Source organism: Rhodophyticola porphyridii (assembly GCF_003688285.1).
Taxonomy (GTDB): domain Bacteria; phylum Pseudomonadota; class Alphaproteobacteria; order Rhodobacterales; family Rhodobacteraceae; genus Rhodophyticola; species Rhodophyticola porphyridii.
Genome location: NZ_RCNT01000006.1, coordinates 224,916 through 281,593 on the forward strand (window position 1 = coordinate 224,916; position 56,678 = coordinate 281,593).

General features: G+C 62.6%; 55 protein-coding genes, 2 tRNA genes and 2 pseudogenes (2 of these 59 cut by a window edge). 41 read left to right on the forward strand and 18 right to left on the reverse strand.

Going from position 1 to position 56,678, the window contains the following annotated elements; all coding sequences use genetic code 11:
• The 4 genes from D9R08_RS13180 to D9R08_RS13195 form a co-directional block, all read right to left on the reverse strand.
• A protein-coding gene (locus D9R08_RS13180; RefSeq protein ID WP_121898520.1) for an endonuclease crosses the window boundary here: on the reverse strand, positions 1-516 show its 5' portion. The gene continues 276 nt to the left of window position 1, outside the view; the window shows 516 of its 792 coding nt (coding positions 1-516); it begins with the start codon at positions 514-516; the stop codon falls past the left edge of the window.
• Entirely contained in the window at positions 509-1,840 is a 1,332-nt protein-coding gene (locus tag D9R08_RS13185) for a DNA cytosine methyltransferase (RefSeq protein WP_121898521.1), read from the reverse strand. The genes D9R08_RS13180 and D9R08_RS13185 overlap by 8 nt, the downstream gene beginning before the upstream one ends.
• A gap of 71 nt (positions 1,841-1,911) precedes the next feature.
• Entirely contained in the window at positions 1,912-2,319 is a 408-nt protein-coding gene (locus D9R08_RS13190) for a very short patch repair endonuclease (protein WP_267898154.1), read from the reverse strand.
• Between the two features lie 185 nt (positions 2,320-2,504).
• On the reverse strand, positions 2,505-3,824 hold the full coding sequence (locus D9R08_RS13195; protein ID WP_121898523.1) for a hypothetical protein: 1,320 nt from the start codon (positions 3,822-3,824) through the stop codon (positions 2,505-2,507).
• Positions 3,825-3,972: 148 nt separating this feature from the next.
• Here D9R08_RS13195 and D9R08_RS13200 point away from each other — a divergent pair, with 148 nt between their 5' ends.
• Positions 3,973-4,737: a Cthe_2314 family HEPN domain-containing protein gene (locus tag D9R08_RS13200; protein ID WP_147450679.1), complete on the forward strand. Its 765-nt coding sequence runs from the start codon at positions 3,973-3,975 to the stop codon at positions 4,735-4,737.
• Between the two features lie 535 nt (positions 4,738-5,272).
• On the opposite strand, the gene D9R08_RS13205 is transcribed toward D9R08_RS13200, so the two are convergent.
• Positions 5,273-5,611, reverse strand: coding sequence for a low molecular weight protein tyrosine phosphatase family protein (locus tag D9R08_RS13205; RefSeq protein WP_121898525.1), 339 nt, complete (start codon positions 5,609-5,611; stop codon positions 5,273-5,275).
• 8 nt (positions 5,612-5,619) lie between these two features.
• Positions 5,620-6,543, reverse strand: coding sequence for a hypothetical protein (locus D9R08_RS13210; protein ID WP_147450680.1), 924 nt, complete (start codon positions 6,541-6,543; stop codon positions 5,620-5,622).
• A gap of 162 nt (positions 6,544-6,705) precedes the next feature.
• On the opposite strand from D9R08_RS13210, the gene D9R08_RS19135 reads away from it, so the two are divergent.
• The 6 genes and pseudogenes from D9R08_RS19135 to D9R08_RS19430 all read left to right on the forward strand — a co-directional run.
• Positions 6,706-6,846: a hypothetical protein gene (locus D9R08_RS19135; RefSeq protein ID WP_158598997.1), complete on the forward strand. Its 141-nt coding sequence runs from the start codon at positions 6,706-6,708 to the stop codon at positions 6,844-6,846.
• A gap of 63 nt (positions 6,847-6,909) precedes the next feature.
• Positions 6,910-8,571, forward strand: a complete 1,662-nt coding sequence (locus D9R08_RS13215; protein WP_121898527.1) for a type IV secretory system conjugative DNA transfer family protein — start codon at positions 6,910-6,912, stop codon at positions 8,569-8,571.
• Between the two features lie 9 nt (positions 8,572-8,580).
• Complete coding sequence (locus tag D9R08_RS13220; protein ID WP_147450681.1) at positions 8,581-8,991, forward strand: hypothetical protein; 411 nt, start codon at positions 8,581-8,583, stop codon at positions 8,989-8,991.
• Positions 8,991-9,245, forward strand: a complete 255-nt coding sequence (locus tag D9R08_RS13225) for a hypothetical protein (protein ID WP_121898529.1) — start codon at positions 8,991-8,993, stop codon at positions 9,243-9,245. The genes D9R08_RS13220 and D9R08_RS13225 overlap by 1 nt, the downstream gene beginning before the upstream one ends.
• A gap of 83 nt (positions 9,246-9,328) precedes the next feature.
• Positions 9,329-9,676 (forward strand): hypothetical protein, encoded by a 348-nt coding sequence (locus tag D9R08_RS13230; RefSeq protein WP_121898530.1) that lies wholly within the window; start codon positions 9,329-9,331, stop codon positions 9,674-9,676.
• Between the two features lie 26 nt (positions 9,677-9,702).
• Positions 9,703-10,668: pseudogene (locus D9R08_RS19430) on the forward strand (recombinase family protein); the annotation flags it as partial.
• 547 nt (positions 10,669-11,215) lie between these two features.
• On the opposite strand, the gene D9R08_RS13245 reads toward D9R08_RS19430, so the two are convergent.
• Positions 11,216-11,290 (reverse strand) — tRNA-Thr (locus tag D9R08_RS13245).
• 94 nt (positions 11,291-11,384) lie between these two features.
• Between D9R08_RS13245 and D9R08_RS19140 the strand changes: the two genes are divergently transcribed.
• The 13 genes from D9R08_RS19140 to D9R08_RS13305 all read left to right on the forward strand — a co-directional run bounded on the left by D9R08_RS19140 (position 11,385) and on the right by D9R08_RS13305 (position 19,094).
• Complete coding sequence (locus D9R08_RS19140; protein WP_158598998.1) at positions 11,385-11,534, forward strand: hypothetical protein; 150 nt, start codon at positions 11,385-11,387, stop codon at positions 11,532-11,534.
• A 12-nt stretch (positions 11,535-11,546) separates the two neighbouring features.
• Positions 11,547-12,818, forward strand: a complete 1,272-nt coding sequence (gene murA, locus D9R08_RS13250; protein ID WP_121898604.1) for a UDP-N-acetylglucosamine 1-carboxyvinyltransferase — start codon at positions 11,547-11,549, stop codon at positions 12,816-12,818.
• Complete coding sequence (locus D9R08_RS13255; protein WP_121898532.1) at positions 12,811-13,278, forward strand: DUF2948 family protein; 468 nt, start codon at positions 12,811-12,813, stop codon at positions 13,276-13,278. Before murA ends, D9R08_RS13255 begins: the two co-directional genes overlap by 8 nt.
• Complete coding sequence (locus D9R08_RS13260) at positions 13,275-13,790, forward strand: GNAT family N-acetyltransferase (RefSeq protein ID WP_121898533.1); 516 nt, start codon at positions 13,275-13,277, stop codon at positions 13,788-13,790. Before D9R08_RS13255 ends, D9R08_RS13260 begins: the two co-directional genes overlap by 4 nt.
• Positions 13,791-13,846: 56 nt before the next feature.
• On the forward strand, positions 13,847-14,281 hold the full coding sequence (locus D9R08_RS13265) for a GNAT family N-acetyltransferase (protein ID WP_158598999.1): 435 nt from the start codon (positions 13,847-13,849) through the stop codon (positions 14,279-14,281).
• Positions 14,282-14,344: 63 nt separating this feature from the next.
• The gene (gene hisD, locus D9R08_RS13270; RefSeq protein ID WP_121898535.1) at positions 14,345-15,667 is read left to right on the forward strand and encodes a histidinol dehydrogenase; all 1,323 of its coding nucleotides are present in this window, start codon (positions 14,345-14,347) and stop codon (positions 15,665-15,667) included.
• 3 nt (positions 15,668-15,670) lie between these two features.
• Positions 15,671-16,153, forward strand: coding sequence for a UPF0262 family protein (locus D9R08_RS13275; RefSeq protein WP_121898536.1), 483 nt, complete (start codon positions 15,671-15,673; stop codon positions 16,151-16,153).
• A 6-nt stretch (positions 16,154-16,159) separates the two neighbouring features.
• Positions 16,160-16,645 carry an arsenate-mycothiol transferase ArsC gene (locus tag D9R08_RS13280; protein WP_121898537.1) on the forward strand — a complete coding sequence of 162 codons (486 nt, stop codon included), beginning with the start codon at positions 16,160-16,162 and terminating at the stop codon, positions 16,643-16,645.
• A 178-nt stretch (positions 16,646-16,823) separates the two neighbouring features.
• Positions 16,824-17,042, forward strand: coding sequence for a translation initiation factor IF-1 (gene infA, locus D9R08_RS13285; protein ID WP_011455993.1), 219 nt, complete (start codon positions 16,824-16,826; stop codon positions 17,040-17,042).
• A 62-nt stretch (positions 17,043-17,104) separates the two neighbouring features.
• Positions 17,105-17,680, forward strand: coding sequence for a Maf family protein (locus tag D9R08_RS13290; protein ID WP_121898605.1), 576 nt, complete (start codon positions 17,105-17,107; stop codon positions 17,678-17,680).
• Positions 17,677-18,723, forward strand: a complete 1,047-nt coding sequence (locus D9R08_RS13295) for a ribonuclease E/G (protein WP_121898538.1) — start codon at positions 17,677-17,679, stop codon at positions 18,721-18,723. The genes D9R08_RS13290 and D9R08_RS13295 overlap by 4 nt, the downstream gene beginning before the upstream one ends.
• Complete coding sequence (locus D9R08_RS13300; protein WP_121898539.1) at positions 18,720-18,914, forward strand: DNA gyrase inhibitor YacG; 195 nt, start codon at positions 18,720-18,722, stop codon at positions 18,912-18,914. The genes D9R08_RS13295 and D9R08_RS13300 overlap by 4 nt, the downstream gene beginning before the upstream one ends.
• Positions 18,915-19,019: 105 nt before the next feature.
• Positions 19,020-19,094: transfer RNA gene (locus D9R08_RS13305), tRNA-Phe, on the forward strand.
• 145 nt (positions 19,095-19,239) lie between these two features.
• Here the strand turns inward: D9R08_RS13305 and D9R08_RS13310 are convergent.
• Positions 19,240-19,632, reverse strand: a complete 393-nt coding sequence (locus D9R08_RS13310; protein ID WP_121898540.1) for an HNH endonuclease family protein — start codon at positions 19,630-19,632, stop codon at positions 19,240-19,242.
• An 86-nt stretch (positions 19,633-19,718) separates the two neighbouring features.
• Positions 19,719-20,094: pseudogene (locus tag D9R08_RS13315) on the reverse strand (transposase); the annotation flags it as partial.
• 314 nt (positions 20,095-20,408) lie between these two features.
• On the opposite strand from D9R08_RS13315, the gene D9R08_RS13320 reads away from it, so the two are divergent.
• Genes D9R08_RS13320 through D9R08_RS13330 form a run of 3 tightly spaced genes read left to right on the forward strand, consistent with a single transcriptional unit; the run spans position 20,409 to position 24,921 of the window.
• Positions 20,409-23,249 carry a molybdopterin oxidoreductase family protein gene (locus D9R08_RS13320; protein ID WP_121898606.1) on the forward strand — a complete coding sequence of 947 codons (2,841 nt, stop codon included), beginning with the start codon at positions 20,409-20,411 and terminating at the stop codon, positions 23,247-23,249.
• The gene (locus D9R08_RS13325) at positions 23,246-24,001 is read left to right on the forward strand and encodes a 4Fe-4S dicluster domain-containing protein (protein WP_121898542.1); all 756 of its coding nucleotides are present in this window, start codon (positions 23,246-23,248) and stop codon (positions 23,999-24,001) included. The genes D9R08_RS13320 and D9R08_RS13325 overlap by 4 nt, the downstream gene beginning before the upstream one ends.
• Positions 24,001-24,921, forward strand: a complete 921-nt coding sequence (locus D9R08_RS13330; protein ID WP_121898543.1) for a dimethyl sulfoxide reductase anchor subunit family protein — start codon at positions 24,001-24,003, stop codon at positions 24,919-24,921. The genes D9R08_RS13325 and D9R08_RS13330 overlap by 1 nt, the downstream gene beginning before the upstream one ends.
• On the opposite strand, the gene D9R08_RS13335 is transcribed toward D9R08_RS13330, so the two are convergent.
• A complete protein-coding gene (locus tag D9R08_RS13335; protein ID WP_121898544.1) occupies positions 24,918-28,124 on the reverse strand; it encodes a reductive dehalogenase in 3,207 nt (1,068 codons plus the stop codon). The two genes, D9R08_RS13330 and D9R08_RS13335, sit on opposite strands and share 4 nt — an antisense overlap.
• 170 nt (positions 28,125-28,294) lie before the next feature.
• Between D9R08_RS13335 and D9R08_RS13340 the strand changes: the two genes are divergently transcribed.
• From D9R08_RS13340 to D9R08_RS13355, 4 genes are read left to right on the forward strand one after another with little or no spacing between them, the layout of a single operon-like run.
• Positions 28,295-29,296 carry a Gfo/Idh/MocA family protein gene (locus D9R08_RS13340; protein WP_121898607.1) on the forward strand — a complete coding sequence of 334 codons (1,002 nt, stop codon included), beginning with the start codon at positions 28,295-28,297 and terminating at the stop codon, positions 29,294-29,296.
• A 3-nt stretch (positions 29,297-29,299) separates the two neighbouring features.
• Positions 29,300-30,871, forward strand: a complete 1,572-nt coding sequence (locus tag D9R08_RS13345; protein ID WP_121898545.1) for an acyl CoA:acetate/3-ketoacid CoA transferase — start codon at positions 29,300-29,302, stop codon at positions 30,869-30,871.
• Entirely contained in the window at positions 30,868-31,632 is a 765-nt protein-coding gene (locus D9R08_RS13350; protein WP_121898546.1) for an enoyl-CoA hydratase/isomerase family protein, read from the forward strand. The genes D9R08_RS13345 and D9R08_RS13350 overlap by 4 nt, the downstream gene beginning before the upstream one ends.
• Position 31,633: 1 nt before the next feature.
• Positions 31,634-33,154: an aldehyde dehydrogenase family protein gene (locus D9R08_RS13355; RefSeq protein WP_121898547.1), complete on the forward strand. Its 1,521-nt coding sequence runs from the start codon at positions 31,634-31,636 to the stop codon at positions 33,152-33,154.
• Here the strand turns inward: D9R08_RS13355 and D9R08_RS13360 are convergent.
• Positions 33,151-34,197, reverse strand: a complete 1,047-nt coding sequence (locus tag D9R08_RS13360; RefSeq protein WP_121898548.1) for a LacI family transcriptional regulator — start codon at positions 34,195-34,197, stop codon at positions 33,151-33,153. The two genes, D9R08_RS13355 and D9R08_RS13360, sit on opposite strands and share 4 nt — an antisense overlap.
• Positions 34,198-34,435: 238 nt before the next feature.
• Between D9R08_RS13360 and D9R08_RS13365 the strand changes: the two genes are divergently transcribed.
• The 14 genes from D9R08_RS13365 to D9R08_RS13430 all read left to right on the forward strand — a co-directional run bounded on the left by D9R08_RS13365 (position 34,436) and on the right by D9R08_RS13430 (position 48,880).
• Positions 34,436-35,686 carry an ABC transporter substrate-binding protein gene (locus D9R08_RS13365; RefSeq protein WP_121898549.1) on the forward strand — a complete coding sequence of 417 codons (1,251 nt, stop codon included), beginning with the start codon at positions 34,436-34,438 and terminating at the stop codon, positions 35,684-35,686.
• Between the two features lie 94 nt (positions 35,687-35,780).
• Positions 35,781-36,689: a carbohydrate ABC transporter permease gene (locus tag D9R08_RS13370; protein WP_121898550.1), complete on the forward strand. Its 909-nt coding sequence runs from the start codon at positions 35,781-35,783 to the stop codon at positions 36,687-36,689.
• Positions 36,689-37,570: a carbohydrate ABC transporter permease gene (locus D9R08_RS13375; RefSeq protein WP_121898551.1), complete on the forward strand. Its 882-nt coding sequence runs from the start codon at positions 36,689-36,691 to the stop codon at positions 37,568-37,570. The genes D9R08_RS13370 and D9R08_RS13375 overlap by 1 nt, the downstream gene beginning before the upstream one ends.
• A gap of 5 nt (positions 37,571-37,575) precedes the next feature.
• Positions 37,576-38,691 (forward strand): ABC transporter ATP-binding protein, encoded by a 1,116-nt coding sequence (locus D9R08_RS13380; RefSeq protein WP_121898552.1) that lies wholly within the window; start codon positions 37,576-37,578, stop codon positions 38,689-38,691.
• 72 nt (positions 38,692-38,763) lie between these two features.
• Positions 38,764-40,260: an FAD-dependent oxidoreductase gene (locus D9R08_RS13385; RefSeq protein ID WP_121898553.1), complete on the forward strand. Its 1,497-nt coding sequence runs from the start codon at positions 38,764-38,766 to the stop codon at positions 40,258-40,260.
• Positions 40,257-41,009, forward strand: a complete 753-nt coding sequence (locus tag D9R08_RS13390; RefSeq protein WP_121898554.1) for a 3-ketoacyl-ACP reductase — start codon at positions 40,257-40,259, stop codon at positions 41,007-41,009. Before D9R08_RS13385 ends, D9R08_RS13390 begins: the two co-directional genes overlap by 4 nt.
• A gap of 8 nt (positions 41,010-41,017) precedes the next feature.
• Positions 41,018-42,604: a GMC family oxidoreductase gene (locus tag D9R08_RS13395; protein ID WP_121898555.1), complete on the forward strand. Its 1,587-nt coding sequence runs from the start codon at positions 41,018-41,020 to the stop codon at positions 42,602-42,604.
• Between the two features lie 4 nt (positions 42,605-42,608).
• Complete coding sequence (locus tag D9R08_RS13400; RefSeq protein ID WP_121898556.1) at positions 42,609-43,775, forward strand: dihydrodipicolinate synthase family protein; 1,167 nt, start codon at positions 42,609-42,611, stop codon at positions 43,773-43,775.
• 34 nt (positions 43,776-43,809) lie between these two features.
• Positions 43,810-44,799, forward strand: coding sequence for a LacI family DNA-binding transcriptional regulator (locus D9R08_RS13405; protein ID WP_267898155.1), 990 nt, complete (start codon positions 43,810-43,812; stop codon positions 44,797-44,799).
• On the forward strand, positions 44,796-46,055 hold the full coding sequence (locus D9R08_RS13410; protein ID WP_121898558.1) for a glycerate kinase type-2 family protein: 1,260 nt from the start codon (positions 44,796-44,798) through the stop codon (positions 46,053-46,055). The genes D9R08_RS13405 and D9R08_RS13410 overlap by 4 nt, the downstream gene beginning before the upstream one ends.
• 1 nt (position 46,056) lies before the next feature.
• On the forward strand, positions 46,057-46,365 hold the full coding sequence (locus D9R08_RS13415; RefSeq protein WP_121898559.1) for a Dabb family protein: 309 nt from the start codon (positions 46,057-46,059) through the stop codon (positions 46,363-46,365).
• Between the two features lie 113 nt (positions 46,366-46,478).
• Complete coding sequence (locus D9R08_RS13420; RefSeq protein ID WP_121898560.1) at positions 46,479-47,039, forward strand: RNA polymerase sigma factor; 561 nt, start codon at positions 46,479-46,481, stop codon at positions 47,037-47,039.
• Positions 47,036-47,641, forward strand: coding sequence for a zf-HC2 domain-containing protein (locus D9R08_RS13425; RefSeq protein WP_121898561.1), 606 nt, complete (start codon positions 47,036-47,038; stop codon positions 47,639-47,641). Before D9R08_RS13420 ends, D9R08_RS13425 begins: the two co-directional genes overlap by 4 nt.
• 15 nt (positions 47,642-47,656) lie before the next feature.
• Positions 47,657-48,880 carry a S8 family serine peptidase gene (locus D9R08_RS13430; protein WP_121898562.1) on the forward strand — a complete coding sequence of 408 codons (1,224 nt, stop codon included), beginning with the start codon at positions 47,657-47,659 and terminating at the stop codon, positions 48,878-48,880.
• A 216-nt stretch (positions 48,881-49,096) separates the two neighbouring features.
• Here the strand turns inward: D9R08_RS13430 and D9R08_RS13435 are convergent, their stop codons facing one another.
• From D9R08_RS13435 to D9R08_RS13460, 7 genes are all read right to left on the reverse strand, one after another.
• Positions 49,097-50,800, reverse strand: a complete 1,704-nt coding sequence (locus D9R08_RS13435) for a dipeptide ABC transporter ATP-binding protein (protein ID WP_121898563.1) — start codon at positions 50,798-50,800, stop codon at positions 49,097-49,099.
• A 15-nt stretch (positions 50,801-50,815) separates the two neighbouring features.
• Positions 50,816-50,986 (reverse strand): hypothetical protein, encoded by a 171-nt coding sequence (locus D9R08_RS19145; protein ID WP_158599001.1) that lies wholly within the window; start codon positions 50,984-50,986, stop codon positions 50,816-50,818.
• A 15-nt stretch (positions 50,987-51,001) separates the two neighbouring features.
• Positions 51,002-51,958 (reverse strand): ABC transporter permease, encoded by a 957-nt coding sequence (locus tag D9R08_RS13440; RefSeq protein ID WP_121898564.1) that lies wholly within the window; start codon positions 51,956-51,958, stop codon positions 51,002-51,004.
• The gene (locus D9R08_RS13445; protein ID WP_121898565.1) at positions 51,958-52,932 is read right to left on the reverse strand and encodes an ABC transporter permease; all 975 of its coding nucleotides are present in this window, start codon (positions 52,930-52,932) and stop codon (positions 51,958-51,960) included. Before D9R08_RS13445 ends, D9R08_RS13440 begins: the two co-directional genes overlap by 1 nt.
• Positions 52,933-53,140: 208 nt before the next feature.
• Positions 53,141-54,700, reverse strand: a complete 1,560-nt coding sequence (locus tag D9R08_RS13450; protein ID WP_233557457.1) for an ABC transporter substrate-binding protein — start codon at positions 54,698-54,700, stop codon at positions 53,141-53,143.
• 138 nt (positions 54,701-54,838) lie between these two features.
• The gene (locus tag D9R08_RS13455; protein WP_121898566.1) at positions 54,839-55,813 is read right to left on the reverse strand and encodes a sensor domain-containing diguanylate cyclase; all 975 of its coding nucleotides are present in this window, start codon (positions 55,811-55,813) and stop codon (positions 54,839-54,841) included.
• Positions 55,814-56,074: 261 nt separating this feature from the next.
• On the reverse strand, positions 56,075-56,678 hold the final stretch of the coding sequence (locus D9R08_RS13460) for an ABC transporter substrate-binding protein (RefSeq protein WP_233557458.1). Its footprint extends 986 nt past the window's final position; 604 of the gene's 1,590 nt are visible here — the last part of the coding sequence; its start codon lies off the right edge, out of view — the gene reads right to left on this strand; the stop codon is at positions 56,075-56,077.

Consider the following 56,678-nt stretch of genomic DNA (forward strand, 5'->3'; position numbering starts at 1 on the left):
GTCGATGCCGACGTAAAGCTCGTCAATCTCGATCTGGCCGATACCCTTCACGGTTGTCCGAAGATGGTTCTGGAGGCTGTAGGTCGTCAGGCTTAGGAACGTGTCGATCAATCGGTTGTAGCGAACGATGGCAAGAAGGGCCTGTTCGTCGTCCAGTGCATACGCCCGTATGATCTCAGGCGTGGCATCAGGAATGCTGATCTTCACGAGGTCGTCGCGCGGAACGATGCGATTGATCTTCACGAGCGAGAAGCGATACTGCGAGCGCCCCGCCAGTTCGATCACCCATTCCATCCCTTTCGGCTGCGTCGCGAGTACGCGGGGCGGCAAGTCCGTCCTGAAACGGAAGGAATAGATCACATCGCCAAGGTTGTCGGGTAGGACAATCCCAAGGGTTGTTGCCGCGTCTTTGATTTCTTGCCGCGTAAAGTCGAGGGAAGTCGCACCCACGCTGTAATGATCGAAGAATATCTTCTCGATCAGTGCTTGGTACCGATTGCGCGCCTTCTTAGCCATGAGCCACCTGTTCGGCGAGGCGTTCGCGCTCGATTTCAATCTGCTTGCGCTTCTTCGCGCCGCTCTTCTTGTCGCGGCGGCTAGGCGGCGGCTTCACACCGAAGTGCTCTGCCGCACCCGAAAGATCGAGCGCCAGAAGGGCTTCGTCCCCAAGTTCCAATGTCACTTCCGGTCGTGTCGGCTCCGCGCCGAGCGCATTCATGACTTGGGCGGCGATGGCGCGAGCAAGCGGCGGCGGAACAGCGTTCCCGATCTGCCGCGCGCCATGCCACTTGGTAACGTTGAAGCGAAACCAATCGGGAAAACCATGCAGCCGCGCCATCTCGCGCACCGTGATGCAGCGGTCGTACTTGTAGTGAATTGGCCTCGGGCTCGTGAACGCGCCTCGCGCACCATCGGTACCCGCTCGCAAGGTGTTCGATACGCCTTGCATCGGCAACTTGAAGAAGCGGCTGATCGGCTCAACCATTCCAGGTTCAGTTTCCGAGAACCTTCGGCGTGAGATGTCCGTGTGCTCGGTACGGGCGCTCGATGTAAGCCGCGCAGGATTCCAGTCGCGAACATAACCATAGTGCCAAGCATCATTGGTCATGCATCGCAGCTCGGCAGCGTAGTCCGATGGCTCACCATAGTTCGAAGTCTTGACTGAATCGGAGCCGAGCAACGTCCCGAACCGATCGGCGTCAGGAAGATCGCCGAGCGCATCAGTACAAGTCGGGCCATCGGAAAGCCCGTCAATCCTTTTCGCCTTTCCCGCAAGATTCGTGCGCTCAATTGGATATTTCGGGAGCTCTTCCCCTTTGCGGCAGCCAAGCAAAATAAGACGCTCGCGGAATTGGGGTGTGCCAAAATTTCCTGCATTTAGGACTTTCCACGGCACACGCACATCGTATCCCGCAGCATCGAACGCACCGACAAGTTCCTTAAGAAAGGCTTTGTGCTTTCCGACTGTCAGGCCTTTGACGTTCTCGAATACAAATGTCCGCGCTTTGAGTTCTGTAACAATGCGAACGAAATCGAGAACGAGCTTATTGCGGGGATCGTCTAGCACTCGATGCCCGATCAACGAAAAGCCCTGACACGGCGCACCGCCAAACACGCAATCGACTGTCGCATTGCCGATGCCCGCGACCTTGCGGATGAAGTCACCCGTCAGCCCTTCGACCGAATGCGGAATGATTGCAGTTTTGGGGAAGTTGTACTTGTGAACGGCGCAATGCACGGGATCGATTTCCACGGCTGCCGCAACATCGAACCCGGCCTGTTCAAAGCCAAGACTCAAGCCACCTGCTCCGGCGAAAAGATCGATTCCGATGGGTCTCATCCGTGTCCTGCCCCTGCTACTCGACTCAACGAGTCATGTTAGCTTGGCTAGCACAGGATGTCGATCGCTTTCTACGATTCATCCACAAAGGCTTGTAGCCTGCGGGCGAGACTGTCGGTGTCTTTTGTCTCGCACTGCCAGATCACGAGCACGTCCCAGCCACGACGCTCCAGCTCGGCGATTTTCGCACGATCTCGGTTAACGTTCGCTTCGAGCTTCGGCAGCCAGTAGTCCTGCCGCGACTTGGGCGGTCGCCCCTTCGGGCAGCCGTGTCCGTGCCAGAAGCAGCCATGAACGAAGATAACCTTGCGATGCTTCGGGAGCACGATGTCAGGTCGGCCAGGCAAGTCCTTTCGATGCAGCCTGAAGCGGTAGCCGAGCCTGTGCAGCAAACGGCGCACGATCATCTCCGGTGTCGTGTTCTTACTGCGCACAGCCTGCATGATGCGACGGCGTTGTTCAGGGCTGCGCGTGTCCAAGCAGTGCCTTCCTCGTGCGGTCGAAAAACAGTCGTTGCAAGTCTCGCAGGCATCGTCGGCAGGCACAACATCGCGGCTGCCGTGCGCCGATCCAAGGCGGCGTGAGCTCTGGCTCTTGATCCACCTGAAGTCAGGTGGCGCGCATCCAATCCGCGCAGGGTCGGTCAGGTGGGTTCGCTGAGATTCTATGCTTCGAGGCACCGAACTATGAAGTCAGAGAGACTGTCCCACATAGCAGTCAAGTGGTGGTCGGATGGTGCGAAGTCTGATGAGTGTACATATCTGTTTAGCGTATCAGCGGAAACCAGCTGTCCCATCTGTGAGAACTTTTTCGTTGCGTCGAACTGCTTCTTATCGATCTTGCCTTGATCAAAAAGATGCTTCCCAACCTTCTGAACTTTCAATGCAAGTTTGTCGTCCTTATGTGCCGCTGTCGACTGGCGAGCTATGTAGTTTTCAACAGAAAGCTCAAGAAGAACGCGAAAAAGAACGGAGATTGCGTTTCGGTGTTTGCCTAGATCAAGGTGAAACTGCAACTCTTCCCATATTTCATGATGACGCTGAAGTCTCCCAGGCCAAGTGATTCCATAGTCCTTGTGAGGGATAAGGGTCGTCCTCGATGATGGCTTAGGTGGTGGCGTCGGCTTCGGCTTGGGGCCGGGCGGCTTCGGGGGAGTTGGCGTCGGAGTTCTTGGGCCAGTTGGCTGTAGGGCATCAGCCGCCGTAGGAAGGACACCCTCGTGTTCAAGTCTATCGAGGTAGCGCCTTTTGCCATCGACATCCCAAAGGTCGCCAAGAACGACCTTCTTTGTGGCCAGGTCTTCGGCGACGCGAGCTAACGCTGCCAGCACTTTGTTCTCGGTGTGTGTGAATTCGAACTTCTTTTTTCTAACGCTGAAACCAAATCGATTACGAAAGGTCTCTGCTGACAGCAAACGGTTCATGGTTGACCGGGGAATTTTCCTTCGACCGGGCAATAACTTTGCTTCAGCAAGCCTTGCTTCTACTTCATCTGCCACATTGAAGCCGCTGGCTTGGCCCGTCCGAAGAATGAAGTTGTTCTTCATTCGGTCGTCCCAGGTCGATTGACCTACGCCGTTTTGCGATCCGGTATGCCGCCTAAACAGAATACTATCCAGGCGATCACGGTCCGTCTCAACATGGCAGGTGATCTTGGTTGGGAAAGTGCCAGACCACTGTTTTCGCAACGCGGCAAAGTACTCCTGCAGTTGTGTGGATGGAGCGCGAGATGGCTTCTCAAGAAGCTTCAGGCAAGTGACGCGGCGGTTTCCATCGAAGACCGTAAAGACGCCGTTGTCCGGCGATACCAGTGGAGGCTCATAAATTGTGCCCTGCTCGACGATATCCTTCGCCAAGTTGCGCATATGGGTCTCACGCGCGTTGAACAGCCAAGCGATAGCAGCGGTCTCGTTCTCCAACTCGCCATGCCTGTCGTTTGCGCGGTTCACTCGCAAATCGCTTAATGATATGCTTTTTAACTGCATGATCTAAATGATAAATCAGACGAGACGACGTGGCAACGACTAAGCAGCAGAGTGCTGCTGGCGCGGATCAGAACGAGAAAGAAGCAGTGGCATGCATAGGCAGTCGAGCAAAAAGAGAGAGCAGATCCGGTTCCTGAAGCGGGTGATAATGTCCTCGGATGATCACGAGCTGATCGGGCGCATTTTTGACCTTGGTATCGTTGAGCTGAACTTTGAGACGTACGAGGAACTCAGTCAATTTGTAGACTGCCGTTATGTGTTCCACTGTGGGATGAGTATGCGAAGTCTCGTACGCCGAGTGGAGTCGCTGAACCTTGCCGGTGATTTGATCTGGGTCGATCCGTCTGATTGGGATACTGGCCGACAGGCGGTCGACCGATACGCTTGGCTAAATGTAGCATGTGACGTGTTTCTGATGAGGCTCATTTCCGTCTTTGATTGTGTTCTTTTGTTTGCCAACGATGTCTTTGAGAGTGGCCTCGAAGCCCGTCAGTGCACTGTTCGCGGCCTTAAGAAACGAGGCGTTCGCACTGAATTGATCGAACTCCTTGAGGCGCTGCAGGACGATCATGAAGCACTGCGCTACGAGCGCAACTCCCGCATACATCAGGGCTGGGAGCGCACTCATAGCTCCTGCGATGAAACGTTCCGAATGGCTGCGAGCTTCGAACGCAACGGCCAGGACTTGAGGGGAGCGGATAGCCTGGGAAAGAGGATAAACTCCAAACGATACATGAAGGAAGGATTGGTCGAGCTACAACGGGACCACAACATATCCCTACGCAAACTCGGGAAGCGCCTTAACGAGATTTACGACCTCTTGTCGCCTGAGTTTGAAGATCGCTTCCGGGCAAAGTTCCGCGACCCAGATGCAGGGTTTGGATATCGGACTGGTCTCGTCACGAGCGAATGAATGGGCGCGTATCCAATCCGCGCAGGGTTGGTCAGGGTTCCAAGGGGCGCGAAGGCTCCTTGGTCGATGGGAAGGTTCCAAGGAAGGGCAGCGCGAAAGCTCCCTTCCCTTGGTCTCGATGAAATCGTCTCCATGAAATGGTCATGGGGGTATCGGGGGAGCAGGAACGCGCCACTGATTGGTGATGCAACGGCCAGACGGTGCGAGAGGGTTTCAAGGGGCGCGATAGCCCTTTGATCGATGGGTGCAGGGAGAGCGAAGTCTCCCGCGAGTGATGGAACGGCGATACGTTCTACTGGCTCTGGATGGGCTCAATGCCCGACAGAGCCACGGCCTGGGGGATGCAACGGGGGCGCGCAGCGGCCCCCTTGCCAAGATGGTTTTGTACTACAAAACACATCTTGCTGCCCACGAAACGGGGAAAAACGGCGTGTAGTACAAAAAAGCCGTTGTAGTACAAACGGTTGCCGCTCTTTGTAGTACAAAGACATCGGTAGCTTACGGAGGCTGAGACCGCAAGGCGCTTGCTGCGATCTCAGTCCGTGCCGCAGAGGTCGTGAAGGCGGGGTTCAGCCCGTGCCTTCAGTAGCTCGATCAGCTCGGGATCACCCCGCTCATATTCGTCAGGGATGTGCAGCGTAATGATGCGGTTGTCTGTTGGGCGCTGCTTGTACTTCTTACTGATCCGCTCGCGATGGTGGGTCTCCATCGCGAAGATCAGATCGGCACTGGCGACAAGCTCTTTGGTCAGGGGGCGCGGTGCCTGCGCATCCGTGCCAGCGGACAGCACGTCAAGCCCGCCGAAGTCCTTGAAGAGGTCCTCGGCAGTCGGGCTTCGCAGCTTGTTGGCGGTACAGACAAACAGAACACGCATGGCCGTCCCTATAGCCCATGCGCGGGGGAAACGGAATCCTGCCTGGATGCGTCAAGCCGCAGGCTTGCCATCGTTTCATCATCGAAGCGTGGATCGCTCGCCGAGACGATTTCGGTGGTGATGTCACCAAAGGCTTTGGGTGAGCGGACGGCGACGAATGGATAGCCCTTTTGATCGCGCCGTCCCGAAACGCCCATCATCGAGCCACTCAGTCGCGTGACGGGCAACTCGCCACTCAATGAGCTGAACCAGCTACTCGCGGCATAGAGCTTCACGCGCTCTTCATTCATCCCAAAACCCATGAGGATGATATTGGCTGCGGTGAAGAATACTGCCCCCTCGTCAGTTTCACGGACGCGGGCATTTTGAAATTCGGGGTCGATATAGTCCTGCTCTTCCCGAAACCGTGTGAAACCGTTTTCGGTGGCGAAGAGCAACTTTGAAACCAGAACGCGGTCGCGCCGATGCGGCGTCGTCCAGGCGGGACGGTAAAGCTCGAACGCGCCGTCGAGCTTGCTCAGGTCTTTGTCGAAGGGCTTCGCAAGTCGGCTTGCGTCGGCAACAAGGTAGTCCGAGAGCCCTTTCGGGAACGCCGATACGGGCTTGAAAAGTGACGTCCTGACTTCAGCAGATTGAGTCAGGAAGTCATATACGAGCTGTTTTCTTCCATACTTCGCATCCAGCTTGAACCAAGTAAGGTACTCGTCCGAGATGGGCGCGGCTGGGTTGGAGTCGAGATTCTTGATCCAACGGAATAGCGTCGTGCGATGCACGGGCCTGTCCTTGTGAAGTTGTAGCGCATGTGCTCGATCTCTCGTTCGCGGATCGCGGCCTAGAGATGTTTCGAGATGGCCAAGTCCGTTCTTGCTTCTGACCTCGCGCAATGCGGTCAGAAGCGCTCGGTGCTGGTCATCTGTGCCTTCCCAACTCATCGCTGCCAATCCTGTGCATGAGCGTGCATGGAAGCACTATCAGGATTCAGGATGCACGGCCAAGGGCTATGCCCCTGATCGTGAACTATTTTCGCGGCGAACCTACGTTTTTCACAGGCGAAGCGATGAGCGTTTCAGCCTGAAAAACGAAGGAAGACGAAGATGAGCAATCAAAAACCCATGAGCACCGAGCATGCGCGCCAGATCGGTGCGACCGGCGGGTCGGTGAACACCAACGGCATGCCTTGGCAGGAGAAGGAGCGGATCAACGCCGCCGTCAACCAGGGCAAGCAGAACGGCTGAACTTCGGCGCGGGCGGCACCCAGCCGCCCCGCCACGCCCAAACACTCAAAGAAAGCCAATCCGATGAATAACCCCCAAAAAGGATCGCCCACGGGTATCTTGCTGGTCGGCGCGTCGTTCTTCGCGATGGCCGCAGCCTATCCCGAGATATTCGGCACACCGCTCGACGCGGGCGACCGCTTCCGCATCGGCACGATGCAGGCGATGGGCGGGCTCAGCATGATGACGGGCGTGATGGGCTATGTGAAGCGCATCTTGCAGCGGGAAAAGCGCAAGGACGCGGAAGTCGTCTCGGGCATCTACGGAACGGCGGCATTTGCCGATCTGGATGACTGCGAGGATGCAGGGCTCCTAGAGCCGCACGGCCTTTATATCGGCCTGAAGGACGGCGAGCCGCTGTTCTTCGGCGGCAAAGCGCACCTCTACACAGAAGCCCCTGCGCGTCAGGGCAAGGGCATCGGCTTCGTGATCCCGAACCTCCTGCACTATCAGGGTTCGGTCATCGTGACCGATCCGAAGGGTGAGCTTGCCGCGATCACGGCGGAGCATCGGCGCGAGCGGCTGGGTCAGGATGTGGCGGTCTTCAATCCCTGGGGGCTGCACGGCATGCCGCGTCATCGGATCAATCCGCTTCAGAGCCTGATCGAGATGGCTTCCGATCCGTCGCGTATTCGCGGCGCGCCCGAAGAGATGCGCGCCAAGGCGCTGCAAATCTATCCCGAGACGGAAGACACGAAGAACAAGTTCTTCCCTGACGGATCGCGGACAATGATTTACGGGGGCGGACTGTTTCTGGCGGTGCATCACCCCGAGCGCTGCACGCTGCCTGAACTCTATCGCATCATCGCAAACCCGACCCGTTTCAGGCGGGTGATTGCGGCAATGCAAAGGTCGGATGCCCTGGGCGGCCTGCTCGCCGATCTGGGCGACGATCTGGCCGCGCGGATGAGGGATGCGCCGGAACAGTTCGAGGATTTCCGTGCGGGCGCGGTGCAGCAACTCGCGATCTTCGAGCCTGGCGGCTACCTCGCCGAAGCGGTGTCAGGGAACGATGTTTCGCTCGCCGATCTCAAGAGCGGGAATGTCACCGTGTATCTGGCCTTCCCGCCCGAGCGGATTGCCTCGCACGGCAGGGCGCTCGGCTTGATCGTGAATGAAGCGATCACGGCGGTCTCGACCTCGCCCGAGAAGGGACAGGTTCTGTTCCTGCTCGATGAGTTTGCCAACTTGGGCAAGCTCTCGGGGCTGGCCGAAAGCCTTACGGCGCTGCCTGGCCTGGGCGTCCGCGTCTGGATGGTCGTGCAGGAGCATGCCGAACTGGTTCGGCTCTATGGCCCGAACACGGCCAAGACGATCCTTTCGCAGGCGGAGGTGAAGCAATTCTTCGCCGTGAACAGCGACGAGCGGGCGCTGAGCCTTTCAAGGGCGCTCGGTCAGAAGACGGTCAAGACACTGAACCACAACCTTGGCCGCTTTGATGACGACGAGATCGGCCAGAGCCTTTCCGAGACGGGTCAGCCGCTCATGCGGGCGGAAGACGTCACGGCGATGGGCACGGGTCAGCAGCTCCTGCTGGTGCGCGGCGTGAAGCCGATCCTCGGCGAGCGCATGCCCTTCTGGCTCGTCAGTCCGTGGGCCGAATGGGCGGCGCAAAACCCGCTCGAAGGAACGGACTATCCCAAAGAAGAGCCGCTCCTGGTGCTGAGCTACACGAAGAAAGAGTGAGGAAGAGACATGGCGATGTATGAGGTGAAGACCGAAGGCCGGAAGCGCAGGAAGTCCCGCAAGGGAGGGAAGCTGCGCACGGCAGGACGCATCCTCGGGAAGGTTGCGCTCGCGCCTTTCCGCCTCGGCAAGGCGGTCATCCTGCGCCCGCGCATGGTGATGGCGGCAGGTCTGGTCGGCGGCGTTCTTTATGTCGGAACGCCGCATGTCGGCTGGGACTACCAGTGCAACCATCCCACGCGCGGCGGTCAGCCCTGCCTGTCGGTCAGCTACTGCGCCTATTACGGCTTCCAGGGCCGCAGGGTGACATTTCCCGACTATGGCGAGCCGTGCAGGCTGATCGGCTTCGTGCCCGTGGATTGGGAGAAGCTGGGCGCGGACGTGCGCGAACTGGTCATGAGCTATGTGAGGGAACTCTAATGGACAGGAACATCCCTGAATTTTTCTACACGGTCGATCTCGGCCCGCATTTTGGGCCGAAGCTGGAGCGGCTCGCCGAATGGCGCTGCTGCGATGACCGCGAAGAGCTTGCGGCCATCCTGCTCCAGCATGCCATCGAACAGGCCGAAATGAGGATGAAGGCCGATCTGTTCGATACGCTGGAGCCGGAGCTTCATGTGCAGCTTTTCGGCGGAGACATCGGCGGCGATATCGATGACGAGATTCCCTTCTAACCCGCAGAAATTTGCGGGTTTCAGCGGAAATTTGGTAAAATAAAAGTAACAGATATGGAGGCCTCCTTCGGGAGGGTGACGCCATGAATGAAATGAAAACCACGACAGGTCTGGAGGGCCTGAGCGTACAGTTCGATACGGCCTCGAAGCCAATGATCTTGGTCGATGTCGAGAAGTATCAGGCCTTCCTTGACGGCTGGGACGCGACGCAAGCCGAGAAGGAAGAGTTCCTCCAGAGGCATTGGAACATGATCGTAGGCTTCGTTGAAATGGGCTTCGGTGTCCATCCGCTGCAAGAAGTCTGTGGAAAAGAGGCCGAAAGTGGCGGCAAGACTGCCAGCCAAGCCTTCGATGCGGTATGCTCGGACGAACCCGAACAAGAAGAAAAACCCAACGGATTCAGTCCGCAAGGGGGTCTGGAGGTAAGATGAAGGACGAGTACAAGAAGAGTGCAACGATGGCACGCGCGCTGATCTATTGCCGCGTGTCATCAACCAAGCAAAGGATCGCTGGCGGCGGACTGGAAAGCCAGGAGCAGCGCTGCCGCGCCTATGCCGATGATAAGGGTTATGAGGTCGAAGCCGTCTTCCCCGATGACGTGAGCGGCGGCGGCGACTTCATGAAGCGGCCAGGGATGGTTGCCCTTTTGAGCTATCTCGACGCTCAGAAGGGCAAGCCGTATGTCGTCATCTTCGATGATCTTAAGCGCTTTGCGCGTGATACTGAGTTTCATTTGAAGCTACGCCGCGAATTCACAAAGCGCGGCGCAACGATTGAATGCCTGAATTTCCGTTTTGAAGATACGCCTGAAGGCAAGTTCATCGAAACCGTGATTGCGGCGCAGGGCGAGCTTGAGCGCGAACAAAACCGCCGCCAGGTCGTTCAGAAGATGAAAGCGCGCGTAGAAAGCGGATTTTGGGTTTTCCGCGCACCTGTCGGCTATCGCTATGTGAGCTCGGCCACGAGTGGCGGCAAGGTTCTCGTCCCTGACGAGGTTCTTGCGCCCGTGGTGCGTGAAGCGCTTGAAGGCTTTGCTTCTGGTCACTTCGCGTCACAGGCGGAAGTGCAGCGCTTCCTGGAACGCAACCCGCACTTTCCGAAGGACTTCAAGGACGGCTCACTGCGTGCGATGACGGTGACGCGCCTTCTGAAGAAGGTCGTGTACGCGGGCTATGTCGAAGCGCCGAAGTGGGGTGTCAGTCTTAGGAAAGGCCAGCATGAAGGCCTTATCAGTTTCGAGACGTATCAGCGTATTCAGGACAATCTCGAAGGCCGCAAGCGGGCTCCTGCCGCGCGAAAAGACTACAACGAGGATTTTCCGCTGCGTGGCTTTGTGCTCTGTGACTGCTGCGGAAAGCCAATGACGGCGGCTTGGTCAAAGGGATGCCGCCGTCACTACCCCTATTATTTCTGCATCACGCGAGGATGTGAGGCGAAGAGCAAGTCTGTGCCGCGCGCGAAGATCGAAGACGGCTTCGCGGAGATTTTGAAGAGCATGCAGCCTGCGAAGGGGCTGTTTGCTCTAACGAAGGCGATGATGCGGGATGCTTGGGATATGCGCCTCGCAGCAGCCAAGAGCGACAAGGACGCTTTCAAGAAGCAGCTTGGCGACGTTGAGCGCCAGATCGACAGCCTTCTGGATCGGATTGTCGAAACCGACAAGGCGTCGCTCGTCAGCGCATATGAGGCAAAGATCGAGAAGCTGGAACGCGACAAGATCGTACTTGCTGAAAGGCTGGAGAAAACAATCCCTCCGAAGGGACGGCTGGAGGAATGTATCGAACTCGCCCTGAAATTCCTGTCAAGTCCTTGGAATATTTATAAAAATGGTGATCACGCCATGCGTCAGCTAGTGCTCAGATTGGCGTTTTCGAAGCCGCTTCGGTACTGCAAAAATGGGGTGTATCGAACTCCCGATTTTTCCTTCCCTTTCAGCTCCTTAGGGGGATTTTCGGGGTCAAAAAGCGAGATGGTGCCGCAGGGGAGGATTGAACTCCCGACCTCGTCATTACCAATGACGCGCTCTACCACTGAGCTACTGCGGCCCGCGTTCTCGCGTGGGCGGTGGATTAGACGCTATTGCCCAATGACGCAAGCGCAATCTGGACCCTATCGCGCGCCTGCGGTAGAGAGGCAGGCATGGAGCGGAAGACCTCGAAAAACAACCGGTCAGAGAAGGGTAAAACCCGCGAAGACAGGTTGAAATCGGCACTGAAAGCGAACCTTCAGCGCCGCAAGGCACAGGCCCGCGCGCGCGATGCCGCCGTGGATAAAGAGACCAAAGAATAGAGGCAGGTGGCAATGGATTCGATTATTGTGGAGGGGAACGGACCGCTTTCGGGCCAGATCCCCATTTCGGGGGCGAAAAACACCTGTCTGAAACTGATGACGGCGGCGTTGCTGAGCGAGGAGCCGCTGACGCTGACCAATGTGCCGCGCCTGTCCGATATCCGGACGCTCAGCACGCTGCTCGAATCCCACGGCTGCGAAGTTGCGCTGCTGCAGGGCGGCCGTGTGATGGTGCTTTCGGCGCGCGAGATTACCAATCGCCGAGCGGATTACGAGATCGTGCGCAAGCTGCGCGCCTCATTCAATGTCCTCGGCCCGCTTCTGGCGCGCGAGGGCGAGGCGATCGTATCGCTCCCCGGCGGCTGTGCGATCGGTGCGCGCAAGGTCGATCTGCATATCATGGCGCTGGAAAAGCTGGGCGCCACGATCACGCTGGAGGAGGGGTATGTGCATGCCACCGCACCGGACGGGCTGACCGGCGCGGTCATCGAGTTTCCCTTCGTCTCGGTGGGGGCCACAGAAAACGCGCTGACGGCGGCGACCCTGGCCAAAGGCACGACCGTGATCAGGAATGCCGCGCGGGAGCCCGACACCGTCGATCTGGCGAAATGTCTGGTGGAGATGGGCGCGAAGATCAGCGGGGCGGGCACATCGGAGATCACCGTCGAAGGGGTGGACCGGCTGCATGCGGCCACCCATCAGGTGATCCCCGACCGGATCGAGATGGGCACCTTCATGATCGCGCCCGCAATCTGCGGCGGCGAGGTGGAGCTTCTGGGGGGCAGGCGGGATCTGCTTGAGGCCTTCTGCGAGAAGCTGGAGGCCGCCGGGATCGACATCACCGAAACCGAGGCGGGGCTGAAAGTTGCGCGCCGGAACGGGGCCGTGAGGGCGGTGGATGTCACCACGGCACCTTTCCCCGGCTTTCCCACGGATCTTCAGGCGCAGTTCATGGCGCTGATGTGCACCGCCGAGGGCACCAGCACGCTGGAAGAAACGATTTTCGAGAACCGCTTCATGCATGCGCCCGAACTGATCCGCATGGGCGCCCGGATTGATGTTCATGGCGGCACGGCGACCGTCACCGGGGTGAAAGGTCTGACCGGCGCGCCGGTGATGGCGACCGATCTGCGCGCAAGTGTCAGCCTGATCCTTGCAGGTCTTGCCGCAGAGGGTGAAACCACGGTGGCGCGGGTGTATCATCTGGATCGCGGGTATGAGCGGATCGAGGAAAAGCTTTCCGCCGTTGGCGCGAAGATTTCACGGGTGAAAGCGGATGGTTGAAGATGCCCGGTTTGAAGATGGCGGCGAGGGGCCGATTGCACTGAAGGCGCTGGACGCGGAAGATCTGAAGGTAATCTCGGCGCTGGTTCAGGATGCTGTTTTCCCTGTCACCGAAATGACCTGGGACCGCAGAAAGCGCCGGTTTGCCGTGTTGCTCAACCGTTTTCGATGGGAAGACCGCGGAGGCAAGACTCCGCCCGAACGGGTGCAGGCGGTGCTGGTGTTCGAAGATGCGATGGCGGTGGCCAGCCAGGGCGTGGATCAGGCGGACCGGGATCTGATCCTGTCGCTTTTGTCGCTCGATTGGACACCGGGCGAGGACGGCACCGGCCGTGTCACGCTGGTTCTGGCCGGCGACGGGGCCGTGGCCATTGAGGTCGAAGCGCTGGAGGTGACTTTGAAAGACGTGACCCGGCCCTATATCGCCCCGTCGGGCAAAGTGCCCGATCACCCGGAATGACCGGGCGCGGCCTTCTGGTGCGGAGGGCCCGGGCAGAGGATGCACCGGCAGCGTCTGAGGTCTTATGCGCGTCGATCACGCGGCTCTGCCGTGCCGATCATGGCGACGATCCGAAGGTGATCGCGGGATGGGTGGCCAACAAGACGCCCGACTGGGTGCGTCGGATGATCGGTGACGAGACCGGTATGGTGTTCGTCGCGGAGCGGGGCGGACGGATCGTGGGGGTCGGTATGATCGGGGAGTTGGATCCGGCGGCAGGCAAGGGGGCCGTGCTGCTGAATTACGTCGACCCCACGGACCGCGGAACCGGTGTCAGCACGGCGGTCCTGGCCCATATGGAGCTCCAGATGCAAGGGCAGGGCGTCAGACGCGCGCACCTGGTCAGCACCCGGACGGCGCGCCGTTTCTACGAAAAGGCGGGCTGGCAGGCGGTGATCACCGATCGGCAGGGCGGCCCGGTCGAGGGCGTTCCGATGGAAAAATGGTTGACGCCTGCAGGGTTGGCGCGATGACGGTTCGGCGGTTGACGCCCGCGGATGCGGATGCTTTCCGCCGGATACGCTTGCAGATGCTTCGGACCGACCCCACCGCCTTCGGCTCGAGCCACGCGGATTGGGCGCGGAAATCGCTTGCGGAGATCGGGGACTGGATCGCGAAGATGCACCTGTTCGCCGAGATGCGGGACGGCAAATGCCGGGCCACGGGCGCGTGGTATCTGCGCCCGGAAGGCTCAGCGGACGGTCGCGGCCATGTGATTGCGGTCTACACGATGCCCGAGTTGCGCCGGCAGGGGCTTTTTCGCCAGATCATGCAGATGCTGGAGCAGGACGCGCGCAGGAATGGTGTGGTGCAGCTTGAGCTGGACGTATCTGCCAGCCAGCCCGCGGCCCAGGCAGGCTATCTGGCGCTTGGCTATGGCGAGATCGGGCGGCGCCCGGGCGCAAAATGTCATGATGGGGTTTGCTCCGACACGATCACGATGCGGAAGCGTCTGCCTGCCTAGGCAGCGCTTGAGACCCGGAGCCGCGCGCGCTATGGCTCGGCCCGACGGTCTGGAGGCAAGGATATGCCGATTTTTCTCAACAGGGACGAACCCGGGTTCGAAACCCGCTTCGCCGCGCTTCTGGAGATGAAGCGCGAGGATGCGCCCGAGGTGGATGATGTGGTCGCCCGGATTATCTCGGATGTCCGCGCGCGCGGCGATGCGGCGGTGATCGAGTTGACGGAACGGTTCGACCGTCTGTCTCTGACGCCCGAAACTATGGCCTTCACCAGCGATGAGATCGCCGAGGCGGTCGCCCGGGTTCCCGCCGTTGAACGCGCGGCGCTGGAACTGGCCGCCGACCGTATCCGCGCCTATCACGTGCGTCAGATGCCGGAAGATCAAAGCTGGACCGATCCCGACGGCGCCACGCTTGGCTGGCGCTGGACCCCGGTGGAGGCGGCCGGGCTCTACGTACCGGGCGGGCTTGCCAGCTATCCGTCATCGGTTCTGATGAACGCGATCCCGGCGCAGGTCGCGGGGGTGAACCGGCTGGTGGTTTGCGCGCCGACGCCCGATGGCGTGGCGAACCCGCTGGTTCTTCTGGCGGCGCAGCTTTCGGGCGTGGACGTCGTTTATCGCGTGGGCGGTGCACAGGCCGTGGCCGCCATGGCCTATGGTACCGACACGATCCTCCCCGTGGACAAGATCACCGGGCCCGGCAACGCCTATGTGGCGGCGGCAAAGCGCCGGGTCTTCGGCAAGGTCGGCATCGACATGATCGCCGGGCCGTCCGAGATTCTGGTGATTGCGGACCGGCATAACGATCCGGACTGGATTGCCGTCGACCTGCTGAGCCAGGCTGAACATGACGCCTCCGCGCAGTCGATCCTGATCACCGATGATGCGGCCTTCGGCCGGGCCGTGGCCGATGCTGTCGACAAGAGGCTTGAAACGCTGGAACGCCGCGCCATCGCAGGCCCAAGCTGGCGCGATTATGGCGCGGTCATCACTGTCGATACTCTCGATCAGGCAGCGATGCTGTCCAACCGCATTGCGCCCGAGCATCTGGAGCTTTGCGTTGCCGACCCGCACGCGCTTCTGACCAAGATCCGGCATGCGGGCGCAATTTTCATCGGCCAATGGACGCCCGAGGCAATCGGCGATTACATCGGGGGTCCGAACCACGTGCTGCCGACGGCGCGATCGGCGCGGTTTTCCTCGGGGTTGAGCGTGATGGATTTTCTCAAACGCACCACTTTGGCCGAAATGTCGCCTGCGGCCTTGCGCGCCATAGGCCCGGCTGCGGAAACTCTGGCAAGGTCCGAAAGCCTCGAAGCACACGGATTGTCTATCCGGGCCAGGCTTGACCGATTGAATGACGGCCCATTGGAAGAAGGCCATTGAGTGATGACCATGCATTTGACCCATATTGAAATCGACACGACGGGACTGCCCGCGCCCACGCCCGAGATCGAGCAGGAGCGCAAGGTCGCGATTTTCGATCTGCTGGAGGACAATTCCTTCGTTCTTCCCGCCCGCGACGAGCGCGCGGTGCCGCCAGGTCCCTACCGGCTGTCGCTGGCGATCCGCGAGAAACGTCTGGTCTTCGACGTGACCACCGATGACGGCGCACCCGCGGCGGAGTTCCACCTGTCGCTCAGCCCGTTCCGGCAGGTGGTCAAGGATTACTGGCAGATCTGCGAAAGCTATTTCGACGCGGTGAAAAAACTTCCCCCCAGCCAGATCGAGGCGATCGACATGGCGCGTCGCGGCATCCACAACGAGGGTGCGCGCGTGTTGCAGGAACGGCTGGACGGCAAGGCGGAGGTCGATATCGACACCGCCCGGCGGCTCTTTACCCTGATCTGTGTCCTGCATTTCGGGGCCTAGGACGACGTGGGTCAGGCGTTTCCCAGTTCGGTCCTGTTCTGTTGCGATCACAATGCCACCCGGTCGCCCATGGCCGAAGGGCTGATGAAGAAGTTCTACGGCCACCGGGCGTATGTCCAGTCCGCCGGGGTGAAGCATGAACTGGAGATCGACGGCTTCGCCGTAGCGGTCTGCGCGGAACTGGGTGTGGAACTGGCCCGCCATCGGGTGCGCAGCTTCGACGAGATGCAGGAATGGGGAGACGATCTTTCGGGGTTCGATCTTGTGGTGGCCCTGTCGCCCGCCAGCCAGCGCATGGCGCTGGAATTCACCCGCCACTACCATCTGGATGTCGAATACTGGCCGATCCTGGACCCGACCGGTCTGGGCGAGACGCGCGAGGCCAAGCTTGCCGCCTATCGTCAGGCCCGCGACCAGATCATCGACCGGATGCAGGACCGGTTTGGCCCGCCCCTGGAACCTGCGGACGGGTCGGCGGGCGAGGCAGACTGAGCCGCGAAGGACATCCGCAGCGGGCCATCACCTCGGGCCGGGACGGGCGTGACGCGCCGCAAGCACACAGCTTTGCCGCTAAATCCGGGCTGGAACAGTTTTGCCTTGAAAAACGGGCGCTCAGGGCGCATTTACCCGCTACCCGCAGATTGGGCGGGTCGTTAAGCAAGGAGAGACCATGGCCAAGGAAGAAATGCTCGAATTTCCCGGCGTCGTGAAGGAACTCCTGCCGAATGCGACATTCCGGGTCGAGCTTGAAAACGGCCATGAGATCATCGCACATACGGCGGGCAAAATGCGCAAGAACCGGATCCGGGTCCTTGCGGGCGACAAGGTTCAGGTGGAAATGACCCCCTATGACCTGACCAAGGGACGCATAAATTATCGCTTCAAGTAAGCGGGCATGATCGGAGTCCGTGCTTTGGGAGCCGATGTCCGGATATGGTGCGGGGCCTTTACATGAAACTGATCCTCGGATCGGGCAGCCCCCGCCGGAAAGAGATGCTGGCGGTGTTGGGCGTTGTGCCCGATATGATCGAGGCTCCCGATATCGACGAAGATCCGCAGGCGGGCGAGTTGCCGCGCCCCTATTGCCGGCGCGTGGCGCGCGAGAAGGCGCTCGCGGTGAAGGCGGGCCCGGACGATCTGGTGCTTTGTGCCGATACCACCGTGGCGATGGGCCGCCGGATCATGGGCAAACCCACAGATGCGGCACAGGCGGCGGCATTTCTGACCGCACTGTCGGGCCGCAGGCACCGGGTGATCACCGCGGTCGTCCTGCGCCGGGGAGAGCGGTTGTGGGAACGCGATGTCGAAAGCCGGGTGCAGATGAAGCGGCTCAGCGATGCGGAACTGAACGGCTATCTTGCAACCGGTGACTGGCGTGGGAAGGCCGGTGGATACTCGATCCAGGGCCCGGCGGGCGCGTTCATTCCATGGATCAACGGCAGCCACTCGGCGATTGTCGGCCTGCCGCTTGCCGAAACGGCGTCGCTTTTGCAGGCCGCCGGCTGGCCGGTCTGGAGGCCGGAATGAAAGGTCGGGTGGTCCTGCTGGATCAGATCGCGGGCCGCAAGGCCGCGGCGCTCATGGTCGATGGCCGTCTGGAAGAGCTGGCCATCGATCCGCCCGAGGGCGCGGCGCCGGCTCCCGGCGCCATCCTGCGCGCAGTGTGCGACCGGCCGCTGAAAGGGCAGGGCGGGATGATCCTGAAACTGCCCGATGGCGCGGGTTTCCTGCGCCAGGGCAAAGGGTTGAGCCCAGGTCAGCCGCTTCTCGTTCAGGTCACGGGGCTGGGCGAGGGCGGCAAGGCCACCCCGGTCAATACCCGGCTGCTGTTCAAGAGCCGTTACGCTATCGTCACGCCCGATGCACCGGGTCTGAACATCGCGCGCTCGATCCGCGACGAGGCGGAGCGGGACCGGCTTCTGGAACTGGCCCATGAGGCGATGGCAGGCGCGCCCGAAAACCATGGCCTGATCCTTCGCAGCGCCTCCGATGGCGTGACCGCAGAGGCGCTTGCCGATGATATCGCCGAGATGCGCGCCCTGGCGGATGCGGTTCTGGGCGATGCCGGGGGTGGCCCGGAACTGTTGCTGGATGCCCCCGACGCGCATCTTCTGGCCTGGCGTGACTGGTCGGTGCCCGACCCGGACGAGGTGCTGGATCATCCGGGCTGTTTTGCAGAGCTGGGCGCCCTGGAGGCGGTCGATTCGCTCTTGTCCCCGGGCCTGCGCCTGCCCGGCGGGGCGACCGCCATGATCGAGCCGACATCGGCACTGGTTGCGGTCGATGTGAATACCGGGCCCGATACGTCGCTTGCGGCGGGGCTCAAGGCCAATCTGGCTCTCGCCCGCGACTTGCCGAGACAGCTTCGCCTGCGCGGGCTGGCCGGCCAGATCACGCTGGATGTGGCGCCCATGCCCAAGAAAGACCGCCGCGGTTTCGAAGACGCGCTCAGACGGGCCTTTCGCGGCGATGCCACCGACACGGTCCTTGCAGGTTGGACGCCGCTTGGCCATTTTGAACTGCAACGGAAACGTGACCGTTGGCCACTGACGGAGCTTTGGCCCAAATGACCTGCCCGATCTGTTCGAAGAAGACCGCCCCGGAGTATCGCCCGTTCTGTTCGCGCCGCTGCGCGGATGTGGATCTGGGCCGCTGGCTGAACGGCAGCTACGCAATCCCGTCGAGCGACCCGGAGGACGCCGACGAACTGCCGGAGGCCCTGGAAAACGCCCGAAATCCCGGCCCGGGCCGGCCCCACTGACGGATGTCCGGGTGTCGCGAAAAAAACGCCCACAGAGCTATGGACAGCCCCCGCCCAAACCCCTAGAACGCGTGCACCCAACGGAGGCGTCCGCCCCGTTCCCGTGCCCGGGTAGCTCAGGGGTAGAGCAGTGGATTGAAAATCCTCGTGTCGGTGGTTCGATTCCGCCCCCGGGCACCATTTAAAACAAATAAAAACAATGCCTTGTCGCGTCGCCAATGTCGCTAGACAGGCAGGTATTTTGCCGTGGGTATCATCTGGGTAGCATGTCGGACTCGTTGCCGATCCGCGCGGCAGGGTCAGCGTTGTTGTGTCGTGGAAATAGTTAGCTTCCGTCCAATCCGACCCAGCGCGAAACGGCAAGGTCTGCGAACCGTTCGCCACGCTCGCGGATTTCATTTTCGGTCCAGCGCGTTTTCCCGGTGAACCACTTGTTCAGGAACAAGCCCGTGTGCTCGGCGAACTTTACCTTCTTCTCATCGAAGCCCTTGTTCCCCGATGAGATGTTCAGACCGCCTGTGAGCAGCGTAAGGTTGCCCAAGGTGTGCAGGATGGCGTTTCGTGCGATGGCCTTGCCGTCGTCATCCGAGGGGCGACCAGTCGATCCGTCCTCATAGGGCCAGTCATCGCCCCATGACTGCGGCATGACATGCTCGACCCACAGATTAAGGGGCTGGTCGGACTGCTCGGCGAGTTTGGACCTGCTTGCGAGTTCCAGTTACCACAGGATGTCCGTCAGTCGTGGGCGCGGCGAAATCGCATAAGCGTTCTCGTTCAAGATGCCGCGTCATTCTTTGGCATGGGCCGATACTGCTGCACCGAGCGCGCAAGACCGACGATCCGGCACGCGCGCCGCTCGCTGAACCCACGCTCGGTCATCAGAAAGCCCACAGCTCGTCGCTTCGCCATGGGCTTACCAATGTTTTTGCAGCAGATCCTTCATCGCGGACATGTCCAGCATTTGATCCGCGACGATCCGCTTCAGCTTGGCGTTCTCGGCTTCCAGAGCTCTCAGGCGCTTTGCATCGCCAGCTTCCATGCCCCCGTACTTCTTCCGCCAGCTGTAGAATGTAGCTGAGCTGATGCTGTGACGTCGACAGATATCGTCCGTCTTCGCACCTGCCTCGCTCTCCTTCAGCACGCCGATGATCTGTTCTTCTGTGAAACGCTTCCGCTTCATGGGTCTTCCTCCTTCGTCCATTCAAAGGTGGAAAATTCCAGTTCGCAATGGACCGGAAATCAGGGGCAAGGTCAAAACCACGATATCACAGCACGCACCGCTTCCTTCAGGTCTGACCTGTCCTTGACCAGCATTTCGGGCCGCGCCATGGCAGTTCGTCTCCGCCTCTTGTCATCGGGAGGCGATGTCCACAATGTGCGAAGGCGGCGATATGCAGGGGCAGATGCGCGGCTGAACGTGAAGGGGAGACGCCAGATGTTTGGAAATGAGCGATTTTCGCACGCTGTGCCCTGGAAACCGGAAGGCGGCTCGTGGTGAGCGCGAAGCAACCCTTTTTGGAGATCTCCCCCAGGGTTTCGGACGAGGTTCGCAAGACCACATGCTACATGTGCGCCTGCCGCTGCGGTATTGATGTGCATCTGCGCGCGGATGCCGAAGGGGTGCCCCGGATCCGCTATATCGAAGGTAACCGCGATCATCCGGTGAACCGGGGCGTGCTTTGTGCGAAAGGCTCCGCCGGAATCATGCAGCATTATGCTCCCGCAAGGCTGAAAGCACCGCTCAAGCGCGTGGGCCCGCGCGGCTCGGGCCGGTTCGAGGAGATCGGGTGGGAGGAGGCGATGGAGATCGCCGTTTCATGGCTGAAACCGATCCGCGAGAAGGATCCGAAGAAACTTGCCTTCTTCACCGGCCGCGACCAGAGCCAGAGCTTCACCGGTTGGTGGGCGCAGCAATACGGAACGCCGAATTATGCCGCCCATGGCGGGTTTTGCTCGGTCAACATGGCTGCGGCGGGTATCTACACGATGGGCGGCGCGTTCTGGGAGTTCGGCTCGCCGGATTGGGACCGCACGAGGATGTTTATGATCTTCGGTGTTGCCGAGGACCACGACAGCAACCCGATCAAGATGGGTCTGGGAAAGCTGAAGGCACGCGGGGCCAAGGTGGTTGCCGTCAACCCGGTGCGCTCGGGATACAATGCGATTGCCGATGAATGGGTGGGGATCACGCCGGGCACGGACGGGTTGTTCATTCTCGCGCTGATCCACGAGCTGCTCCGGTCAGGTCAGATCGACCTCGACTATTTGCTGCGCTACACGAACGCGCCGCATCTGGTGGTGAAGAATGATGGCGGGCCCGATCACGGGCTGATTGCGCGAAACGAGGCCGGGGAACCGCTTGTCTGGGACCGGGACGAGCATCGCGCGCGTGGCTGGAGGGAGATCTCGACCAAAGCCGCGTTGCACGGTGAGGTGACGCTGCCCGACGGGCGCAGGGCTGTCCCGTCCTTCGACCTGCTGGCCCGGCGGTATCTGGGCGCGGAATATGCTCCCGAGGCGGTGGCAGAGCAGACGGGTGTGCCCGCCGAAACCATCCGCCGGCTGGCCGCGGAACTGGCGCGCACCGCCTTCGAAGAGGCGATCACCCTCGATCAGCCCTGGACCGATATGCGTGGCGAGCGTCATGATACCATGATCGGCCGGCCGGTCAGCTTTCATGCGATGCGCGGCATCTCGGCCCATTCCAACGGGTTTCAGACGGCACGCGCGTTGCACCTGCTGCAAATTCTGCTGGGTGCGGTCGAATGCCCGGGCGGTTTCCGTTTCAAGCCGCCTTACCCCAAGCCTGTCCTGGCCCACCCAACGCCGCATAGCGAAGCCCATCCGAACGCGCCGCTGGCGGGCCCGCATCTGGGCTATCCAAGGGGGCCGGAGGACTTGCGCCTGGACAAGGACGGTCATCCCGAACGGATCGACAAGGCCTTCACATGGGAGGCACCGCTTTCGGTCCACGGGCTGATGCATATGGTCATCTCGAACGCGGTCGCGGGCGACCCCTACGAGATCGACACGCTCTTTCTCTACATGGCGAACATGGCGTGGAACTCGTCGATGAATACCCGCGGTGTGATGGATATGCTGGAGGCGACGAACGCCGATGGCAGCTACAGGATTCCGCATATCATCTATTCCGACGCCTATTCGTCGGAAATGGTGGCCTATGCCGATCTGATCCTGCCGGACACGACCTATCTGGAGCGGCATGACTGCATCTCCCTGCTGGATCGTCCGATTTGCGAACCCGACGCGGTGGCCGATGCCATCCGCTGGCCGGTGGTGGAGCCGGACCGGGATGTGCGGGGCTTTCAATCGGTGCTGATCGATCTGGGCGCGCGGCTTGGCCTGCCGGGCTTCGTCACCGGGGCGGGCGATGCGGTTTACAAGGATTACGCGGATTACATCGTCAACCACCAGCGCAAGCCAGGTGTCGGGCCGCTGGCGGGCTGGCGGGGGGAGGGGGAGGATATCGGGCGCGGTCGGCCGAACCCTGATCAGCTGCACCGCTACATCGAGAATGGCGGCTTCTGGAAAAGCCATATTCCGGCCGCCGCGCAGTTCTACAAGATGGCCAATCAGGCCTATCAGGATTGGGCCGTCGGGATGGGGTTTTACGATGCACCGCAGCCCTATACCTTCGATATCTATGTCGAAACCCTGCGCAAGTTCCAGCTGGCCGCCGAGGGCCACGGCGAGCGGCAGCCCCCTGAGCACCTGCGCGCGCAGGTGGCTCTGGCCTTCGATCCGCTTCCCGTCTGGTACCCGCCATTCGAAGGCGAGGCCGTGACCGGGGATTTCCCGCTTCACGCGATCACGCAGCGCCCGGCGGCGATGTATCATTCCTGGGGATCCCAGAATGCCTGGCTGCGGCAGATCCACGGCCAAAACCCGCTTTACGTCCCCGGGGAGGTGATGGAGAGCGCGGGCCTCACCGATGGCGGATGGGCCTGGGTGATCTCACATCATGGCAGGATCAGGGTGCCGGTGCGCCGGACCGATGCGGCCAATGGCAAGACACTCTGGACATGGAATGCCATCGGCAAGCGCAAGGGCGCCTGGGCGCTGTCGCCGGGCGCGCCCGAGGCGACCAAGGGGTTCTTGCTGAACCACCTCATCTCAGAACTTCTGCCGCCCAAGGGCGACGGGCTGCGATGGGCCAATTCCGACCCGGTAACGGGGCAGGCGGCGTGGTACGATTTGCGGGTGCGGATCGAACCGGCCAGCGATGATGGCCCGCTCGACCCGCTGATGGACGCCCAGGACAGCCCCGTGGGGCGCGGCACCGGCGATGTGACCTACGGGGAGGAGTGGACATGACCTCTCTGCCCGCCTCGACCGCAGTGAAACTCGGCCTCGTGATCGATCTGGATACCTGTGTCGGTTGCCATGCCTGCGTGATTTCCTGCAAGGAATGGAATACCGGCGGCTATGGTTCGGCCCTGGCCGATGCCGATGCCTATGGCGATGCGCCGCTTGGTGCGTTCCTGAACCGGGTCCACACATTCGAAGTCAAGCCGGAGGAGGGGCCCGCCACGGTCGTGCATTTCCCGAAATCCTGCCTGCATTGCGACGATGCGCCCTGCGTGACCGTCTGCCCGACGGGGGCCAGCTACAAACGCGCCGAAGACGGGATCGTGCTGGTCAATGAGGATGCATGCATCGGCTGCGGGCTGTGTGCCTGGGCCTGTCCCTATGGCGCCCGCGAGATGGATCCGGTCGAGAAGGTCATGAAGAAATGCACCCTCTGCGTCGACCGGATCTATAATGAGAACATCGTCGAGGAAGACCGGATCCCGTCCTGTGTGCGGACCTGCCCGGCCGGTGCGCGGCATTTCGGCGATCTGAACGATCCGGCCTCGGCCGTGTCCGAACTGGTGGCCGCGCGCGGTGGGTTCGACCTCATGCCCGAGCAGGGCACCGGACCGGTGAACAAATACTTGCCGCCCCGTCCCAGAACGCCCGAGCCGGTTCCTGATCTGCCCGATCTTGCCGATCTGGCGGCGGATGCGCGCGAGACACGGGCGGAGGGTTTCTTCGGCTGGCTGGACCGCGCGCTGGAGCGGCTCTGATGCATCCTGCCTATTCGATCATCTTCTTCACGGTCAGTTCCGGGGCCGGTTTTGGCGTTCTTGCGGCGCTTGGTCTGGCCGCATTTCTGGGCCTGACGCCGCAAGGTGGCCTCTATTGGGCCGGGTTCGTGATCGGCTTTGGCCTGTCCATGGCCGGGCTGGTGTCCTCGACCTTCCATCTGGGTCACCCGGAGCGGGCATGGCGCGCGCTCAGCCAGTGGCGCAGCTCCTGGCTCTCGCGGGAGGGGGTGCTGGCCATCGTCGCGCTGGCCCTTGCCGGGGCCTTCGCGCTGAGCCTGCTGATGGGCGGGCAGGGGCGGCTGCTGGGACTGCTGACGGCGGCCTTTTCGCTGATCACGGTCTACTCCACCTCGATGATCTATGCGCAGCTGAAAACCGTGCAGCGCTGGTGCCAGCCGCTGACACCGGTGGTGTTTCTGTGCTTTTCGCTTGCCGGCGGCGCGCTGATCTACGCGTTTCTGGCGCAGGTCTTTGCCGGTGGCGCAGGTGTGTTGCCGACCGTAGCGGCGCTGCTGGTGTTTCTGGCATGGGGCGCAAAGCTTGGCTGGTGGCGCCGGGGGGATACGGCCCCGGTCCTGTCCACCCCGGAAAGCGCCACCGGTCTCGGCGCCATGGGCAAGGTGCGCATGCTGGAAGCCCCGCATACGGGCGGAAACTACCTGCTGAAGGAGATGGGCTACAAGATCGGCCGCAAGCATCAGGCCAGGCTGCGCCAGATCGCGCTGATGCTGGGCGGGATCGTTCCGGTCTTCGCGACCCTGTTTGCCTCCTGGGGCCTGTGGCCCGGACTTTTTCTGCTTATGGCCGTTCTTGCGTTTCTGGGCGGGCTTCTGGCCGAGCGCTGGCTGTTCTTCGCCGAAGCGGAGCACAGCGTGATGACCTATTACACCCGCACCTAGAGGTCGATTTCGACAATGCCTCCGGGCTCCGCCGCACGGGATTGGCACAAGATGATGCTGTGTTGCCGCTGCGCTTTCGACAGTACGAAATCCCTGTGCTCCACGGCGCCGGAAATCAGCCCGCATTTGCAGACGCCGCAGATCCCGTCGGAGCATTTCACATCCACATGAATGCCGTTTTCGGCCAGAACATCCGTGGCGGATCTCTCGGCCGGCACAAGCAGATCACGTCCATCCCTGAGGCGCAGGATGAAATCGTGGTTCACATAGTCCGGCACCTCGGGGACCGAGAAGTATTCCAGATGCCGTGCCTCGTCGGGGATGCCATGCGCCGTGGCGCTGTCGATCACCGCGCCCATGAAAGTTTCGGGGCCGCAGGTATAGACATGGGTGCCTTCGGCGGCGGCGGCCATGATCGCGTCCAGATCGGCCCGCGTGCCTTCGTCGGAGATATGAAGATGCAGGTTTCCGGTCCATTCCATTGCGGCCAGATCGTTCAGGAAACCCGCGCTGGCCCGTGATTTCGCGCAATAATGCAAGGCAAAGGGCTTGCCCAATGCATGCAGGCGATGGGCCATGGCGATCATCGGCGTGATCCCGATGCCGCCGCCCATCAACAGGCTGAAGGGGGCCTGCTCCTCCAGCGGAAAGTGATTGATCGGCCGGGAGATGAAGATCTGCCGCCCCTCGCTGAAAATGCGGTGCATCAGTCGGGAACCACCCCGGCCCAGATCCTCCCGCAGGACCCCGATCTGGTACTTCGTGCGATCCGCGGGATCGCCGGACATGGAGTATTGGCGCAGAAATTCGGGTGCCACGACGATGTCCAGATGCGCGCCCGCGGTCCATTCCGGCAATGCGCCGCCATCGGTGGCCCGGAACTCGTACTTGATGACCTCCGGCGTCATCGCCTCGGCCTTGGCCACCACGACCTGCAGGACCGGGCTGTTGCCATCATTGGTGTAGCGATGCACCACGCTGTCATCCCCGCGGGCCAGACGGTCGCGATACTCCTCCGCGGTGATCATCGCCTGATAGGCCTCGATCCCCGCCTCGCGATCCATCGGGAACGGGTAGGGATAGGGATGCGGTGCCAGCGGGGCGGGGTAGACCGCCAGCGTCTGATCCTCGTATTTCAGATCAAGATCGCGTTGCAGATCGCGGGCATTGACCGGATGCGACGCGGGGCCGTAGCTGTCATCCTCGCGAAGCTCCAGATCCCACCACCATTTCTTGACTGGGTTCAGCCCCCCGTTTCCAAGCGCGTCATCGAGCCTGGCCAATGCGGGAGCCGCCGCCGGGATATTCATCGCCGCCCAACGAAATGGCTTTTCGGCAAACAGCCCCTCCAGGTTCCACGGACAGGTTTTCATGCATCGGCCGCACATCGCCCCGCCAAGTGTGGTGATCCGGTAACTGGCGCAGCGTTCGCTGTCGGATTTCCAGATTTCGTAGCCGTTGAACATCAGCTTCGGCCCGGCAGTGATGGCCCCCGAAGGGCATTCGCGCGCGCATTTGTTGCAGCTTTCGCAGAACCGTTGCAGGCCGAAATCAATCGGCTTGTCATGGGCCATGGGCATATCGGTCGTCACCACGCCCGACTTCAGGCGGGGGCCAAGGAACGGGTTCAGGATGACCTCCCCGATGCGGGACACCTCGCCCAGACCGCTCAGCAGCAAAAGGGGCGGCTGCAACACTTCCCCGTCGAGCACCGTATGGGCCTTGGCACTGTAGCCGAGATTTCTGATCTGCTTGGCGATGACGCCGCCCAGAAGCGAAAACCGAAGGTAGGCGCGCATGGATTGCGCAACGCTGATCCAATCGTCGCCGGAGGCGCCTTCCATTGTCTCATAGCCCTGATCGATGATCATGCTGATCGCCTGATCGTGGGGCGGCTTGATCGGGTCGCCGCGCGCGTCGTGGGAGTACCATGTCCAGTCGGGGCAGCGGCTGATCCCGACGGCGTCGACGCCCAGAAAGTAACTGGCCGCCTTGATCGCATCGGCATTGGCCTGGGGCTCATCGGGGCGTGGTCCGTCTGCGGCTGACCCGTCCTGCAACAGTACGAATGCCCCCAGCATCCGCCGCTGCGCCATGGAGGGTGCGGCCTTGCGCACGTAATAGCCGCCTTTCGCGGCATTCTGATTGGCTTTGCCCATATCGCCGAACTGGGCACGGGCAAACATATCCGAGCGTTTGGGCACGCGGGCGACATTCGGTTCGTCGATATAGGTCGTTGGCGTGTCCACCCGCGTCAGCGTCTCGAACGGGTGCGGGCCGTCGGCGAAGTCGCGTCGCGCGAACGGGTCACGGTTCAGCGCCGATTTGGCGAACCCTTTGCCCAGCCACCAGGCGGGCCCCTTGGCTCTGAACCGGGGTTGCCGGGCCATGGGAACAAGCGGCGCGTCAACGGTCAGGTCGAATTCGGTGGTGATCGCGGCGATGCCGAAACGGCTGCCCAGATAGGGGTTTGCCAGCGTGCCATCCTCAACACTCGCAAGGCCCGCGGCCACGGCCAGAACGTTCAGGTCCACATCCGCGCTGGTGCCCGTATGCGCCTTGGCATCCCAGCCCAGAATGCGGATGTAATTGGCCAGCACCACGGCGGTTTCGGTTGCGCGCAAACAGGCGCGATGGGCCTGCGCATCGTCCAGCCAGCCAACCCCTTTCTCGTCCGAACGCGGGTCGCGCGGCATCTCGTAAAGAAAGACGATCGCGCGGGTATGGCCATCGATCGTGCTGGGCGGGGCCTCCACCGCGTCTTTCAGATCGGCCATGATCATGTCGATGCCGGAAGCCAGCGTCTTGGTCTGCTTGGTGCGCAGTTCATCGGCCAGCGCGTCGATGCCGGGGTTGCGATAGGGTTCCGCCAGGCGCGCCGCAGCGGGCAGAGGCCCGATCCCCACCATCGAGGCATCGGAGAAGTATCCGAAGGCCTTCAGGTGATTGGCGCGTTCGGTCGGGTCATCCGGGCATACGGACCGGGACGCGGTCATCAGCCCGTCGCGGATGGCGTCCATCATCGCCTGATACTCCGTCATCGCGTTGACGATGGAGGCGGGCGTGTCGGGGCGTGTGAAATTCAAGGGCGCGAAGGGCGGCACCTGAGACAAATCCGGCATCGGGCCGCGGGCCAGCCGCTCCATCGGGTAGGGGCCCATGTGAACCGGACGGTTTGCATCGGAAAAGAAACGGATTGTCATGAACGATAGTGCCTCCCCTCGGCGCGGACTATTGCGCGAACCGGGGCCGGGTTCCAGTGGCTGAGCCAAGAAAGCGGTTGACGGGTCAGCCAAATCGGATCAACTTAATGGAACGTTCCAAAAAATCCAGCCGAACTGGCCACGCGGAACGATAGGGGAGGATGATGCCGATGAAATGGGGTCTGATCGGGGCCAGTACGATTGCGGCCGAGCGCATGATCGAGGCATTCCGCGCCGTGTCCGGCGGCGGTGCGGTGACCCATGTCCTGTCCTCCAGCCCCGAGCGGGCGGAAAGTTATGCCGCCGAACATGGCATCGCCCATGGGGTCAGCGATCTGGAGGCGCTGCTGGTCGGGGATATCGATGCCGTCTACATCTCCACCACCAATGAAAAGCATTTCAGCCAGGCCATGGCCGCCATCGCGGCGGGCAAGCATGTGCTTTGCGAAAAGCCGCTGGCGATGACGGTCGCGGATGCCGTGACCATGGTCCGCGCCGCCGAGAAGGCGGGCCTTGTCTTTGCTACCAATCACCATCTGCGCAACGCCGGCAGCCATCTGGCCATTCGGGAGGCCGTGCGGGATGGCCGCGTCGGCGATGTGTTGAGCGTGCGCGTTTTCCACGCCGTCTATCTGCCCCCGCATCTGCAGGGCTGGCGGCTGGACAAGCCCGAGGCCGGCGGCGGCGTGATCGCCGATATCGTGGTTCATGACGCCGATACCGTGCGGTTCCATCTGGGGGAGGATCCCGTGGATGTGGTCGCGATGGCAAGCAGCGCGGGCATGGGCAAGGGCGTCGAGGACAGCGCGATGTCGGTCTGGTCCATGCCGTCGGGCGCGATGGTGCAGACCCATGAAAGCTTCACCCATCGCTTTGCCAGAAGCGGGTTTCAGATCCACGGCACCAGGGGCTCCATCGTCGCCACCGATGTGATGACGCAAGGCGCCGTCGGCGAGATTGTTCTGACCACCGAAACCGGGGCCGAAGTGTTGCCCTATGACACGCATGATCTCTATTGGCGTTCGGTGGGCTTGTTCTGCGACGCGGTGGCGGGGCAGGGCCGCCCTGCGGCTGACGGGGTGGACGGCGTGAAATCCCTCGCCGTGGCCGCCGCGGTCGCGAAGGCGGCAGAAACCGGGCGGCGCGTTGCCGTCGACTACGGAGGCATTTGAGCCATGGGCAAGATCGTTTCCGGGGCCGAGGCCGTGGCGCATATCGCGGATGGCGCGGTGGTGACCGTCTCGTCCTCCTCCGCGCTCGGATGCCCGGATGCGGTGCTGGAGGCGCTTGGCGCGCGGTTCAGGGACGAGGGGCATCCGCGCGGCCTGACCACCATCCACCCGATCGCGGCGGGTGACATGTACGGGGTCAAGGGGGTCGATCATATCGCGCAGGACGGTCTGCTGGCGACGATTATCGGCGGATCCTATCCTTCGGGCCCCTCAAACCTGCCGATGCCCGCGATCTGGCAGATGATCGTGGACAACCGTGTTGCGGCCTACAATGTCCCCTCGGGCATTCTCTTCGACATGCATCGTGACGTGGCCGCGCGCAAACCGGGCGTGCTGACCAAGGTAGGGTTGGAGACGTTTGTCGACCCGGTGCGCGAGGGGTGTGCGATGAACGATGTTGCGGCGGGACGGAGCATCGTGGAACGGGCGCAGTTCGGCGGGGAGACATGGTTGCATTTCCCGAACATCGTGCCCGATGTGGCGATCATTCGGGCAACGACGGCGGATGAACACGGCAACCTGACCTACGAACACGAAGGCGCCACCCTTGGCGCGCTGGATCAGGCGATTGCAGTGCGAAACCATGGCGGCCTCGTGATCGCGCAGGTCAAGCGGGTCACTGCGGCGGGCTCGCTTCGGCCCCATGATGTGCATGTGCCGGGGCATCTGGTCGATATGATCGTGGTGGCGCCCGATCAGAAACAGACCACGGAAACACTCTACGACCCCGCGATCTCGGGGGAGATCATGCGGCCATGGGACAGCTTTGCGCGGGCGGAGCACAATGTGGAGAAGGTCATCGCACGCCGCGCCGCGATGGAGTTGCGCGCCGGACAGACCGCCAATCTGGGCTTCGGCATTTCGGCGATCGTACCCCGGATCCTGCTGGAGGAGGGTCAGGCGCAGGCCGTGACCTGGGCCATCGAACAGGGGGCGGTCGGGGGCATGCCGTTGACCGGGTTCGCCTTTGGCTGCGCCTCGAACGCCCATGCCTTCGTGCCGTCACCAAACCAGTTCACCTATTTTCAGGGAGGCGGGTTCGACATGTCTTTCCTCTCCTTTCTGGAGGTGGATGTGCAGGGCAATGTCAATGTCTCGAAGCTCGGGAAAAAACCTTATCTCACGGCGGGCTGCGGGGGGTTTGTTGATATCACGGCCCATGCGCGGAAGATCGTCTTCTCCGGGTATTTCGAGGCCGGTGCGGAGCTGTCGCTGACACCGGAGGCCATAAGCGTCACCCGACCGGGCAAGTTCACCAAAATGGTCGATGCTGTAGAACATGTCACCTTTGCCGGTCAGCGCGCCCTGCGGCAGGGGCAGGATGTGCTCTATGTGACCGAGCGCTGCGTGATGCGGCTGACCGAAACCGGGCTCGTGGCGACCGAGATCATGCCCGGCATCGATCCGGAGCGCGATATCGTGACGGCCTCTGCGGGGCGTGTCGCGGTCGCGGGCAATGCCAACCGGATGCCCGTGAGCCTGCTGTCGGAAACACCCATGGGGCTTGTCCTGTGAACGCCGTCCATCTTCATCGGGGCGCGATTGCGCGGCTCGAGCTGGACAATCCGGCCAAGCTCAACGCCTTCACTCCCGACATGCTGTCGCAGTTGGAGACCCATTGCGCGGCGTTGGACGCGGATCCCGCCGTGCTTGGGGTGCTGGTCACGGCGGCGCCGGCCAGAGCCTTTTGCGCGGGCGCGGATATCTCGGCCTGGGCGGGCCTTGCCCCCGCGGAGTTCGCCCGTCACTGGGTGCGTGACGGCCACCGGGTGTTCGACCGGCTTGCGCGACTGTCGAAGCCCACGATTGCCGTGATCGGCGGCCATGCCTTCGGCGGCGGGCTGGAACTGACGGCGGCGTGCGATATTCGGGTGATGGCACCGGAGGCCAGACTCGGCCTGCCTGAAAGCTCGGTCGGCATCGTTCCCGGATGGTCCGGCACGCAGCGCCTGCTGCGTCTGGTGCCGGAACCGGTGGTCAAGGAGATGGCGCTGTTCGGGCGGCATCTGACGGCGGAGCGGGCGAGGGAGATTGGCTTCGTGGCGGAGGTTGCGGCGGATCCGCTGGCCGCCGCAGAGGACATCGCCGCACGCCTGGCGCACACCAGCCCGCGGGCGACCGAGATTGCCAAATACCTGATTCACGCGGCCGCGGGCGAGGACCGGGCCGCGATGATCGAGGCTCTGGGTGGCGGCATGATCGCGGCCAGCGCCGACAAGGCCGAGGGCGTGGCCGCCTTTGCCGAAAAACGCAAACCTGAGTTCCCCGGGAGATGAGATGACGCAGTTTACCCTGATCCCCGCATGTAGCGCCGCCATTCCGACCGACCCGTTCATCGGCCAGCATCTGATCGATGGCGCATGGGTGGGGAGCGCCGACGGCGCCGTTTTCGAGCGTCATTCCCCGGCGCATGGCGATCTTGTCAGCCGATCCGCAAGGGGCGGAAAAGATGACACCGCGCGGGCGATTGCGGCAGCCAGACACGCCTTCGATGCGGGCGACTGGGCCTCCTCCCAGGGCGCGGCGCGGGCAAGGATTCTGCTGAAGACCGCAGATCTGATAGACGAAAACCGCGAACGGATCGCGGTTCTGGAAACCCTGGAAAGTGGCAAGCCGATCGCTCAGGCGCGGGCCGAAATCGAGGGCGCCGCCGATCTCTGGAGATATGCCGCCGCCCTTGCACGCACGCTGCATGGCGACAGCCATAACAGCCTGGGCCCCGATATGCTGGGCATGGTGCTGAAGGAGCCGGTTGGCGTGGTGTCGCTGATCACGCCATGGAATTTCCCGTTTCTGATCATCAGTCAGAAACTCCCCTTCGCGTTGGCTGCAGGCTGCACCGCGGTGGTGAAACCCTCGGAAATGACGCCCTCCACCACGGTAATCCTCGGCCAGTTGCTGCAACAGGCGGGCTTGCCCGACGGTGTGGTCAATATCGTGCTGGGATATGGCGATCCCGTCGGGGCGCTGATGACCGGCGATGAAAGGGTCGACATGGTGTCCTTCACCGGCTCCACCGCCGTCGGCAAGCAGATCGTGAGGACCGCGGCCGGGACGCTGAAAAAGGTCTCGCTGGAGCTTGGAGGGAAGAACCCGCAGGTGATTTTCCCCGACGCCGACCTTGAGGCGACCGCCGATGCCATCGTGTTCGGCGTCTATTTCAACGCGGGCGAATGCTGCAACTCCGGCAGCCGGATCATCGTGCATGAAGACGTGGCTACGGCGCTGACCGAAATGGTCGTGGAAATGTCGCGCAAGGTGCCGTTCGGCGACCCGCTCGATCCCCGGACCAAGGTCGGCGCAATCATCTCGCCCGAACATCAGGCCAAGATCGCGGCGTATGTCGGAGATGCCGAAACTGCCGGAGCGCAGGTGGTGCTGGGCGGTGAACCGCTTGCGATCGACGGGTTGGCAGGCCAGTTCTACGCTCCGACGATTTTGACCGGTGTCACTCCGGATATGGCAATTGCTACTGAAGAAGTGTTCGGGCCGGTCCTGTCCGTTCTGACCTTCAGGACAATGGATGAGGCGATTTCACTAGCCAATTCAGCGTCTTACGGACTGTCGGCGGGCATATGGAGCCGTGATGTCCACACCTGTCTGGAGTTCTCCCGCAAGGTTCGGGCCGGCACGGTCTGGACCAATACCTGGATGGATGGCTTTGCCGAGATGCCTTTTGGCGGGGTCAAGCAAAGCGGGCAGGGCCGGGAACTGGGCCGATACGGGATCGAGGAGTTCCTTGAGGTCAAATCCGTTCAGATGCGCATCGGCGACACCCGGCCGCGATGGGTGGCCTAATGGTCGCTGTCGCCGCAAAATCCGGTGTCGGGGCGGAACAGCACATTGAGCGCCTCCGGCGGCTCGCCTGCCATCCGGCGCAACAACATCTCCGCCATCGCGCGGCCCGTGGCGCGCAGGTCTTCGAACACGGTCTCGATCCGCGGGCGGATATTGTCGAAGATGGGAGAGGCGCGTTTGGCCAGAACATCGGCCTCCACCCCCGGTGTCACGCCCACATCGCCAAGGGCCGTCAGCGTCACCAGCGCGGTCACCTCGCCCACGCAGATGTACCCGTCGGGCGGGTTTGGCCTATACCTTCGCCGCTTGGTGGCCTCGGCGATATCGGCGGTTGCGGAATCGAGCGTCACATCGGTGACGATCTCGTACTCGACGCCGGTTTCCCGCACCGCGCTCATGAAGCCGTAGCGCAGATGCTGGGTGAAGGTGAACCGGTCCTCCGGCAGGATCAGGCTCAACCGTTTGCGGCCCTTCTCGACCAACCGGTGCACCGCCTTGCGCGCGAAGGTCTCGTTGTCGAAATCGACCCACGGGTGGGGCGTGGTAAATTCGGTACGGCCATGGCTGACAAAGGGAAATCCGTTCTCCATCATCAGCCGGACCCGGGGGTCGAAGCATTCGGTCCGGGTGAAGAGAATGCCGTCGGCCAGATTGTTGCGCAAAATGGTGCGGACCGGGTCCAGCCGGTCCTCGCCCACCGTATCGGGAACGACGGTGACGGAATAGCCCGTGCCGCGCAGAACATCGGTGATGCCGGTCAGAAACTCATGGGTGAAGCCCAGGAACTCATGCTCGGTATTGAGCAGAAGGCTCACGACCTGCGTGCGCCCGGTGCGCAGCCGCCGCGCCGCGCGGTCGGGCACATAGCCCAGATTCTTCGCCGCAAGGGATACTTTTTCGCGGGTCGTCTTGGCGATTCGCGGATCATTGGCCAGCGCTCGCGACACGGTCGCGACGGAATATCCGGTCTGTTCCGCGATCGTTCGCAATGTTGGGCGTTCGCCGGGCGCAAGCGGCGTGATCTCGTCGGTGTCCTTGGTCATCAAGCCGGTATGCTCCGCTACGGAAGGCCTGGGTCACTATGGCGATTATTTGAAACGTTTCAACTGAAAAGCGTTTCGCGATCTCGCAGCCATATGATCTATCTTGCGCCTTTATCACTGCATTTATGGCGATCACGCCGCAACCCAGACGCGAAATTTTCCGTTGACTCAGGGCTGTGTTATAACGTTTTAATTCCAGCAGTCCAAAAGGGACTCACAATGAAAAGGGAGGACGATCATGACCATTCTCAGAAAGCTTCAGCTGTCTGCCGCAGCTGTCGCGCTGTCGACCACGGGGGTCGTGGCGCAGGAGGTAGAAGTTCTTCACTGGTGGACATCCGGTGGCGAGGCCGCGGCGCTGAACGTGCTGCGCGAGGATCTGGCCGGTAACGGCATCGGCTGGACCGACATGCCCGTGGCCGGCGGCGGCGGTTCCGATGCGATGACCGTCCTGCGCGCCCGCGTGACCGCAGGTGACCCGCCGACCGCCGTGCAGATGCTCGGCTTCTCAATTCAGGACTGGGCCGCCGAAGGCGCGCTGGCCAATCTCAACGATCTGGCGGCCGAACAGAACTGGAACGATGTCGTGCCCGAGGCGTTGCAGCGCTTCTCCACCTATGATGGCGACTGGGTGGCGGCGCCGGTCAATGTCCATTCGACCAACTGGGTCTGGGCCAATACCGCGCTGATGGAAGAGCTTGGCATCGAACAGCCCGGAACATGGGATGAGTTCGTGGCCGCGATGCAGGCCGCGCAGGATGCGGGCTACACGGCACTCGCCCATGGCGGTCAGGCCTGGCAGGACGCCACGATCTTCGATTCGATGGTGATGGGCGTCGGCGGCCCCGAATTCTATCAGGCGGCGATGGTCGATCTCGACCCCGAGGCGCTCGGCTCCGCCCAGATGGTCGAGGCGTTCGAGCGTATGGCTGTATTGCGTGGCTTCGTGGACGACAACTTCTCGGGCCGCGACTGGAACCTCGCCTCGGCGATGGTCGCCAATGGCGACGCACTGTTCCAGATCATGGGGGACTGGGCCAAGGGCGAGTTCATCAACGCAGGTCAGACCGCCGGAGAAGAGTTCCAGTGCTTCCGCGTGCCGGGCACAGAGGGAACGGTCACCTTCAACTCCGACCAGTTCGCGATGTTCAACGTGACCGACGCCACCGCGATGGAGGCGCAGACCGCCATGGCCTCGGCCGTGATGAGCCCCGAGTTCCAGGTGGCCTTCAACACCGTGAAAGGCTCCGTACCCGCCCGGACCGATATCTCGCCGGAAGCGTTCGATGCCTGCGGACAGATGGGTATGGCTCAGCTTGCCGAAGCCGCGGCCGGTGGCGGGCTTTTCGGGTCCATGGCTCATGGTCATGCCAACAACCCGTCGGTGCAAAATGCGATGTATGATGTGATCACCGCGCATTTCAACGGCGAATACGACGCCGAAACCGCCGCCCAGGAAATGGTGACAGCCGTCGAACTGGCGATGTAACGCCTGTCGGGGACCGGCCCTTTTGTCGGGGCCGGTCCACCACATACCGGGCATGGGCCCGGTCGTCACCACATCGACAAAGGGGAGGGGGCCAATGGCTGTTACCGACGCCGGTCAGGATACGGGCGTGGATTTCCGCACGCGTCTTCAGAACTGGCTGCCCAAGATCGTTCTGGCGCCGTCCTTTGCGGTGATGGTGATTTTCGTTTACGGCTTCATCGCCTTCACGGTCTATCTGAGCTTCACCGACAGCCGCATGCTGCCGTCATACGAATGGGTCGGCTGGCAGAATTACGACCGGCTGTTCCGCGTCCGTGAATGGGATATCGCGGTCAAGAACCTCGCCATATTCGCCTCGCTCTACATCGTGATCTGTACGCTGATCGGCCTGATGCTGGCGATTTTTCTGGATCAGAAGATCAGGGGCGAGGGCATTCTGAGGCCCATTTTCCTTTATCCCATGGCGCTCAGCTTCATCGTGACGGGCACCGCATGGAAATGGTTTCTGGACCCGGCGATCGGGCTGGAAAACACGATGCATCTCTGGGGCTGGGAAAGCTTCACCTTCAACTGGATCAAGGATCGCGAAATGGCGATCTACACGATCGTCATCGCCGCAGTCTGGCAAAGTTCGGGCTTCGTCATGGCGATGTTTCTGGCCGGCCTCCGCGGGATCGACAACGAGATCCTGAAAGCGGCCCAGATGGATGGGGCCTCGAACTGGAACCTGTATCGCCGGATCATCCTGCCGCAGCTTCGGCCGGCGTTCCTCTCGGCCTTCGTCATTCTCAGCCACCTTGCGATCAAATCCTATGACCTTGTGATCGCCCTGACCGGAGGGGGGCCGGGCAATGCAACGGCGCTGCCTGCGACTTTCATGTATTCCTACACCTTCACGCGCAACCAGATGGGCATCGGCGCCTCGTCTGCGGTGATCATGCTGATGACCATCGCGGCGATCATGGTGCCCTATCTCTATGCCGAATTGCGGGAGAAGAAGTGATGGCCATCGCATCCGCCGATACCGCAATCCGGTCATCCAGCTTCAGCCGGGTGCTGATCTATCTGGTGCTTCTGCTCTTCGCGCTGTTCTACCTGCTGCCTTTCGGCATCATGCTGGTGAACTCGCTCAAGCCGCTGGAGGAGATCACCGGCGGAAACATGGTGTCGCTCCCACGGGAATGGACCATCGCGCCCTGGCTGAGCGCCTGGTCGACCGCACAGATCGGGGTGGAGCCCACCGGCCTGCGCCCGTATTTCATCAACTCGATCGTGATGGCGGTGCCCGCCGTGGCGCTGTCGACCATCGTGGGTGCGCTCAACGGCTATGTTCTCACCAAATGGCAGTTCCGGGGCGCGACGCTGATCTTCGGGCTGTTGCTCTTCTCCTGCTTCATCCCGTTTCAGATCGTCCTTATCCCGATGGCGCGAATCCTCGGCATTCTTGACATCGCAGGCACCACGACGGGGCTGATCCTTGTGCATTTCGTCTACGGGATCGGGTTCACCACGCTTTACTTCCGGAACTACTATGCCGCGTTCCCCACGGAACTGGTGCGCGCCGCACAGATCGACGGGGCGGGCTTTTTCCAGATCTTCTGGCGGATCATGCTGCCCAGTTCGGGGCCGATCATCGCCGTGTCGTGTATCTGGCAGTTCACCAATATCTGGAACGATTTCCTGTTCGGCGCCTCCTTCGCATCGGGCGGGTCCGCTCCGATGACTGTGGCGCTCAACAATCTCGTCAACTCCTCCACGGGTGTGCGCGAATACAATGTGCATTTTGCCGGCGCCATCATGGCGGCCGCACCCACTCTTCTCGTTTACATCGTCGCTGGCCGCTACTTCGTGCGCGGTCTGATGGCGGGCTCAGTCAAGGGATAAGTCCGATGGGTTTTCTCGACATCAACAACGTCACCAAATCCTACGGCGCGGTGGAGGTGCTGCATAAGGTCGATATCGAGGTGCAGGAGGGCGAGTTCCTTGTCCTTGTCGGCCCCTCGGGCTGTGGCAAGTCCACGCTTCTCAACATGATCGCGGGGCTGGAGGGGATCACCTCCGGCGAAATCGCCATCAGGGACCGGGTGGTCAACGGCGTGCACCCGTCCAAGCGCAACATCGCGATGGTGTTCCAGTCCTACGCGCTCTACCCCAACATGACCGTCGGCCAGAACATCACGTTCGGGCTGGAGATGCATGGCGTTCCGAAGGCCGACCGCGACCGCGCAATGGCGGATGTGGCCAAACTGCTGCAGATCGAAAACCTGCTTGACCGGAAACCCGGCCAATTGTCCGGCGGTCAGCGGCAACGGGTGGCGATGGGCCGCGCGCTTGTCCGCAACCCGGATGTGTTCCTGTTCGACGAACCACTGTCCAATCTTGACGCCAAGCTGCGCGTGGACATGCGCACCGAGATCAAGAAACTGCACCAGAAGCTGGGCACGACGATCGTTTACGTGACCCATGATCAGATCGAGGCAATGACGCTCTCTACCCGTATCGCGGTGATGTATGATGGCTATGTGCAGCAGCTCGGCACGCCCAAGGAGATCTACGACAACCCCGCCAACCTGTTCGTGGCCAGCTTCATGGGGTCGCCCTCGATGAATGTGCTGCCGGCAAGGTTGCGGGACCTGAATGGCGAGATCCATGCGGAGATCACCGGCGCGGAGGATCAGTCGCTGCATCTGCGGATCGAGAACGCGCCGGAGAGCTACCGGGCCTATCTGGATGCCGAGGTGATGCTGGGTATCCGCCCCGAGGCGATCACCGATCCCGAAGGCGCCGATCGCAACGCCCGCAATATCCAGTCGCTGCACAACACGGTCAGCGTGACGGAACCGGCCGGCGCGGATACCTTTGTCAGCACGACCCTTTCGGGCAAGGACTGCATCGCGCGGATGCGGGCCGATGCCGATGTCCACCCGGGGCAGGCCTTCGATTTCGCGGTGAACATGGACAAGGCCGTGCTGTTCGACCCGAAGACCGAAGAGCGGATAGGCTGAGACGGAAGGGGTGGCCCAGGGCCGCCCTTTCTTTTAGGTATAAATTGGAATCTTCCAAATGCAGATCGCGGCATGACAACCGACATCCTGATCATCGGCTCCGGGATGGGAGGGGCCACATTGGCCGCCGCTCTGGCGCCGAGCGGAGCGCGGATCGTGGTTCTGGAGCGGGGAGATCATCTGGTCGACAGCCCCGCCGCGCGCGATCCGCAGGCCATTTTCCGCGACGGCGTTTTCCGGCCCGACGAGACATGGCTGGACGGGCAGGGCGATCCGTTCAACCCGGGCAATTACTATTGCGTCGGCGGCAACAGCAAATTCTACGGTGCCGCACTGATCCGATTTCGCGAAACGGATTTCGTGCCGGTCCGGCATATGGGCGGCATGACACTGGGCTGGCCCTTCGACTATGCCGAACTGGAGCCGTGGTATCAGGCCGCCGAAGAGATGTATGAGGTGCGCGGGTGTCTGGGAGAAGACCCGACCGAGCCGCCCCATTCGGGCAGATATCCGCACCCGCCTGTGCCCGATGAGCCCGAGATTGCGGCGCTTCGGGCGCGGCTTGTCCGCATCGGCCTGCATCCGTCCTCCCTGCCGCTTGCGGTCGATCTGCCCCGCTGGCTGGCGCGGGGACAAACGCCATGGGATGCGTTCCCCGATACGGATGGCTCCAAGATGGATGCCGAAAGCGTGGGGATGCGCCGGGCCTTATCCTTTGAAAACGTAACCTTGCGCACCGGTATGCATGTGGATCGTCTGTTGGCCGATGACGCGGGGTGCGTTACGGCGGTACAGGTCACCGGCCCCGATGGCCGGTCGGAGATCGGGGCCCGGAACGTCGTGCTGGCCGCCGGCGCGGTGAACACTGCGGCGATCCTGCTGCGCTCTGCCACTGACGCTTATCCCAAGGGTCTCGCCAATCGCTCCGATCAGGTTGGGCGGAATTTCATGAATCACAACTGTTCCGCCGCGCTGGCAGTCCATCCGTGGCGGAAAAACCGCTCCGTCTATCAAAAGACAATGCAAATCAACGACTTCTATGGAAAGTCTGATGCAGGCGACATGCCGCTTGGAAACATCCAACTGCTTGGGCGCGTTTCCGGCCCGATCCTCGCCTCCCAGACCGGGCTGCCGGGGCCCGTTGCCCGATGGGTCGCGGATCATGCAATTGATTTCTATGTGATGTCCGAGGATCTTCCCGATCCTGAAAGCCGCGTCACACTGCGGGGGGATCGGATCGTGCTGGACTGGAAACGCTCCAACTGGGCGGCGCATGACGCTCTGGTGGCGCGGCTGAAACGGGTTCTGCGCAAGGCCGGGTTTCCGGTAATCCTGTCGCGGCCGTTTGACCGGCGCACACCGTCGCATCAATGCGGCACCGCGCGTATGGGGACCGATCCGACGCGCAGTGTGGTCACTCCCACAGGCCGCGCCCATGACCATCCGAACCTGTTCGTTGCCGATGCCAGCATCCTGCCCACATCGGCGGCGGTGAACCCGGCGCTGACCATCGCCGCCAATGCGTTGCGGATCGCCCATCATTTCCGGCAGAGGGAGCTTGCCAGATGACCCGAACAGCCCTGATCACCGGCGGCCAGCAAGGCATAGGTCTCGGCATTGCGCGGGCTCTTCGCGGAGCCGGCTATCGTGTCGCGGTCTGCTCGGAGCAAGGGGCGGACAGTTCCGCCGCGCGCCGTGCCGTGAAAGAGTTGGAGGTTGAGTATTTTGTTCATGATCTCAATTCTCTGGGGAACGAAGCTGATCTTGTAGGCGAGATCGAGGCCCGTCTCGGCCCGCTGACATGTTTCATCTCGAATGCGGGCGTTCCGGCGCATGTGCGGGGCGATATGCTCGGGCTGACGCCGGACAGCTTCGATCATGTCATGTCGGTGAACCTGCGCGGCGCTTTCTTTCTGGCGCAGGAGGTCGCAAGGCGGATGCTGGCCATGCCGTCGGCGCATTACAGGTCGCTGCAATTCGTCACCTCCGTCAGTGCGTCCATGGCTTCGGTCGAGCGGGCGGAGTACTGCATGTCCAAGGCAGCGGCCTCGATGATGGCGCAGCTTTTCGCGGCCCGGCTTGCCGAGGCAGGGATCGGCGTGTTCGAACTTCGCCCGGGCATCATCGAGACGGCGATGACCGCTGGCGCGAAGGATACCTATGATGCGCGTATCGCCGCGGGTCTGGTGCCTGCCAAACGGTGGGGGCAGCCCGCCGATCTGGGCCAGGTGGTCGCGGCCCTGGCAGAAGGGCAGTTTGCGTTTTCCACGGGTGCGATCATCCCGGTGGATGGCGGTCTGTCCATAGAAAGGCTGTGAGGGAACGGATGGCCGAGAGTTACGACATCATCATCGTGGGCGGGGGCAGCGCGGGATGCGTGCTGGCCGCGCGGTTGTCCGAAGCGCGGGATTTGCGGGTCTGTCTGCTGGAAGCCGGCGGCAGTGACCGGCATCCGTTCTACAAGATGCCCGCCGGGTTCGCCAAGATGACCAGGGGCATCGGGTCCTGGGGCTGGCGAACCGTTCCCCAGAAACACATGAAAAACATGGTGATCAACTACACCCAGGCCCGCGTGATCGGCGGCGGGTCTACAGTGAACGCGCAGATCTACACGCGCGGCAATGCGCTGGACTATGACGAATGGCGGCAGATGGGGTGCGACGGCTGGAGCTATGCCGATGTGCTGCCGTATTTTCGCAAGGCGGAAGACAACGATACTTATGATGACGCGTTTCACGGGCGCGGCGGTCCCTTGGGCGTGTCTCAACCGCGCGCCCCGCTCCCGATCTGCGAGGCCTATTTTTCGGCAGCGGGCGAGTTGGGCATCCCGCGGGCCGGGGACATGGCCGGAGAGAACCCGGAAGGCGTTGGATTTTACCAGCTGACACAAAGAGGTGCGCGCCGATCTTCAACCTCAGTAGCGTATCTGGGGCCGGCGCGGAGGCGGCCCAACCTGACCGTCAGAACCGGGGCGCAGGTCCGTCGCCTGATCATAGAGACGCATCGCGCCGTCGGTGTCGAATTGATGGATGGGACCCGCCTGATGGCCGGGGCCGAAGTGATCCTTTCTTCCGGCGCAATCGGGTCGCCGCGCCTGTTGATGCTGTCGGGGGTCGGCCCGGCGGATCACCTTTCCGAGGTCGGGGTTCCCGCGATACTGGATCAACCGGAAGTCGGCGCGAACCTGCAGGATCACCTCGATCTCTTCACCATTTCCGAATGCACCGGCGATCATACCTACGACAAATACGCCCGCCTGCACTGGTCCGCGCTGGCAGGGTTGCAATACCTGCTGACGAAACGCGGGCCGGTCGCCTCCAGCCTGTTTGAGACCGGCGGGTTCTGGTATGCCGAGGAGGGCGCGCGAAGCCCCGATCTCCAGTTCCATCTGGGCCTTGGATCGGGGATCGAGGCGGGCGTTGCCAAGATGCAGAACCCCGGCGTCACGCTCAACTCCGCCTATCTGCGCCCCCGGTCGCGCGGTACCGTCCGACTTCAAAGTGCCGATCCCTCCGCCGCGCCGCTCATCGACCCGAATTACTGGGCCGACCCGCATGATCGGGCGATGTCGATACGCGGCCTGAAGCTGGCGCAGGAGATCTTGCGGCAACCCGCGCTGGCGCCCTTCGTCAAGCGGGAGGTTCTGCCGGGTCCGGATGTCCGAACCGACACGGAGTTCTTCGATTTCGCCTGCGCCAACGCGAAAACCGATCACCACCCGGCGGGCACCTGCCGCATGGGCGGGGATGCGCGCGCCGTGGTGACGCCGCGTCTGCGGTTCAACGGTATCGACGGGCTTCGCGTCGTCGATGCGTCTATCATGCCGCGCCTGATTTCCTCCAACACCAATGCGCCGGTGATCATGATCGCGGAGAAAGCCGCCGATCTGATCCGCGCCGATCACGGGGTCTGAACCGATGCTCCTGCCAAGCCGTGACGGCCGCCTGAAACCCTATCGCCTGACCGGGTCCCCCTTGACCCCGCGCGCCCCGCGCCGGCCGTTCACCCGGACGGCATTCGCCGCGGCCCATGTGGTCAGCGACCCGCTGGCTGAGCGCGACCCGTGGCAGGGCCGCCCCGCGGTTGATTGGGATGCAACGCTGAAATTCCGTCATTATCTGTGGGATCAGGGTCTGGGTCTGGCCGAGGCCATGGACACGGCCCAACGCGGCATGGGCGTGGATTGGCCAACGGCGCGGGAGCTGATCGAGCGGACGATGCGCGAGGCGAAGGCGCATCCGCTGGCCCCGCGCGTCGCCTGTGGCGCCGGGACCGACCACAAGGCGCCAGACGATTTGCGCGACGAAGACGCCATCATCGCGGCCTATGAAGGTCAAATGGAGGTGATTGAGGCCGCGGGCGGGCAGGTCATCCTGATGGCGACCCGGGCCTTGCCCGCAATCGGCGCGGGTCCCGAGACCTATGCCCGTGTCTATGGCCGCCTTCTCGATCAGGCCCGGGACAAGGTGATCCTGCATTGGCTGGGCGATATGTTCGACCCGGCGCTTGCGGGCTACTGGGGCGGGGCGGATGTAAACGCGGCCTCCGATGCGGTGCTCGCGATCATCGCGGCCCAGGCGCACAAGGTCGACGGTATCAAAATTTCCCTTCTGGATCAGGCGCATGAAGAGGCTTTTCGCAAGAGACTGCCCGCCGGTGTCCGCCTTTATACGGGTGATGACTTCAATTATGCGTCGCTGATCGAAGGGGACGGCCAGTATCATTCCCACGCGCTTCTGGGCATTTTCGCGGCCATCGCCCCGGCGGCGTCGCAGGCATTGGAGGCGCTGGCAATGGGCAACAGCGCAGAATATCACGCGCTTCTCGCCCCTACGGTTCCGCTGTCGCGGGAGATTTTCAAGGCGCCCACACAGTTTTACAAGGCTGGCATCGCCTTTGTGGCCTGGCTGAACGGGGCACAGGATCACTTCATCATGCCCGGCGGTTTCCAATCCTCCCGCGAGATCACGCATTATGCGGAGGCTTTCCGCCTCGCCGATCAGGCCCGGCTTTTGATCCGCCCGGATCTGGCAGAGACGCGGATGCGTATGCTACTGGGTCTGCACGGGATCGACGGGGGCTAGGCCAGGCTTGGGTAAAAGACCAACTATTCTGGATGTGGCGCATCATGCTGGTGTGTCCAAATCCACGGTGTCACTGGTGTTGCAGCGCAGCCCGCTGGTGAAGGCGCAAACCGCCGAACTGGTGCGCAAATCCATGGCCGATCTGGGCTATGTCTACAACCGCGCGGCGGCGCAGCTCCGCTCGGGCGGGGTCGGGCTGATCGGGATGGTGATCAACGATCTGAGAAACCCGTTTTTCACGGAGTTCGCCATATCGGTGCAGATGGCCCTGTCGGCGCGGGGCTACGCCACGATCGTCTCGAACTCGGATGAGGACGCGGACCTGCAGGCGCAGGTCACAGGCTCGATGATCGAACACGGGGTGTCGGGCCTGATCATGTCGCCCGCCTACGGGGACGCCACGGGCGCGCTTTTCGACCGGATCGCCCGGGGCGGGCTGCCCTGTTTGCAGATGCTGCGACAGGTCGATCAGCGGACCGATCTCTTCCCCTTCGCATCCTTCGACTACAGCGCGGGCGGGCGCGCGGCGACCCGGGCGCTTCTGGCATCCGGGGCGCGAAACATCGCCTTTGTGGGTGGGGTCGAGGGACGCGAGATCACGCAGGAGCGCCTGTCGGGTTATCTGTCCGAGATGCGCAGCGCGGGACGGGCTCCATTCGTGCTCTATGGCCGCGCGTCCCGCGCCTTCGGGCGCGACGCGGCGAAGGTTCTGGCCCGCGAGCACCCCGAGATAGATGCGGCGATCTGTTTCAACGATCTTGTCGCCCTTGGTGTGCATTCCGGCTGCGCCGAGATCGGACGGCGGGTGGGTGCGGACTTTCAGCTGATCGGGTTCGACGATATCGAGGAATCCGCACAGGTTTATCCGCAGCTTTCATCAGTAAGTTGCGATATTGAAAGCTTCGGCTCCTACACTGCTTATCTGATGGCAGAATGGTTGGAGAAAGGAAACAAGCCCGCGCCGGAGTATCGGGCGCCGGTGCGTCTGGTGACCCGATCTTCAAGCGGCGGCCCCGACAGATGACCGCCCGCGCCCTGCTTCGCAGCCTTTTCGACCGCGCGGTGGCAGTGGCCGACCCGATGCGCAGCCTGTCTGCGTATCTGCCGCCGAAACCCTCCGGGCGGGTGGTCGTCGTAGGGGCAGGCAAGGCGTCTGCCCGGATGGCCGAGGCGGTCGAACGGGCCTGGGGCCCCTGCGAAGGGCTGGTCATCACCCGCTACGGCTATGCACGGGCCTGCCAGGGGATCGAGATCGTCGAGGCCGCACATCCGGTGCCCGACGAGGCAGGCGAGGCCGCCACCACGCGCATGCTGGCGCTCCTCCGAACTCTGGGGGAGGAGGATTTCGTTCTGGCGCTGATCTCGGGCGGCGGGTCGGCCCTGCTGACCGCTCCGGCTGTGGGCATCACGCTCGCCCAGAAGCGGGCGCTGACCCAGGCGCTGCTGGCATCGGGTGCATCGATCGGTGATATCAACGGCGTGCGCAAGGAGTTGTCCTCGGTCAAGGGCGGGCGGCTTGCAGTTGCGGCCTATCCGGCGCGGATGCTGGCGCTGATGATCTCGGACGTGCCGGGCGACAATCCGGGCGATATCGCGTCGGGCCCGACGGTGGGCTATCGGGGCGATGCGGTACGGGCCTTGGCGACCCTGGATCGGTGGGGCGTGACGCCGCCCGATGCCATCCGGGATTTTCTGGCCGCAGGCGGAGATCCGGTCCGGCCGGACGATCCGCGCCTGTCCCGCGTGGAAAACGTGGTCTATGCCGCCCCGTCGCAGTCCCTGGCTGCAGCGGCGGAAATGGCGCGGGCCCGTGGGCTGACCGTGGAGATTTTGGGCGATGCGCTGGAAGGAGAGGCAAGACGCATTGCGGCGGACCATGCGGCGCTTGCCCGCGCGCGGCAGCAAAGCATGACGCCCGGCGCGGCCGGTCACCTGATCCTGTCCGGCGGGGAGTTGACCGTTACCCGCCGTGGTGCCGGCACCGGTGGGCCCAATGCAGAATACGCGCTGGCGCTGGCCATCGCGCTGAAGGGCGCGGCGGGCATTCATGCGCTGGCCTGCGACACCGATGGTGTCGATGGCGCAGCCGAGGTGGCCGGGGCGCTGATCGGCCCCGGAACGCTGCGCAAGGCCGCCGCCGCCGGGATCGACCCCGAAGCGGCACTGGCCGACAATGACAGCCACGGGTTTTTCGCCGCGACCGGAGAGCAGGTCGTGACCGGCCCGACCCTAACCAATGTCAACGATTTCCGGGCCATCCTTGTAGAAAGACCGACCTGATATGCTGAAGCACTGCGTTTTTGTTGCCGCGAACACACCTGATGCCTTGGTGCAAACCGTCGAAGCCATGACATTGATCGAGGGGCTTTTGCCCAAGATCCCTGGCATGCTTGATCTGGCCCATGGCCCCAACCGGGATTTCGAGGAGAAAACCGGGGCCTATCCCTACGGCTTCATCATAAGTTTTGCGGATCGCGCGGCCCATCTGGCCTATGAGAACCACCCGGATCATCAAAGGGCGGGCGCATTGCTGGTGGCCGCCGCGACCGGAGGCGCCGACGGAATACTGGTCGCCGATCTGGAGGTGTGAGCGCGCGGGCGCTGTGTTTGCCTGATCGCCCGAAATGCGATAGACGGCGGTAATATAGCAAGACGCATTCAATCCGGCTCACACAGTCTCTTTGCATCCATGTCCGTGACTCCATGACCGAAGATCAGACCCAGGCCGCATTGCTGGCCCGCATGGCCGATGGCGACCGGCAGGCGCTGGCGGCGCTATACCGGGCACTGGAAAAGCCGGTTTTCAGATTTATCCGTTCCAGATTGAACGATCCGTTCGAGGCCAGCGACATACTCCATGACGTATTCATGGAGGTGTGGCGTTCCGCCGGCCGTTTCGAAGGGAGATCGAAAGTGCAGACATGGATATTCGGCATCGCCTATCGAAAGGTGATCGATGCCCATCGCAAACGCGGGCGCACCGATCTCGTGGGAGACGTTCCCGACAGCGCGGATGAAGGCCCCGATGCGGAGACTTGCCTGGCCGCGGGGCAGGAGGCCGAACATGTGCGCCACTGTCTTGGCACGTTGAAGGATGACCACAGGGCCGCCATCTCGATGGCGTTCTACGACGACATGACCTATGGCGAGATCGCCGAGATCGCAGGCGTGCCGGAAGGCACGATCAAGACCCGGATCTTCCACGCCAAGAAGCTGCTGATGCGCTGCCTGTCCGGCCGTGTCGCACGGAGGGCACCCGCATGACCAGGTCTGCCGAAGAGCTTCTGCCGTTTTATGTCAACGGCACTCTCGACGCAGCGGAGCGCGCCGAGGTCGATGCGGCACTTGCCGATAGTGCCGATCTGCGCGCCGAACTGGAGGTTCTGACGGCCCTGCGCAAGCAGATGCAGGCCGAAGAGGTCGAAAGCCCCGGTGAGTTCGGACTGGCCCGGCTGATGCGCGATGTCGACCGGGACGGGCCTGCGTCTTCCGCCCCGGGGGAGGAGCCCGGCAATGTCGTCCCGATCCGGCGGTTGCGGATCTGGCAGATCGCCGCGGCGCTGGTTCTGGCGATTGGTTTGGCGCAATCCGTCATCTTGCTGAACGCGCCCGGCGATCCCGGGTTCGAACTGGCCAGCGGTGGCGCGGCCGGAGCCGATTTCGTGGTAGGCTTCGCCCCGGACGCGACAGAAGCCCAGATCCGCGCGCTGTTGCTGAATGCGGGGGTTGAGATTTCCGCCGGGCCCTCTGCTTTGGGCCTCTATGAACTGGCCGTGCTGGACGAGACTGGAATTCAGGCGGCTGAAGAGATGCTCCTCGCGGCGGAAGGGCGTCTGATCGATACGCTGGAAGTCATAGCCCCTTGAGACGAGGTGGATGAAATGCGGGTTATCGCGCTGCTTCTGATCGTTCTGCTGGGCGTCGCGCTGCCCGCTGCGGTCGGAGCACAGACAACCGGCCAGCAGGGCCCCCGCGGGCAAGGCGAGCCGACACCAAGGGATGACGGGGCGTGGGAGGAAACCCGCAACGCCCCATCCACCGACGCGCACAGGATCGCCGGAAACCGCCTCGAATACATCGTGATCGGCCCGCCGGGCCAGTCCAACGCCGTCATCCAGGCCTTGACCGCGGCGGGCGCGGAGTTGCGCCGGACCCGCGATTACCCGACGCTCAACCGGCGCGGGCTGTTCTTCGATTTCCGCAACCGTCTGCAACTGGCCGAGGCGGAACGGATCCTGGCCCAGGCCGCGCCGCAAAGCTTCGTCGACATTCATGCCTTTTACCGGTTCGCCCAGGGCAGCCCGCGGATATATGCCCCCGAGATGGTGGGCGTGACGCAGCCGGGCCGTTGCCGCATCCCCGGCTCGGTCACGCTTGGCCTGATCGACGGGCCTGTCGATACCTCGCACCCCGCGCTGCAAGCCGTCCAGATCACGAACGAAAGCGTTCTGAACCGGGGGGAGCGCCCGCCCGCTACGGACCATGGCACGGCCATTGCGATCCTGATGGCCGGGCAGGACGGGGGCGGGCCGTTGACAGGTCTGGCCGGCGGCGCCCGGCTACATGCCATTTCCGCCTTTTCCCGGAACGCCGGGCGGGAGGCGGGCGATATCGAGCGGATTGCCGCGGCCATCGACCGGCTGCTGAGCCGGAATGTGCGCCTGATCAACATGTCCTTCGCCGGGCCGCAGAACCGGGCCATGGCGGCCGTGCTGGAAGCCGCAGCCGGGCGTGGCGCGGTGATGATCGCTGCGGCAGGCAATAGCGGCCGTGATCTGGCGAGCTATCCGGCGGGCTACCCCGATGTCATCGCCGTGACTGCCATTGATGCAGGTTATCGACGATACCGGCGTGCCAATTTCGGCACTCACATCGAGTTTGCGGCCCCGGGTGTGGATCTTTTCGTCGCCACGCGACGCGGTGGCAGTTACGCCTCCGGCACATCCTACGCGGCGCCGATCGTCACGGCACTGGCCGCGCGTCTGGCCCCCTCCGCGTCGGTCCAGACGGTGCGCAACCGGCTGCGCGCCGCTTCCGTCGATCTGGGCAGTCCAGGACGGGATGCGGAGTTTGGCTGGGGTCTTGTCCGCGCGCCGGGCTGCTAGGCTCAAGCGCCTTTCCCGCGTCTCCCCACCTTTTCACAATTGCTCTTGTCTGGGCCTGATCCCTTGGCCACAGGCGGGAGGTAGGCTTTTTTGCCCTCGTCACCAGGACCTATGGGCAGGGCGGCGCCAACTGCCAAGGCGCCGCCCTGCACGGAGAGACGTCATGAGCCATCCGGCCATCCTATCCAAGGCCGGTACCGCGGCAGGCCGGTCTTTTCAGGCGACCGCCAGTCCCTCGTTCGACAGCCCGTCAAGCTTGGGCATCAGTGACAGCAGATCGCGGGTATAGGGATGCTGCGGTCTGGCGAACAGATCCTCGGTATCGGCCACCTCGACCAGTTTGCCGCCCTTGAGAACGCCCACCCGGTCGCACATTTGCCGGACCACGGGCAGATCGTGGGAGATGAACAACATCGTCAGATTCAGATGCTCCTGCAAGTCCTTGAGAATATTGAGAATCTGGGCCTGGATGGAGACATCCAGCGCCGAGGTCGGTTCATCACAGATCAGGAAGCGCGGTTGCGTTGCCAGCGCGCGCGCGATTGAGATCCGTTGCCGTTGCCCGCCCGAAAACTCGTGCGGATACTTCAGACCCGCATCCGCCCCCAGACCGACGCGGTCAAGCAATTCGCTGACCCGCGCCTGCAACGGCTCTCCCGACAGCAGCCCGTGATGGCGGGCTGGCTCGGCCACGATCTGATCGACCCGCATCCGCGGGTTCAGGCTGGAATAGGGATCCTGAAAAATCATCTGGATCTGCTTGCGGTAGAAATCGGGCACGCCGCGCCGCCCCGCCGTCACCTCCTGGCCTTCGAAGCGGACCGATCCCTCATCGACCGGATAAAGCCCCGCGATCATCCGCGCGATGGTGGACTTCCCCGACCCGCTTTCGCCCACCAGCCCGAACACCTCGCCCTGACGGATCTCGAAATTGGCATCGTCGACCGCAGTGAAGAATTCCCGGCGCGACGGCAGCAGGGCGGCTTTTTGCAGGAACCGCTTGGTCAGCCCCGCAACCTCCAGCAGCGCGCTTCCCCGCTCGGCTTCGGTGGAGGGCCAGTTGCGTGCCAGATCCTCGATATGGAACTCCGTCACCCGTCCGCCATAGCTGATCAGCGGGAACCGGTTCAGCTTGACCGTAGGGCGGGGAACGGCGGCGATCAGCGATTTCGTATAGGGATGATCTGGCTGGCCCAGAACCTGTGCCGTCGCCCCGCTTTCGACGACTTCACCCTGATACATCACGGTGACCTTGTCGGTCGTGTCGGCGATCACGCCCATGTCATGGGTGATCAGGATCACACCCACCTGGCGTTCGCGCGCCAGTTCCTTGATCAGGTCGAGGATCTGCGCCTGAATCGACACGTCGAGCGCGGTCGTGGGCTCATCCGCGATGATCACGTCAGGCTCGGAACACAGCGCAAGCGCGATCACCACACGCTGGCGCATCCCGCCCGAAAACTGGTGCGGATACTGGTTCACACGGATTTCCGGGTCGGGAATGCCGACGCGGTTGATCAGTTCGATTGCGCGGGCTGCGGCCGCCGCGTCGTCAAAGCCCAGATGCTCCTGAATGGTCTCCACAAGTTGCTGTTTCACGGTGAAAAGCGGGTTCAGCGAGGTCAGCGGATCCTGAAAGATCATGCTGATCTTCCTGCCCCGAAGCGCCTGCATTGCGGCGGCATCCAGCCCCGAGATCTCCTCGCCCCGGAAGCGGATCGTGCCGCTGGTGATATGCCCCGGCGGATCCAGAAGACCCATGACGGCGGCGCCGATGGTGGATTTGCCGGCCCCGCTTTCGCCCACCAGACCGTGGATCTGGCCTGGTTCGACAGTCAGATCGGCCTTGTTGACGGCGACGAAGGTCTTGCGTCGGGTGGGGAACTCCACCGTCAGGTTGCTGATCTCAAGCAATGCCATCGGAGCGCCCTCCCATCATGGCCAGACCAGCCCGAAGACAAACAGCAGCACGAAGACGATGCCGCCGAACACCGCGAATTGCTTGCCGCGTGACAGGCGCGGCAGCGGCGAGAACATCACCAGCGCGTAATAAACGCCCACCACCAGAAGAACCTGCGCGATGTAGCGCCCCCAATCGACCTCCATCACGGGCCCCCTTCATCAGCGCAACCTCGGGTTCAGCGCGTCGCGCAGCCAGTCCCCGAGCAGGTTGACCGCGAGTGCCAGCGCCAGCAGCGTGCAGGCCGGGAAGAACAGGATCCACCACTCGCCGGAGAACAGGAAGCCCTGACCGATCCGGATCAGCGTGCCGAGCGAGGGTTGGGTCGGCGGCGCGCCGACGCCCAGGAAGCTGAGCGTCGCCTCGGCGATGATCGCCAGCGCCAGCGAGATCGTGGCGATCACCAGAACGGGCGAAAGCACGTTGGGCAGGATATGACGCACCATGATCGCCAGCGGGGTGCGCCCGATCAGCCGCGCGGCCTGCACGTATTCCTTTGATTTCTCCACAAGCGTCGCGCCGCGAACCACCCGCGCGAACTGCACCCAGTCACTCAGTCCGATGGCGATGATCAGCACCCAGATCGCGACCTGATCGCGGTATTCGATGGGCGTGATCCCCTTGGCGACCCCGAAGATCAGCATCGCGACAAGGATTGCGGGGAAGGTCAGCTGCACATCGGCCACGCGCATGATGATCGTTTCGGTCCAGCCGCCCACATAGCCCGCCAGAAGACCGAGGGAGATCCCCAGCACCATGGCGAACAGCACCGCGGCGAAGCCCACGAAGAGCGAAATCCGCAGCCCGTAGAGGATGGTCGAAAACACGTCGCGCCCCTGATCGTCGGTGCCTAGCAGAAAGCTTTCGCCGGTGAACGCATTGGCCTCGCCCGGCGGGGTGAACCCGTTCATCAGGTTCAGCGTTGCCGGGTTGAACGGGTCATGGGGGGCTATCAGCGGGGAGAAAACGGCCGCCAGAACAAGCAGAAGCGTAACGAAGAGCGAGACCATTGCCACCGGCGAGTGGCGAAAGGAATAGCCCACGTCGCTGTCCCACGCCATATAGAGGCGCGACCGCGCGCGGGCTTTCTCCGGCGGGGTGATCGGCGTGTCGGTCATCAGCTTTTCCCTTCGGTCCGCAGCCGCGGATCAATCGCCACGTAGAGCAGATCAACCGCCAGATTGATGCCCACGAACATGACCGAGATCAGCATCAGATAGGCGGCCATCACCGGGATATCGACGAATTGGATCGCGTTGATGAACAAGAGCCCGACACCGGGCCACTGGAACACGGTTTCGGTGATGATGGCGAACGCGATGATCGAGCCAAGCTGCAACCCGGTCACGGTGATCACGGGCACAAGCGTGTTTTTCAAGGCATGGCGGAAGTTTATCGCGCGTTGTTTAAGTCCGCGCGCGCGGGCGAAGCGGATGTAATCCTGCCGCAGCACCTCCAGCATTTCCGAGCGGACCAGCCGCATGATCAATGTCATCTGGTAGAGGCCGAGCGTGATCGAAGGCAGGATCAGCGCCATGAGGCCCGATTGGGTCAGAAAGCCGGTGGACCAGCCGCCGATCTGCACAACCTCGCCGCGTCCGAAACTCGGCAGCCAGCCCAACTCCACCGAAAAGAGGTATATCAATAGTATACCAATCAGGAAGGTGGGCAGCGACACGCCGATCAGCGACAGGGTCATGATCGCGTTCGAGGCGAAACCATCTCGTCGGATCGCTGTGAAGACGCCAAGCCCGATGCCAAGGACCAGCGCAAAGACCCCGGAGACCGCCGCCAGTTCAAGCGTTGCCGGAATGCGCTCGGCGATGATCTCGGAAACCTGCCGGCCCTGACGGTAGGAAATCCCGAATTCGCCCTGCACAGCGCCCTCAAGGAAGCGATAATACTGCACCACGAAAGACTGGTCGAGGCCAAGCTGTTCGCGCAGGCGTTCCACATCCTCCATGGTGCGTTCCTGACCGAGCATGTTGTCGACCGGATCGCCCACAAACCGGAACATGGCGAAGGCCACGAGCCCCACGACCAGAAGCACAAGAACGGATTGCAGCACGCGGCGTATGATATAGTTGAGCATCCCGTTGTTCTGCGTTGCGGGCGGGCGCGGGTCAAGGGTTCTGCGCGGGGGAGGAGAGCGTTGTGATCCAAGTTTTCCCCGATCGGGCCGCTCGGGGCGCGCCTGCGGCCCGGCGATGCCGTCCGGAAGACGGCATGCGCGGCCGCCTCTCTGCGCATTCCGGCCTACCGCCGCCGGACAAGGCCCGGCGGCGGCGTGAAACCGGTATTCAGTTCACAGCCACCCAACGCAGGATGAAGAAGTTGTCGGGGCGTTGCGTGAGGTCGATATTGTCGCGGGTGCCCCAGATCAGCGGCTGCACATACATCGGCAGATAGACCATATCCTCCTGAATGATGCCGGCGGCCTCGTCCAGCATGGCCTGCCGCGCGGCATCGTCGATCTCGGACTGGATCAGGGGAAGCATCTCGTCGATACGCGGGTTGGAATAGCCGCCGAAATTCCACGTGCCGAGCCGCTCGCCCGATGTATGGACCAGAAAGCGGATCGGGTGTTCGGCGTCGAAGGTGCCGGGCGACCAGCCCAGAAGATACATGTCGAAGTTATCGGCCCGCAGTTCGGGCCAGTAATTCGAAACCGGCATCGCATCAAGCTGCGCCTCCAGCCCGATTTGCGCCAGCATGCCGACCACGGCCTGACAGACGGATTCGTCGTTCAGATAGCGGTCGTTCGGGCAGGACAGACCGAAGGAGAATCCGTCGGGATACCCCGCCTCGGCCAGAAGCGCGCGCGCGGCGTCCGGATCGACGGCGGGTCGGGCCGCATGGATCTCGGAATAGCCGCGCATGGCTGGGCTGACCAGCTGGCTGGCGGGTTCGGCATTGCCGCGCATGATGGTTTGCAGGATCGCGTCGACATTCACCGCATGGGCCACGGCGCGCCGGACGCGGACATCGGCAAACGGGTTCGGCGCGCCTGCATCGGCGCCCCCGTAGAGCACCTCGTGGTCATGGGCGAAGCCCAGCATGATCACGCGCGCCTCGATCCCCTGGACAACCTTGACGCCATCCGTTTCCGACAACCGCGCGGCATCCTGGATCGGCACCGGGTCGATCATGTCCACATCGCCCGACAGGAGCGCGGCGACAGCGGTGGCCGAATTCTGGATCGGCGTCAGTTCGGCGCGGGTGATGTTATGCTCCACATCGCCCCACCAGCCGTCGAAGGGCACCAGAACGGTGCTGAGGCCCGGCTGCCGTTCGGCCAGCATGAAGGCAGCGGTGCCGTTGGCGTTCAGCGTGGCGTGGTTTTCCGCGTCGCGGGCGGGCAGTTCCGCACCATTGGCCGCCGCCCATCCACTGTCCATCATCATCCAGTTGGCGATGCTGTCGGGAAAGATCGGCTGCGGCGAGGTGGTCATGATGTCCACAGTGAATTCGTCGACCACGATGACCTCGGATACAGGGGAGAACCAGCTTGCCACATCCGACTGTTCCGAGGATGCGCGTTGATAGGAGAACAGCACATCCTCGGCGGTGAAGTCGCTGCCGTCATGGAAGGTCACGCCCTGGCGCAGGGTGAAACGCCAGCCATCGCCGGCCCCGATCGGCTCCCAGTCCGTGGCGAGCGCCGGTTCGATCGACATGTCGCGGCCGCGCCGGACAAGCCCCTCGTAGACATTGTTCAGAAAGCCAAGCACCGGTGCCGAGCTGACCGCGTGGGGGTCCATGGTTTGCGGATCGGTGGTGGTGGCCCACCGGAAGGTTTCCGCGGTCGCCGCGGTGCCAAGGCACAGCGCCATGGCGGTGAGTGTCAATGCGCGTTTCATCGAAAGCAGTCCCTTGCAGATATGCGCCCTGCCGTCAGGGCCTGCGGCAGCCTGACCGAGAAGCCGCGCCGGCGCAAAGAGACCCCGATCACAACCCCGTGAGGCGCAACCGGCCATCGGCGGATGGTATATGGGCCATCACGCGCTGCGCACGGCCCAGTCGAGCGGCGATCCCTGATCTATCTCGGAGATCAGAACATCGGGGCCTTGTGTGCTTGCACGGTGCAGCGCATGCTTGAGCCGGTCCCAGACCGTGTCGATCTTTTCGCTGATGCCGGGACGGACCAGCCCGATGCTGACGGTGGAACAGCCCACATCGCCGGGCGCCAGGTCGACGACCATATCGCCGATCTTTTCCCGGAGCATATCCATCACCCATTCCGCGTTTTCCGTATCCGTATCGTGCATCGCAACCCCGAACACGGACTTGCTGAGCCGAGCGACGCGGGCGCCTGACTGGATGTGGGAGGTGACGTGATCCATGATCGCGGAGATCAGCCTGTCGGCCATCCGGGATCCGTAAAGATCCGAGATCTCGTCGAAATCATCGACTCTGATCGCGGCCAGCGCCGGCAAGGGCCGGTCGCTCAGGATATCTTCCTGCAACATCGCCTGCCACCGGGCCCGGTCGACCATCTGGCTGATCGGCCGGAGTTCCTCAAGCCGGCGCCGTTTTTCGAGTATGTCGATGATCACCGTGGACAGGTGCGACAGGATGGTCCGGTCGGTCTCGGTGAAATCCCTGGGTTGCAGCCCGATGGCGCAGATCGTTCCAAGCTGGTAGCCCTCGGGCGTGCGGAGCGGACAGCCGATATAGCTGCGCACGAAGGGCGCCCCCGCCACGAGCGCGTTGGCATTGAACCGGGTATCCTGGAGCATGTCCGGCACGGCCAGTATCTCGGGCTTGCGGATCGTGTAGTCGCAGAAGGCGAGGCCGCGTTCGGTGCCGCGGATATCCACGCCAGTGGCGGATTTGAACCACTGGTGATGTTCGTCGATCAGCGCGATGGTCGACACTTCGGTGCCGACCGTGGCCTGCACCAACTGCGTTATCGCGTCAAAGGCGGCCTCCCGCTCGGTATAGAGGACGTTGTAGTTTTCCAGCGCGCGCATGCGGCCGCGTTCGTCGGATCGGAACGGTGTCAAGACGGCTCTCCGGCAGGGGGCATCAGTCCGCCGACGCTAGACCGGATAGGTAAACCAATACCTAAGCGGAGCGGGGTGCCGGGCGCGAAAAATCACGCAATTGAACCGATTTCCCGTACCCCATCGGACCGGCCGGGGATCTTCGACACGCCAAGGGGCGCCGCCGGTCATCCGGCGACGCCCCCTGACTGCGCTTGCATCGGGACATGGCCCCGCTGCCTGTCGCGTTCAGTTTCTGGTGAAATACTTGAATTTCACCTGGTCATCCGCATCCACCACGGTGCTCCAGCTGTCGCTGATGCCCCAGTTCAGGATCTGGTTGTGGATCGGCAGATAGATCAGCTCTTCCTCGGCCATCTGCCAGAGGCTTGCGATCATGCCGTCCCGCTCGGCCAGATCCACCTCGGAGGACAGACCGACGATCATCTCGTCCATCACCGCGTTGGAGAACCCGGTGCCGTTCCAGCTTCCGCGGCCTTCGTCGCGGGTGTGGTAGAGGAAGTTGAAGATGTACTCGCTGTCATAGGTCGGAACGCCCCATCCCAGCAGGTAGAAATCCGTCTCGCCATTGGCGATCAGCGGGAAATGCTGGGCGCGGGGCAGGGCGGAGAGGTTCACGGTGATCCCGATCTGGGCGAACATGCCCACCGCCGCCTGGCAGATCGCCTCGTCATTGACGTAGCGGTCGTTCGGGCAGTCGAGCTGGATCGTGAACCCCTCGCCATAGCCGGCCTCTTCCATCAGGGCCCGCGCGGCCTCGACGTCATAGGCGGGGTAGGCGTCAAGCTCTTCGGTCCAGCCATGGACGGGCGGGGGCATGATGACACCGGCG

Coding starts and splice junctions, on each gene's coding strand:
- D9R08_RS13185 (WP_121898521.1), bottom strand. CDS start 1,840: ATGAGACCCATCGGAATCGATCTTTTCGCCGGAGCAGGTGGCTTGAGT.
- D9R08_RS13195 (WP_121898523.1), bottom strand. CDS start 3,824: ATGCAGTTAAAAAGCATATCATTAAGCGATTTGCGAGTGAACCGCGCA.
- D9R08_RS13200 (WP_147450679.1), top strand. CDS start 3,973: ATGTCCTCGGATGATCACGAGCTGATCGGGCGCATTTTTGACCTTGGT.
- D9R08_RS13205 (WP_121898525.1), bottom strand. CDS start 5,611: ATGCGTGTTCTGTTTGTCTGTACCGCCAACAAGCTGCGAAGCCCGACT.
- D9R08_RS13210 (WP_147450680.1), bottom strand. CDS start 6,543: ATGAGTTGGGAAGGCACAGATGACCAGCACCGAGCGCTTCTGACCGCA.
- D9R08_RS19135 (WP_158598997.1), top strand. CDS start 6,706: ATGAGCAATCAAAAACCCATGAGCACCGAGCATGCGCGCCAGATCGGT.
- D9R08_RS13215 (WP_121898527.1), top strand. CDS start 6,910: ATGAATAACCCCCAAAAAGGATCGCCCACGGGTATCTTGCTGGTCGGC.
- D9R08_RS13220 (WP_147450681.1), top strand. CDS start 8,581: ATGGCGATGTATGAGGTGAAGACCGAAGGCCGGAAGCGCAGGAAGTCC.
- D9R08_RS13225 (WP_121898529.1), top strand. CDS start 8,991: ATGGACAGGAACATCCCTGAATTTTTCTACACGGTCGATCTCGGCCCG.
- D9R08_RS13230 (WP_121898530.1), top strand. CDS start 9,329: ATGAATGAAATGAAAACCACGACAGGTCTGGAGGGCCTGAGCGTACAG.
- D9R08_RS19140 (WP_158598998.1), top strand. CDS start 11,385: ATGGAGCGGAAGACCTCGAAAAACAACCGGTCAGAGAAGGGTAAAACC.
- murA (WP_121898604.1), top strand. CDS start 11,547: ATGGATTCGATTATTGTGGAGGGGAACGGACCGCTTTCGGGCCAGATC.
- D9R08_RS13255 (WP_121898532.1), top strand. CDS start 12,811: ATGGTTGAAGATGCCCGGTTTGAAGATGGCGGCGAGGGGCCGATTGCA.
- D9R08_RS13260 (WP_121898533.1), top strand. CDS start 13,275: ATGACCGGGCGCGGCCTTCTGGTGCGGAGGGCCCGGGCAGAGGATGCA.
- D9R08_RS13265 (WP_158598999.1), top strand. CDS start 13,847: ATGCTTCGGACCGACCCCACCGCCTTCGGCTCGAGCCACGCGGATTGG.
- hisD (WP_121898535.1), top strand. CDS start 14,345: ATGCCGATTTTTCTCAACAGGGACGAACCCGGGTTCGAAACCCGCTTC.
- D9R08_RS13275 (WP_121898536.1), top strand. CDS start 15,671: ATGACCATGCATTTGACCCATATTGAAATCGACACGACGGGACTGCCC.
- infA (WP_011455993.1), top strand. CDS start 16,824: ATGGCCAAGGAAGAAATGCTCGAATTTCCCGGCGTCGTGAAGGAACTC.
- D9R08_RS13290 (WP_121898605.1), top strand. CDS start 17,105: ATGAAACTGATCCTCGGATCGGGCAGCCCCCGCCGGAAAGAGATGCTG.
- D9R08_RS13295 (WP_121898538.1), top strand. CDS start 17,677: ATGAAAGGTCGGGTGGTCCTGCTGGATCAGATCGCGGGCCGCAAGGCC.
- D9R08_RS13300 (WP_121898539.1), top strand. CDS start 18,720: ATGACCTGCCCGATCTGTTCGAAGAAGACCGCCCCGGAGTATCGCCCG.
- D9R08_RS13325 (WP_121898542.1), top strand. CDS start 23,246: ATGACCTCTCTGCCCGCCTCGACCGCAGTGAAACTCGGCCTCGTGATC.
- D9R08_RS13330 (WP_121898543.1), top strand. CDS start 24,001: ATGCATCCTGCCTATTCGATCATCTTCTTCACGGTCAGTTCCGGGGCC.
- D9R08_RS13335 (WP_121898544.1), bottom strand. CDS start 28,124: ATGACAATCCGTTTCTTTTCCGATGCAAACCGTCCGGTTCACATGGGC.
- D9R08_RS13340 (WP_121898607.1), top strand. CDS start 28,295: ATGAAATGGGGTCTGATCGGGGCCAGTACGATTGCGGCCGAGCGCATG.
- D9R08_RS13345 (WP_121898545.1), top strand. CDS start 29,300: ATGGGCAAGATCGTTTCCGGGGCCGAGGCCGTGGCGCATATCGCGGAT.
- D9R08_RS13355 (WP_121898547.1), top strand. CDS start 31,634: ATGACGCAGTTTACCCTGATCCCCGCATGTAGCGCCGCCATTCCGACC.
- D9R08_RS13360 (WP_121898548.1), bottom strand. CDS start 34,197: ATGACCAAGGACACCGACGAGATCACGCCGCTTGCGCCCGGCGAACGC.
- D9R08_RS13365 (WP_121898549.1), top strand. CDS start 34,436: ATGACCATTCTCAGAAAGCTTCAGCTGTCTGCCGCAGCTGTCGCGCTG.
- D9R08_RS13370 (WP_121898550.1), top strand. CDS start 35,781: ATGGCTGTTACCGACGCCGGTCAGGATACGGGCGTGGATTTCCGCACG.
- D9R08_RS13375 (WP_121898551.1), top strand. CDS start 36,689: ATGGCCATCGCATCCGCCGATACCGCAATCCGGTCATCCAGCTTCAGC.
- D9R08_RS13380 (WP_121898552.1), top strand. CDS start 37,576: ATGGGTTTTCTCGACATCAACAACGTCACCAAATCCTACGGCGCGGTG.
- D9R08_RS13385 (WP_121898553.1), top strand. CDS start 38,764: ATGACAACCGACATCCTGATCATCGGCTCCGGGATGGGAGGGGCCACA.
- D9R08_RS13390 (WP_121898554.1), top strand. CDS start 40,257: ATGACCCGAACAGCCCTGATCACCGGCGGCCAGCAAGGCATAGGTCTC.
- D9R08_RS13395 (WP_121898555.1), top strand. CDS start 41,018: ATGGCCGAGAGTTACGACATCATCATCGTGGGCGGGGGCAGCGCGGGA.
- D9R08_RS13400 (WP_121898556.1), top strand. CDS start 42,609: ATGCTCCTGCCAAGCCGTGACGGCCGCCTGAAACCCTATCGCCTGACC.
- D9R08_RS13410 (WP_121898558.1), top strand. CDS start 44,796: ATGACCGCCCGCGCCCTGCTTCGCAGCCTTTTCGACCGCGCGGTGGCA.
- D9R08_RS13415 (WP_121898559.1), top strand. CDS start 46,057: ATGCTGAAGCACTGCGTTTTTGTTGCCGCGAACACACCTGATGCCTTG.
- D9R08_RS13420 (WP_121898560.1), top strand. CDS start 46,479: ATGACCGAAGATCAGACCCAGGCCGCATTGCTGGCCCGCATGGCCGAT.
- D9R08_RS13425 (WP_121898561.1), top strand. CDS start 47,036: ATGACCAGGTCTGCCGAAGAGCTTCTGCCGTTTTATGTCAACGGCACT.
- D9R08_RS13430 (WP_121898562.1), top strand. CDS start 47,657: ATGCGGGTTATCGCGCTGCTTCTGATCGTTCTGCTGGGCGTCGCGCTG.
- D9R08_RS13435 (WP_121898563.1), bottom strand. CDS start 50,800: ATGGCATTGCTTGAGATCAGCAACCTGACGGTGGAGTTCCCCACCCGA.
- D9R08_RS19145 (WP_158599001.1), bottom strand. CDS start 50,986: ATGGAGGTCGATTGGGGGCGCTACATCGCGCAGGTTCTTCTGGTGGTG.
- D9R08_RS13440 (WP_121898564.1), bottom strand. CDS start 51,958: ATGACCGACACGCCGATCACCCCGCCGGAGAAAGCCCGCGCGCGGTCG.
- D9R08_RS13445 (WP_121898565.1), bottom strand. CDS start 52,932: ATGCTCAACTATATCATACGCCGCGTGCTGCAATCCGTTCTTGTGCTT.
- D9R08_RS13450 (WP_233557457.1), bottom strand. CDS start 54,700: ATGAAACGCGCATTGACACTCACCGCCATGGCGCTGTGCCTTGGCACC.
- D9R08_RS13455 (WP_121898566.1), bottom strand. CDS start 55,813: ATGCGCGCGCTGGAAAACTACAACGTCCTCTATACCGAGCGGGAGGCC.